The organism is Bradyrhizobium sp. CCBAU 51765 (assembly GCF_015291725.1).
Lineage (GTDB): Bacteria > Pseudomonadota > Alphaproteobacteria > Rhizobiales > Xanthobacteraceae > Bradyrhizobium > Bradyrhizobium liaoningense.
Genome location: NZ_CP030038.1, coordinates 4,997,439 through 5,052,995 on the forward strand (window position 1 = coordinate 4,997,439; position 55,557 = coordinate 5,052,995).

The 55,557-nt window shown below is 62.0% G+C and carries 57 protein-coding genes and 4 pseudogenes (2 of these 61 running past the window's edge); 22 read left to right on the forward strand and 39 right to left on the reverse strand.

Features of this window, described 5'->3' with window-relative positions; genetic code table 11:
* The 4 genes from XH96_RS24025 to XH96_RS24040 all read left to right on the forward strand — a co-directional run.
* A protein-coding gene (locus XH96_RS24025) for a sodium:proton antiporter (protein WP_194394230.1) crosses the window boundary here: on the forward strand, window positions 1-324 show its 3' portion. 1,077 nt of this gene lie to the left of the window's left edge; the window shows 324 of its 1,401 coding nt (coding positions 1,078-1,401); the start codon falls outside the window, past its left edge; it ends in the stop codon at window positions 322-324.
* Between the two features lie 160 nt (window positions 325-484).
* Window positions 485-2,080 carry a HAMP domain-containing sensor histidine kinase gene (locus XH96_RS24030; protein WP_194387953.1) on the forward strand — a complete coding sequence of 532 codons (1,596 nt, stop codon included), beginning with the start codon at window positions 485-487 and terminating at the stop codon, window positions 2,078-2,080.
* Between the two features lie 44 nt (window positions 2,081-2,124).
* Complete coding sequence (locus XH96_RS24035) at window positions 2,125-2,328, forward strand: DUF1289 domain-containing protein (RefSeq protein ID WP_194387954.1); 204 nt, start codon at window positions 2,125-2,127, stop codon at window positions 2,326-2,328.
* Window positions 2,329-2,356: 28 nt separating this feature from the next.
* Window positions 2,357-2,911: a TIGR02281 family clan AA aspartic protease gene (locus XH96_RS24040; RefSeq protein ID WP_028179670.1), complete on the forward strand. Its 555-nt coding sequence runs from the start codon at window positions 2,357-2,359 to the stop codon at window positions 2,909-2,911.
* 5 nt (window positions 2,912-2,916) lie between these two features.
* Here XH96_RS24040 and dusA read toward each other — a convergent pair whose 3' ends face one another.
* The 3 genes from dusA to XH96_RS24055 all read right to left on the reverse strand — a co-directional run bounded on the left by dusA (window position 2,917) and on the right by XH96_RS24055 (window position 6,509).
* Window positions 2,917-3,873, reverse strand: coding sequence for a tRNA dihydrouridine(20/20a) synthase DusA (gene dusA, locus XH96_RS24045; RefSeq protein WP_246789718.1), 957 nt, complete (start codon window positions 3,871-3,873; stop codon window positions 2,917-2,919).
* 557 nt (window positions 3,874-4,430) lie between these two features.
* Complete coding sequence (locus XH96_RS24050; protein WP_194387956.1) at window positions 4,431-5,711, reverse strand: CaiB/BaiF CoA-transferase family protein; 1,281 nt, start codon at window positions 5,709-5,711, stop codon at window positions 4,431-4,433.
* Between the two features lie 3 nt (window positions 5,712-5,714).
* Entirely contained in the window at window positions 5,715-6,509 is a 795-nt protein-coding gene (locus XH96_RS24055) for an enoyl-CoA hydratase/isomerase family protein (RefSeq protein WP_246789719.1), read from the reverse strand.
* 87 nt (window positions 6,510-6,596) lie between these two features.
* Here XH96_RS24055 and XH96_RS24060 point away from each other — a divergent pair, with 87 nt between their 5' ends.
* Window positions 6,597-7,658: an AraC family transcriptional regulator gene (locus XH96_RS24060; protein WP_194387957.1), complete on the forward strand. Its 1,062-nt coding sequence runs from the start codon at window positions 6,597-6,599 to the stop codon at window positions 7,656-7,658.
* 509 nt (window positions 7,659-8,167) lie between these two features.
* Here the strand turns inward: XH96_RS24060 and XH96_RS24065 are convergent.
* The 5 genes and pseudogenes from XH96_RS24065 to XH96_RS24085 all read right to left on the reverse strand — a co-directional run bounded on the left by XH96_RS24065 (window position 8,168) and on the right by XH96_RS24085 (window position 11,757).
* Window positions 8,168-8,341 carry a hypothetical protein gene (locus XH96_RS24065; protein WP_194387958.1) on the reverse strand — a complete coding sequence of 58 codons (174 nt, stop codon included), beginning with the start codon at window positions 8,339-8,341 and terminating at the stop codon, window positions 8,168-8,170.
* A 164-nt stretch (window positions 8,342-8,505) separates the two neighbouring features.
* Window positions 8,506-8,978: pseudogene (locus XH96_RS24070) on the reverse strand (DUF302 domain-containing protein).
* Window positions 8,975-9,520 (reverse strand): annotated as a pseudogene (locus tag XH96_RS24075) (c-type cytochrome). The pseudogenes XH96_RS24070 and XH96_RS24075 overlap by 4 nt, the downstream one beginning before the upstream one ends.
* Entirely contained in the window at window positions 9,507-10,682 is a 1,176-nt protein-coding gene (gene soxC / locus XH96_RS24080) for a sulfite dehydrogenase (RefSeq protein WP_194387959.1), read from the reverse strand. The pseudogene XH96_RS24075 and the gene soxC overlap by 14 nt, the downstream one beginning before the upstream one ends.
* A 70-nt stretch (window positions 10,683-10,752) precedes the next feature.
* A complete protein-coding gene (locus tag XH96_RS24085; protein WP_194387960.1) occupies window positions 10,753-11,757 on the reverse strand; it encodes an alpha/beta fold hydrolase in 1,005 nt (334 codons plus the stop codon).
* Between the two features lie 168 nt (window positions 11,758-11,925).
* On the opposite strand from XH96_RS24085, the gene XH96_RS24090 reads away from it, so the two are divergent.
* The 4 genes from XH96_RS24090 to XH96_RS24105 all read left to right on the forward strand — a co-directional run bounded on the left by XH96_RS24090 (window position 11,926) and on the right by XH96_RS24105 (window position 15,055).
* Window positions 11,926-12,822 carry a LysR family transcriptional regulator gene (locus XH96_RS24090; protein WP_194387961.1) on the forward strand — a complete coding sequence of 299 codons (897 nt, stop codon included), beginning with the start codon at window positions 11,926-11,928 and terminating at the stop codon, window positions 12,820-12,822.
* Between the two features lie 250 nt (window positions 12,823-13,072).
* Window positions 13,073-13,822 (forward strand): cysteine hydrolase, encoded by a 750-nt coding sequence (locus tag XH96_RS24095; RefSeq protein WP_210337760.1) that lies wholly within the window; start codon window positions 13,073-13,075, stop codon window positions 13,820-13,822.
* The gene (locus tag XH96_RS24100) at window positions 13,819-14,457 is read left to right on the forward strand and encodes an AraC family transcriptional regulator (protein ID WP_194387962.1); all 639 of its coding nucleotides are present in this window, start codon (window positions 13,819-13,821) and stop codon (window positions 14,455-14,457) included. Before XH96_RS24095 ends, XH96_RS24100 begins: the two co-directional genes overlap by 4 nt.
* Before the next feature lie 22 nt (window positions 14,458-14,479).
* Window positions 14,480-15,055: an isochorismatase family protein gene (locus tag XH96_RS24105; RefSeq protein WP_194387963.1), complete on the forward strand. Its 576-nt coding sequence runs from the start codon at window positions 14,480-14,482 to the stop codon at window positions 15,053-15,055.
* 113 nt (window positions 15,056-15,168) lie between these two features.
* Here XH96_RS24105 and XH96_RS24110 read toward each other — a convergent pair whose 3' ends face one another.
* The 3 genes from XH96_RS24110 to XH96_RS24120 are packed head-to-tail and all read right to left on the reverse strand — an operon-like array spanning window position 15,169 to window position 16,929.
* A complete protein-coding gene (locus XH96_RS24110) occupies window positions 15,169-15,657 on the reverse strand; it encodes a nuclear transport factor 2 family protein (protein WP_194387964.1) in 489 nt (162 codons plus the stop codon).
* 1 nt (window position 15,658) lies between these two features.
* Window positions 15,659-16,048: a nuclear transport factor 2 family protein gene (locus tag XH96_RS24115; RefSeq protein WP_194387965.1), complete on the reverse strand. Its 390-nt coding sequence runs from the start codon at window positions 16,046-16,048 to the stop codon at window positions 15,659-15,661.
* Window positions 16,049-16,095: 47 nt separating this feature from the next.
* Window positions 16,096-16,929 carry an alpha/beta fold hydrolase gene (locus tag XH96_RS24120; RefSeq protein ID WP_194387966.1) on the reverse strand — a complete coding sequence of 278 codons (834 nt, stop codon included), beginning with the start codon at window positions 16,927-16,929 and terminating at the stop codon, window positions 16,096-16,098.
* Between the two features lie 254 nt (window positions 16,930-17,183).
* Between XH96_RS24120 and XH96_RS24125 the strand changes: the two genes are divergently transcribed.
* From XH96_RS24125 to XH96_RS24150, 6 genes and pseudogenes are all read left to right on the forward strand, one after another.
* Window positions 17,184-17,705 carry a Dps family protein gene (locus XH96_RS24125; protein ID WP_194387967.1) on the forward strand — a complete coding sequence of 174 codons (522 nt, stop codon included), beginning with the start codon at window positions 17,184-17,186 and terminating at the stop codon, window positions 17,703-17,705.
* Between the two features lie 287 nt (window positions 17,706-17,992).
* Window positions 17,993-18,610 carry a glutathione S-transferase family protein gene (locus tag XH96_RS24130; RefSeq protein ID WP_194387968.1) on the forward strand — a complete coding sequence of 206 codons (618 nt, stop codon included), beginning with the start codon at window positions 17,993-17,995 and terminating at the stop codon, window positions 18,608-18,610.
* Window positions 18,611-18,667: 57 nt separating this feature from the next.
* A complete protein-coding gene (locus XH96_RS24135) occupies window positions 18,668-20,740 on the forward strand; it encodes a pyridoxamine 5'-phosphate oxidase family protein (RefSeq protein WP_194387969.1) in 2,073 nt (690 codons plus the stop codon).
* 59 nt (window positions 20,741-20,799) lie between these two features.
* A complete protein-coding gene (locus XH96_RS24140; RefSeq protein ID WP_194387970.1) occupies window positions 20,800-21,264 on the forward strand; it encodes a nuclear transport factor 2 family protein in 465 nt (154 codons plus the stop codon).
* A gap of 24 nt (window positions 21,265-21,288) precedes the next feature.
* On the forward strand, window positions 21,289-21,621 hold the full coding sequence (locus XH96_RS24145) for a hypothetical protein (protein ID WP_194387971.1): 333 nt from the start codon (window positions 21,289-21,291) through the stop codon (window positions 21,619-21,621).
* A 148-nt stretch (window positions 21,622-21,769) separates the two neighbouring features.
* Window positions 21,770-22,660: pseudogene (locus XH96_RS24150) on the forward strand (LysR family transcriptional regulator).
* Between the two features lie 27 nt (window positions 22,661-22,687).
* Here XH96_RS24150 and XH96_RS24155 read toward each other — a convergent pair.
* The 18 genes from XH96_RS24155 to XH96_RS24240 all read right to left on the reverse strand — a co-directional run bounded on the left by XH96_RS24155 (window position 22,688) and on the right by XH96_RS24240 (window position 40,824).
* Complete coding sequence (locus XH96_RS24155; protein ID WP_194387972.1) at window positions 22,688-22,987, reverse strand: hypothetical protein; 300 nt, start codon at window positions 22,985-22,987, stop codon at window positions 22,688-22,690.
* Between the two features lie 354 nt (window positions 22,988-23,341).
* Entirely contained in the window at window positions 23,342-24,088 is a 747-nt protein-coding gene (locus XH96_RS24160; protein WP_194387973.1) for a pirin family protein, read from the reverse strand.
* A 692-nt stretch (window positions 24,089-24,780) separates the two neighbouring features.
* Complete coding sequence (locus tag XH96_RS24165; RefSeq protein WP_194387974.1) at window positions 24,781-24,963, reverse strand: hypothetical protein; 183 nt, start codon at window positions 24,961-24,963, stop codon at window positions 24,781-24,783.
* A 47-nt stretch (window positions 24,964-25,010) separates the two neighbouring features.
* A complete protein-coding gene (locus XH96_RS24170) occupies window positions 25,011-26,126 on the reverse strand; it encodes a WD40 repeat domain-containing protein (RefSeq protein ID WP_194387975.1) in 1,116 nt (371 codons plus the stop codon).
* 8 nt (window positions 26,127-26,134) lie between these two features.
* Window positions 26,135-26,443 carry a hypothetical protein gene (locus XH96_RS24175; protein ID WP_194387976.1) on the reverse strand — a complete coding sequence of 103 codons (309 nt, stop codon included), beginning with the start codon at window positions 26,441-26,443 and terminating at the stop codon, window positions 26,135-26,137.
* On the reverse strand, window positions 26,440-26,889 hold the full coding sequence (locus XH96_RS24180; RefSeq protein WP_194387977.1) for a hypothetical protein: 450 nt from the start codon (window positions 26,887-26,889) through the stop codon (window positions 26,440-26,442). Before XH96_RS24180 ends, XH96_RS24175 begins: the two co-directional genes overlap by 4 nt.
* Window positions 26,890-26,904: 15 nt before the next feature.
* A complete protein-coding gene (locus XH96_RS24185; RefSeq protein WP_194387978.1) occupies window positions 26,905-28,971 on the reverse strand; it encodes a sigma-54-dependent Fis family transcriptional regulator in 2,067 nt (688 codons plus the stop codon).
* A gap of 100 nt (window positions 28,972-29,071) precedes the next feature.
* On the reverse strand, window positions 29,072-29,566 hold the full coding sequence (locus XH96_RS24190) for a hypothetical protein (RefSeq protein WP_194387979.1): 495 nt from the start codon (window positions 29,564-29,566) through the stop codon (window positions 29,072-29,074).
* A gap of 212 nt (window positions 29,567-29,778) precedes the next feature.
* Window positions 29,779-31,410 (reverse strand): molecular chaperone GroEL, encoded by a 1,632-nt coding sequence (locus XH96_RS24195; RefSeq protein ID WP_194387980.1) that lies wholly within the window; start codon window positions 31,408-31,410, stop codon window positions 29,779-29,781.
* 105 nt (window positions 31,411-31,515) lie between these two features.
* Entirely contained in the window at window positions 31,516-32,349 is an 834-nt protein-coding gene (locus XH96_RS24200) for an iron-sulfur cluster assembly protein (protein ID WP_194387981.1), read from the reverse strand.
* A gap of 5 nt (window positions 32,350-32,354) precedes the next feature.
* Window positions 32,355-33,377: an amidohydrolase family protein gene (locus tag XH96_RS24205; protein WP_194387982.1), complete on the reverse strand. Its 1,023-nt coding sequence runs from the start codon at window positions 33,375-33,377 to the stop codon at window positions 32,355-32,357.
* A gap of 135 nt (window positions 33,378-33,512) precedes the next feature.
* Window positions 33,513-33,884: an MmoB/DmpM family protein gene (locus XH96_RS24210; RefSeq protein ID WP_011086461.1), complete on the reverse strand. Its 372-nt coding sequence runs from the start codon at window positions 33,882-33,884 to the stop codon at window positions 33,513-33,515.
* A gap of 6 nt (window positions 33,885-33,890) precedes the next feature.
* Window positions 33,891-34,961 carry an aromatic/alkene monooxygenase hydroxylase subunit beta gene (locus XH96_RS24215; RefSeq protein ID WP_194387983.1) on the reverse strand — a complete coding sequence of 357 codons (1,071 nt, stop codon included), beginning with the start codon at window positions 34,959-34,961 and terminating at the stop codon, window positions 33,891-33,893.
* A gap of 55 nt (window positions 34,962-35,016) precedes the next feature.
* Window positions 35,017-36,057, reverse strand: coding sequence for a 2Fe-2S iron-sulfur cluster-binding protein (locus tag XH96_RS24220; protein ID WP_194387984.1), 1,041 nt, complete (start codon window positions 36,055-36,057; stop codon window positions 35,017-35,019).
* An 83-nt stretch (window positions 36,058-36,140) separates the two neighbouring features.
* Entirely contained in the window at window positions 36,141-37,811 is a 1,671-nt protein-coding gene (locus tag XH96_RS24225; protein ID WP_194387985.1) for an aromatic/alkene/methane monooxygenase hydroxylase/oxygenase subunit alpha, read from the reverse strand.
* Window positions 37,812-38,455: 644 nt separating this feature from the next.
* Window positions 38,456-38,662 (reverse strand): hypothetical protein, encoded by a 207-nt coding sequence (locus tag XH96_RS24230; protein ID WP_194387986.1) that lies wholly within the window; start codon window positions 38,660-38,662, stop codon window positions 38,456-38,458.
* Window positions 38,663-38,953: 291 nt separating this feature from the next.
* Entirely contained in the window at window positions 38,954-40,006 is a 1,053-nt protein-coding gene (locus XH96_RS24235; protein ID WP_194394233.1) for an NAD(P)-dependent alcohol dehydrogenase, read from the reverse strand.
* Window positions 40,007-40,515: 509 nt separating this feature from the next.
* Window positions 40,516-40,824, reverse strand: coding sequence for an enoyl-CoA hydratase-related protein (locus XH96_RS24240; protein WP_246789721.1), 309 nt, complete (start codon window positions 40,822-40,824; stop codon window positions 40,516-40,518).
* Between the two features lie 45 nt (window positions 40,825-40,869).
* Between XH96_RS24240 and XH96_RS24245 the strand changes: the two are divergent.
* Window positions 40,870-41,055, forward strand: a pseudogene (locus tag XH96_RS24245) (hypothetical protein); the annotation flags it as partial.
* Window positions 41,056-41,438: 383 nt separating this feature from the next.
* Here XH96_RS24245 and XH96_RS24250 read toward each other — a convergent pair.
* The 6 genes from XH96_RS24250 to XH96_RS24275 all read right to left on the reverse strand — a co-directional run bounded on the left by XH96_RS24250 (window position 41,439) and on the right by XH96_RS24275 (window position 46,804).
* Window positions 41,439-41,969 (reverse strand): flavin reductase, encoded by a 531-nt coding sequence (locus XH96_RS24250; protein ID WP_194387987.1) that lies wholly within the window; start codon window positions 41,967-41,969, stop codon window positions 41,439-41,441.
* An 8-nt stretch (window positions 41,970-41,977) separates the two neighbouring features.
* Window positions 41,978-43,231, reverse strand: coding sequence for a Zn-dependent hydrolase (locus tag XH96_RS24255; RefSeq protein WP_194387988.1), 1,254 nt, complete (start codon window positions 43,229-43,231; stop codon window positions 41,978-41,980).
* Window positions 43,232-43,234: 3 nt separating this feature from the next.
* Window positions 43,235-44,116, reverse strand: a complete 882-nt coding sequence (locus XH96_RS24260; RefSeq protein ID WP_194387989.1) for an alpha/beta fold hydrolase — start codon at window positions 44,114-44,116, stop codon at window positions 43,235-43,237.
* A gap of 11 nt (window positions 44,117-44,127) precedes the next feature.
* Window positions 44,128-45,273 carry a pyridoxal phosphate-dependent aminotransferase gene (locus XH96_RS24265; protein WP_194387990.1) on the reverse strand — a complete coding sequence of 382 codons (1,146 nt, stop codon included), beginning with the start codon at window positions 45,271-45,273 and terminating at the stop codon, window positions 44,128-44,130.
* A gap of 7 nt (window positions 45,274-45,280) precedes the next feature.
* Window positions 45,281-46,060 carry an SDR family oxidoreductase gene (locus XH96_RS24270; RefSeq protein WP_194387991.1) on the reverse strand — a complete coding sequence of 260 codons (780 nt, stop codon included), beginning with the start codon at window positions 46,058-46,060 and terminating at the stop codon, window positions 45,281-45,283.
* A 66-nt stretch (window positions 46,061-46,126) separates the two neighbouring features.
* Complete coding sequence (locus XH96_RS24275) at window positions 46,127-46,804, reverse strand: GntR family transcriptional regulator (RefSeq protein WP_210337762.1); 678 nt, start codon at window positions 46,802-46,804, stop codon at window positions 46,127-46,129.
* Between the two features lie 263 nt (window positions 46,805-47,067).
* Between XH96_RS24275 and XH96_RS24280 the strand changes: the two genes are divergently transcribed.
* From XH96_RS24280 to XH96_RS24305, 6 genes are read left to right on the forward strand one after another with little or no spacing between them, the layout of a single operon-like run.
* Complete coding sequence (locus XH96_RS24280; RefSeq protein WP_194387992.1) at window positions 47,068-47,931, forward strand: ABC transporter ATP-binding protein; 864 nt, start codon at window positions 47,068-47,070, stop codon at window positions 47,929-47,931.
* Window positions 47,928-48,719 (forward strand): class II aldolase/adducin family protein, encoded by a 792-nt coding sequence (locus XH96_RS24285; RefSeq protein ID WP_210337778.1) that lies wholly within the window; start codon window positions 47,928-47,930, stop codon window positions 48,717-48,719. Before XH96_RS24280 ends, XH96_RS24285 begins: the two co-directional genes overlap by 4 nt.
* A 23-nt stretch (window positions 48,720-48,742) precedes the next feature.
* A complete protein-coding gene (locus XH96_RS24290) occupies window positions 48,743-49,759 on the forward strand; it encodes an ABC transporter substrate-binding protein (protein ID WP_194387993.1) in 1,017 nt (338 codons plus the stop codon).
* A 50-nt stretch (window positions 49,760-49,809) separates the two neighbouring features.
* Entirely contained in the window at window positions 49,810-50,571 is a 762-nt protein-coding gene (locus XH96_RS24295) for an ABC transporter permease (RefSeq protein WP_246789723.1), read from the forward strand.
* Window positions 50,568-51,326 (forward strand): ABC transporter permease, encoded by a 759-nt coding sequence (locus XH96_RS24300; protein ID WP_194387995.1) that lies wholly within the window; start codon window positions 50,568-50,570, stop codon window positions 51,324-51,326. Before XH96_RS24295 ends, XH96_RS24300 begins: the two co-directional genes overlap by 4 nt.
* 16 nt (window positions 51,327-51,342) lie before the next feature.
* Window positions 51,343-52,647 carry an LLM class flavin-dependent oxidoreductase gene (locus tag XH96_RS24305; protein ID WP_194387996.1) on the forward strand — a complete coding sequence of 435 codons (1,305 nt, stop codon included), beginning with the start codon at window positions 51,343-51,345 and terminating at the stop codon, window positions 52,645-52,647.
* Here XH96_RS24305 and XH96_RS24310 read toward each other — a convergent pair.
* The 4 genes in view from XH96_RS24310 to XH96_RS24325 are tightly spaced (at most 19 nt apart) and all read right to left on the reverse strand, a layout consistent with a single transcriptional unit that may run on beyond the window.
* Window positions 52,644-53,570, reverse strand: coding sequence for a dihydrodipicolinate synthase family protein (locus XH96_RS24310; protein WP_246789724.1), 927 nt, complete (start codon window positions 53,568-53,570; stop codon window positions 52,644-52,646). The two genes, XH96_RS24305 and XH96_RS24310, sit on opposite strands and share 4 nt — an antisense overlap.
* Before the next feature lie 18 nt (window positions 53,571-53,588).
* On the reverse strand, window positions 53,589-54,380 hold the full coding sequence (locus XH96_RS24315) for an amino acid ABC transporter ATP-binding protein (protein WP_305853274.1): 792 nt from the start codon (window positions 54,378-54,380) through the stop codon (window positions 53,589-53,591).
* A complete protein-coding gene (locus XH96_RS24320; protein ID WP_194387998.1) occupies window positions 54,377-55,108 on the reverse strand; it encodes an amino acid ABC transporter permease in 732 nt (243 codons plus the stop codon). Before XH96_RS24320 ends, XH96_RS24315 begins: the two co-directional genes overlap by 4 nt.
* 19 nt (window positions 55,109-55,127) lie before the next feature.
* Window positions 55,128-55,557: the 3' end of an ABC transporter substrate-binding protein gene (locus XH96_RS24325; protein WP_246789725.1), read on the reverse strand. It continues 533 nt past the right edge of the window; the window shows 430 of its 963 coding nt (coding positions 534-963); its start codon lies beyond the right edge, outside the window; it ends in the stop codon at window positions 55,128-55,130.

Consider the following 55,557-nt stretch of genomic DNA (forward strand, 5'->3'; position numbering starts at 1 on the left):
CCGAACAATGCCGCCTATTTCTGGTTGACCGGCTTGCTCTCATCCTTCCTCGACAACGCGCCGACCTATCTGGTTTTCTTTGAGCTTGCTGGAGGCGACGCCAAGCATCTGATGACGAATGGCGCCATGACCCTGGCCGCGATCTCCGCAGGTGCGGTGTTCATGGGCGCAAACTCTTACATCGGTAACGCGCCCAACTTCATGGTTTACGCGATCGCGCGAGCGAGCGGCGTCGCAATGCCGGGCTTCTTCGGATACATGGCCTGGACCTCCATCCTCCTGCTGCCGGTGTTCGCGCTGGTCACGCTCGTTTTCTTCAGGTGAAGGGGCTGCGGGTTCCGCGAGCGAGGTCGGAACCGGGCATTGGATTAACGCCGGGTTAACGTAATTCTTTAGCTCCTTAAGTCAGCTCTTAAGGATTTCTTGCCAGAGATAGACAACGCAGAAGTCCCGCGCCCGGCGTGGGCAGGAATTGTGTTGTTTGATGAGTAACCCCGCTGAAAAGCCCGAGGTTGTGCAGCTGCCGGCCGAGCCGGTGAGCGCGCCATCGGCGAGCAGCCGAAGGGCTGCGGCGCAGCGGGTGCGCGAGGCGCGGGACAAGTTAACGTCGACCAGTGGAACCCGGCCGGCTTTCGACGCCGAGATGCTGCGGCAATACGCCCAGACGCGGCTGTCCGCCTCCTATGTCGTGATGCTGCTGGTGGTGGCCACCGGCGTGCTGTTCGGGCTGTGGATGCAGCCGGTCCCGGCCGCGGCCTGGACCGTCGGCATGCTCTGCATCCACAGCGCCATGATCCGCAGTTGCCGGCGCTTCCTGACCGAGCCGGCCTCGCCCGCGGCGACGCGCGCGTGGCGGACGCGCTTCGTCGTGCTCGACCTGCTCTATGGTCTGTGCTGGATGGCGATCCTGATCCATCCCGTGCTCGACATGGTCACGGAAACGCTGATGATGTTCCTGATGCTGCTGGTGATCGCAGTATCGAGCATGCTCGCCGCCAACCTGCCGATCGCAGCCCTTGCCGCCACGGCGCCGGTCGCGGTCGCGATGGCGCTGAGCTTTGCAGTGACCGGTTCGCTGGACAACTACATCCTGGCCGCGCTCGCGCTTGCCGCCGAAGGCTATTTCGTCCTGCTGGCGCACCGCCTCCACTCCTCGACCTTCGCCACGCTGGAAGCGCGCGCAGAGAAGGACGCGCTGATCGGCGAGCTGGAACAGGCTAAAGCGATCTCGGACGAGGCGCGCCACCGTGCCGAAGCCGCCAACGTCGCCAAGTCGCGCTTTCTCGCGCAGATGAGCCACGAGCTGCGCACGCCGCTGAATGCCATCCTCGGCTTCTCCGAGGTGATGAAGAGCGAAATTTTCGGCGCGCACGCGGTGCCGGTCTACAAGGAATATTCCGCCGACATCCATAATTCCGGCGTGCACCTGCTCAATCTCATCAACGAGATCCTTGATCTGTCGCGGATCGAAGCCGGCCGCTACGAACTCAACGAGGAAGCGGTGTCGCTGGTCGGCATCGTCGCCGACTGCCATCATTTGATGAAGCTGCGTGCCTCGAGCCGCGGCATCACCATCCACGAAGTGTTCGAGCAGGCCATGCCGCGGCTCTGGGCCGACGAGCGCGCGATCCGGCAGGTGGTGCTCAATCTGCTCTCCAACTCGATCAAGTTCACCCCGCAGGGCGGCGAGATCTGGCTCAAGGCGGGATGGACCGCCTCGGGCGGACAGTATCTCTCGGTGAAGGATACCGGCTCCGGCATCCCCGCGGACGAGATTCCGGTCGTGCTCGCCTCGTTCGGCCAGGGCTCCAATTCGATCAAGTCGGCTGAACAGGGAGCCGGTCTCGGCCTGCCGATCGCCAAGAATCTGATCGACCTGCATGGCGGCACGTTCACGTTGAAATCGAAGCTGCGGATCGGCACCGAGGTGATCGTCACCTTCCCGCCGGAGCGGGTGATGAGCGCGCTCGCCCCGCTGTCGGATGATTCTCCGCCGCTCCAGCCGGAGAGTTCCGGCCAGCCCGACGAGAAACGCCGGCCGCGCCACAAGCCGATCATGAGTGCGGGCACAGGCTCTTAACGAGATGCTTGCAGAGATGTCCGACGATCCCTCACTATGTCCGAATGAGCAAAGAAACACCGTGCGTCGCCGTCTGCATGATCGATCCCAAGACCAAGCTGTGCTTCGGGTGCGGCCGGACCTTGCCCGAGATCGCGCGCTGGCATGCCATGGAAAGCGCGGACCGGCTCGCGATCATGGCCCTCTTGCCGGCGCGCATGACGGAAGCCGGACTTGCGCCGATCGCGGGATCGCCGAAACGCGTCTGAGCCGCCCATGGGCCGCCGGAGGCGCGCGATGATCCGCTTCCTGCTCGTTCTGGTCATGCTCGCCGGCACGGCAGGTGCCGTGGTCGCCTATGGCGACGCCGACCAAATCGCGCGGGCCAGCCACAAGGTCTCGCACATTTTCCGTGGACAGACCGCCTCCCCTGCACCGGCCGTACAGATCCCGCGCGGCCAGGGCGGTGAATTCACGCTGCGTGCGAAGATCAATGGCGTCACCGCGCCGATGGTGATCGATACCGGCGCGACATCGGTGGTGCTGACCTGGGAAACCGCGAAAGCAATCGGGCTGCCGCTCGAGATGCTCGAATATGACGTCGACCTGGAGACCGCGGGCGGCCACACCAAGGCGGCGCGCCTCACGCTCGACCGTCTCGCCGTCGGCCATCTCGTGGAGAAGTCGGTACCGGCGCTCGTCGTGCAGCGCGGCCAGATGAAGACCAATCTGCTCGGCATGAGTTTCCTCGACCGCCTCGAGAGCTGGGGGGTGCGCGCCGACACGCTGATGCTCACCGGTTATCCGGAACTCCAGCGTGGTCATCGCCGCTCGCGCATGGCAGTCGACTAGCTGACCTACGCCGCCTCCGCCGGCACGCGCGCAGCGACGCGCGCGATCGCATCGCGCAGCACTTCGAGACCTGCGCCCGGCTTCACCCCTTGCTCGGCCAGATGACGGCGGAAGGCCCGCGCGCCCGGCACGGCATGGAATGCGCCGACGAAATGCCGCGTGATCGCATGCAGTCGCGTTCCGCGCGCGAGCTGCTGCTCGATGTAGGGCATCATCGCCTCGAGCGCATCCTGCATGGTCGCATGCGGCGCCGCTTCTCCGAAGATCTCCCGGTCCACGGAGAGGAGCCGCCACGGCTCCTGATAGGCGGCGCGGCCGAGCATCACGCCGTCGACGTGTTCGAGATGTGCTTTCGCGTCTTCGATGCCAGCAATACCGCCGTTGATGATGACAGTCACACCAGGCATTGCGCGCTTGAGGCGATAGACGCGGTCGTAATCGAGCGGGGGAACGTTTCGATTCTCCTTCGGAGACAACCCGTTCAGCCAAGCCTTGCGGGCATGCACGATCAGCGCGTCGCAGCCGGAGGCGACCACAGCATGTGCAAGCGCATCGAGCGCGACTTCCGGGTCCTGCTCATCGATGCCGATGCGGCACTTCACGGTGACGGGAATCGCGACGGTGCGTTTCATCGCGTCGACGCACCTCGCCACCAGATCCGGCTCTGCCATGAGGCAGGCGCCGAAGCGGCCATCCTTCACGCGATCGGACGGACAGCCGACATTGAGGTTGATCTCGTCATAGCCAAGCGCCTCGCCGATCCGCGCAGCCTCGGCAAGTTCGCGCGGATCCGAGCCGCCGAGTTGAAGCGCCACCGGATGCTCGCACCGATCGAACCCGAGCAGCCGCTGCCGATCGCCATGAATGACGGCGCCGGTGGTGAGCATCTCCGTATACAGCAGCGCCCGCCGCGTCAGATGACGATGGAACACCCGGCAATGCCGGTCCGTCCAGTCCATCATGGGGGCCACAGAAAAGCGATAGTCGTGCGATTTCAATGATTTACCTTATTTTATCAAAGGGATGAACCCGGAACACGCGCACTCCAAACTAGTCGAAATTGCGCACGTTTGTACCTGTTTTGACCTCTCAGTGCACACGTAGCGCACACGAATTAGGGAGTGCACACGGCCATGGCCAGCTTCACTCAATTGCCTTCCGGGAGCTGACGCGTCCAGGTCCGCCGCATGAACGGCTACGTGTCAGAGACCTTCCGCCGGCGCAAGGACCGCGAAGACTGGGCGCTCGATATGGAGCGCAATATCGACCGCAGCGGATCACCAAAGCCCCGCGCCGCTGTCCAAGCCAAAACTTTCGGCTATATCATCGATCTGCACATCGAGGACGGTTACCTCAATGAGCCGGCTCTCGGATGCGGACACTTGCCCGAGACCGGCACAGGCAGCATCGGCGGAGAAGTCCTGGTAGCGCTTGCTCTGTTTGCGAAGCGCCCCAAGCTAGGCCACGAAGGTCCTCGCGCCGCGCCCTTACTGCGTCGCCGGAGTATCAGGCAGCCAGTTCATTTGCTTTCTTGTGCATGCCGCGCGGCGCGCTCAGCCGCTTGCGCTCCGAACATGGCGATCATCTGCGACACGAAATTGCCAACGAGCGCGCCGCTTTCGCGCATGCGAGTGATGTCGGCATCGCCGTAGCCTAGCTCCCGGCAGATCTCCTCGTTCTGTTCGCCTTGTTCGCTGGGAGCGCCAGGGAGAGGCAATTCCGCGTCGGAGAACTTCCACGGGCGGCCAGGTAGGCGGAATTCACCGCCCTGCCGATCCGGGACATTCAGCGTCGCGCTCCAGTAGTCAGCCCATTCGCTGGCCGCGAGTTGCTCCACCGTGCGGACTTCGCCGGTCGCCAGCTTAGCCTGGTCGAAATGGGCGTCGAGTGTCGCCATGTCGGGGAAGGTCCAGATCCATTTTTGGACGATTTCTTCGAACTGGGCGCGATTGGCCCGGCGCAGGCCCGAAGTGGCGAAGCGGGGATCCTCCAGCAGGTCGGGCCGCCGCATCGCCGCGACGAACCAGCTGAACGTCATCGCACTGACGATACTGATTGCGCAGACGAACTTCTCACCGTTCGGACCCGTGAAGAACGATCCATCGGTTGCACCCAGGATGGCCGGGTCGTCGCCCGGGTCGAGGCTGTTGAGGTCCATATGGGCATGTTCGTTTACGGCCAACATTGTTGCAGCCATGGCGACGTCAATGTGTTGACCGGCTCCGGTCCGCTCACGCTGGTGGAGTGCGGCGAGCACCGCGATCACACCTTGCAGTCCGACATACGCGTCGGCATGGCTGAGAGCGTCCGTTTTGGGCTCATGCATCAAGCCGAAATGACGGAGCGTGTGGTGGGTGAACCCGGCCTCGGCCTGGACGGTCGGCGCGTAGGCCATCCGGCCGCGCCATGGACCGCCCTGGCCATAACCCGAGATCGAGACATAGATCAGCCGCGGGTTGCGCTTGGCGACGCTCTCGTAGTCGAACCCAAAGGAGGCAAGAGTGCCGGGACGGAAGTTCTCGACCAGAATGTCGGCCGCTTCCACTAGCTTCCACGCGATCTCCTTGGCCTCATCCTTGTTCAAATCGATCGACAGGGCGCGCTTGCCGGCATTCTGCTGCGCGTAATAACCGGTGACGCCGTTGAGATTGATCGGCGCGGCTAGGCGCGAAACATCCCCGCGAGGCGGCTCGATCTTGGTGACATGGGCTCCGAGGTCCTGCAGCGTGCGCCCGCACAGGGGGCCCGCCAGCACGCGTGAGAAATCAACGACCTTCACGCCTTCGAGAGGAGCGGCCATAGCTTAGCGTCCCTTGAAGACGGCAAGACCGGGGCCCTGCTTCATCAGGCTTTCGAGGCCGATCTTGAGGTCTTCGGACGTCCAAAGCGGCCGCTGCAGTTGCGCCATCGCCTCGTCAGCGGCCTCGACGCCCTTGGCGGCGGCAAGGTTGGCAATCTGTTTGGTGCTCGTGTGCGCGAGCGTCGGACCATTGGCAAGTTCGAGCGCGACCACCATCGCCGCTTCGCCAAGCTTCTCATCGTCCACGACGAGGTTGATGATGTTCCACTTCTCCATCGTTGCCGCATCGTAGCGCCGACCCAGCATCGACATCTCTTTGGCTCTCGCGATCCCGGCGCGCTGGACCTGACGCTGGATCGCGCCCATCAGCGGGTTCAAGCCCAGCGTCGCTTCGACCGAGCCGATCTTGGCCGAACGTGCCGCGATGATGAAATCACAGGCCAATGCCATTTCAAGGCCACCACCGACGCAGACGCCCTGCACCGCCGCGACGATCGGCAGCGGGAAATTTTCTAGGTCGCGCAGGAAGGCAAGCGAGGAGCTTCCGACCCGTCCCTCCGGGCCTTGCGACTGTTCGAACAGAGAAGTATCCGCCCCAGCGGAGAAGTGCCTTAGGCCGCTCTTGAGCAGGACGGCACGCGAGCCAGCTTCTCTTGCCGAGGCAAGACCTTCCCTGATGCCGCCCATCAGGTCAAAGCCGATCAGGTTGTGCGGTGCAAATTCCATCGAAAGGACAGCAACCGGCCCTTCGTAGGAGACCTTGACGCAGGACGAAACAGGCTTGGAAACTGAAGACATAGGCGTTCATCCCTTGATATTGATGACAACATCATTGCGCCCGTCACGCTTGATGATACAGGTGGTATCGTGCCATCATGAGGTGAAATGATGCCACGCTCCGCACTGCGTGATACTGCTGTCGGTCATGGCCTCCAGGCCCTGATTGAAGAGCTAGGGGCGTTGGGGATAGACGCTGAAAAGCTGCGGCGCGCAGCGGGGCTACGATCCCTCGGCGGCACGCTTACCCAGGCGCAGCGACTGGCCGTGCTCACGGCCGCGCATGAACTGACCCAAGATCCCTTACTCGCGCTCAGGGCGGGCAAGCGCCAGCGCGTGCATCATTTCGGAGTTTATGGCTTCGCGCTCGCCACCAGCCCGACGTTCGGCGATGCTTTCGCCTTTGGCCACCAACACGTCGAGTTCGCAGGTGCCGTGCTGCGGATCACCCTCCGCCGGGAAGGTGATCGGGTCGTGATGCAAAGCTGGAACCCACGCTCGCTGCGTGGGCTGTTGCCGTTCGTTGCAGAGTTTTGGCGCGCCTCTATGGTCACCCTGAAGGGCGAAATTCTCCAGGACCACTTCCCATCCACTCTCATGCGCTTTCCCTATCCTCGGCCCGCGCATTGGCGAGCGTATGCCGAACTATTCCAATGCCCGCTTGAATTCGAGTCCGAGACGATGGAATGGCATTTCGATGCAGCCGTGTTCTCGCGCCCTTGCCCAAATGCCAGCTCGCTCACCGCAAACATCTGCCGAGACTTCTGCGAAGGGTTGATTGTGGGCGCAGACGGAGAAAGCTTGCTGCTCAGGGAGCTACGCAGCCACTTCCTAGGCAACAGCGGCCGGCGCTGCACCGCTGATGAGGCGGCAGCCGCGTTAGGTCTTTCGCGCCGCACACTGTTTCGTCGATTGGCTCAAGACGGTACGACGTTCCAAGACCTGCTCGACCAAACTCGCGCTTCGCTCGCCTGCGAGTATCTGGAGAACACACATCTATCGGTGTCCGAAATCGCGGAGAGGTGCGGCTTTGGCGACGAAGCCAATTTCAGGAGGGCCTTCACTCGCTGGCGCAGGATAACGCCTAGCGCGTGGCGTAGGTCACGCAGGAATGATGAACATGCCTCAGCAGGCCGCTTGAGCTCAACTGCACCAATGGCGGCTTCATAGCTCCTGAAGTAACAATTCGCGGCTACAAATCCTAATCGAAAGCGGCAACATTCCGAATATAGTGAGGGTCTCCTTGAACGAGACGCCAGCGACGGGCCCGAGGAGCAAGCAAGCCCTCCGCTCAGGTTTTGATGAGCTTAACCTTTGAACTAAGCACGTTAGTTTCAACGCGCTCTTCGACCACGTTCACACGATCTTCCGGATCTTAAGGTTCATCCCTGATGCAATCGGCGGCTTCAGGTGAACGCGCTAGCGCATCTGTACACCAGCTGGCATTCGGGCCCAGGCGGATCAATTTGGCGAACATCAACCGTCGGGCCGGCTTCGACTTTGCTTTTTTTTGTAGGTCGACAACGGCCTTGCTCGCGAGCAGATCGTTCGGCTCTGCGCCCGGGTTTCCCCCATGCGCCCACCGCACGTATTAGATCGTGGACTGTCCCCGCTCCGGCCTAACGCGGCTCGGATATTGCGTGCCATGCGAAATCCTTCCAGGCGGAGAGAGTGTCAGTTCAATCCGCATTGAAAGATGAAACATTTTTGACCTTCGTTAACCAAAATCCACCGCTTGAATCACGGTCCGGTCCGAAATGGGATTCACCGCCGGGAAAAGCCTGTTCGGTCAAAGGCACATGATCGCCAACAATCCCCAAGCGACCAGCGAAGGGAAATTGCCGGTACGCCAACTGCACCTCCTAACGAGTCCCTCGTTCCCGCCGGCAATCAATGCCGCCGGAAGCCGCCATAACGATGCTTCGCGAAGTACCCTGACGCGGAGCAAGGAGGCTCGCTAAGGCGTTGTTGCGGGGACCAGGCCGACAAACCGAACCGTTTTGCGAGGCGGCCGATATCAAGGCGCGGTGGCAGCTTTGACAACCATGGTCTTCAGCGCGCTGCCCATGGCTTCTGTGGCTGGCTTTGCCGCTTCGCCAACGGCATGTCGGTCCGCAAGGTAGGCCGGATCGTTTTAGGAAAGATACGTTGATCCGGCTTCATCCTGCCAGATGAGCGCCTTCAACGGCAGATCTATGCCGATTGTCTGCGCCGACTGCATCAGGGGCGTTCCGCCCTTGGCCGCGCCGAAGATCAATGATCGGTTGGCCGCAGCGACAGGCCGACTGCGGCAGCGCCGGCGGCATGGTCGATACGGGCAAACACCTTCATACCTTTGGCCAGAACCTCGGCCTCAAGGCGCTTCATCGTCTCTTGTGGCCCGAATGCGCTGCGGAAAGTTATCAGGCCCTCGACGGCCATGGCATGTGCTCCAATCAACATCGTTGCAACCGACGCAAGAACGATCGCCCGAAGGGACAGCATCGTCATTGATTCCTGAACAGCCTGGCCGGATCGAACTCCGTGTCCGGTACGAAGCCATCTCGGTTGGGCATCTTCACCTTTGGCAGGCTGTCGCGATCGAGTTTGCCATCGGGCGGCACGATGCCGTTCAGGCTCAGGATATAGGCCGCGACGGCTTAGGTGTCGTCGTTGCTGAGCGAACCTGGCGCCCGGTAAGGCATCGCCCGGTGAATGTAATCGAACAAGGTCGTGGCATATGGCCAATAGCTGCCCACGGTCTTCACCGGCGCGCTCGATGTAAGCGTGCCCTGTCCGCCAACCAAGCGGTCCTTGATACCCCCAACACCATTGTCACCATGACACGCCGTACAATTTTCGGCGAACACTTGCTTGCCGCGCTCGACCGTCCCGCTTCCCGGCGGCAGCCCTTTGCCGTCAGGCCTGACGTCGATGTCCCACAGCGCGATCTCGTCGGGAGTTGCCGGGCGGCCAAACTCATATGCGAGGACGGGCGACGCGAAAGCGAGCGCAAAGGCCCCGGCTATACATGCCCTTCTAGTCGAGAACATTGCGGAGCCTCCCGCTCTCGTCGATACTCCAGGTCTGCTGGGCGTTATAGTGAAACAGTGCGTTGGTCCCGACGGCGGCGATGAAGGATTTGCGATCGGGCTGGACGTTGCCCTTGTCGTCGGTCGAGCGGCTTACGAGCTTGGTCGGCTTGCCGTCCCAGACCCAATCCATCTGGAAGCGCGTCTGCGCTTTGGCCAATGCCGGTAGATTGAGCTGGGCGTCCCTCCAGGTCTTCGCGCCATCGGTCGAGACTTCGACCCTTGCGATCTTGCCGTGACCGCTCCACGCCAGGCCCGTGATCCGGCGATAGCCTGGCTTGATCGTCATCGTGCCCGAAGGAGAGGTGATCACCGAATTGGTTTCCATACGGAGCTGAAACTGGATCGCCTTGCCGTTCGCTTGCAGCTGCGTATAGCGCGCCGTCTCCCATCGGGTCATCCAGGGCTGGTCGCCGAATTTGAGGCGTCGCAACCATTTGATGTTGAGGTTGCCTTCGAAGCCCGGCATCACCAGACGCATCGGAAAGCCATGAGCCGGCCGCAGCGGCTCTCCATTCTGGCCATACGCCACGAACGCCTCGTTCAGGATCTCGTCTGTGAGCGGAATGCTGCGGGCTACGCCCGCCGCGTCGCCGCCCTCGGCCAGCATCCAGGTCGAACCGCGCTCCTTTTCGACCAGATCGACCAGGAAGCTCAGGGGAACACCGGTCCATTCGTTGGTACTGACCAGTCCGTGGGTGTTCTGAACGGTGAGGTTCTCGTCGGCCTTGTGCCAATTTTCCCAGCCATTGCCGGTGCATTCGATGAAGACCGTGCGTGAAATCGACGGCATCGCCCTGAGGTCATCGATGTCGAGCACCAGGGGCCTGCGGACCATGCCGTGCACGAGCAGCCGGTGCTTTGCTGGATCCAGATCCGGCACCCCCGAATGGCTGCGTTCGTAATGCAGATCGGTCGGCGTGATGCTGCCGACCAGCTTGTCGAGCGGTGCCTTCGAATTGATCGCATCGCCTGGATCGACGTTGCGCTTGCCTGGACCGGCTTCCGGGATGCGGGCGATCTTGACGTACTGCGATCGCTCACTGTGACCGCTGAGGTCGGCGCCGTCCTCACGCGGCGGCACGTCGGCGAGGGAGTCGCCGGCGGCCTGGCCGGCTACCATGCTCCCCGCAAGCCCTGTGGACGCCGCGATGAAATTCCGACGGGACAGTCTGCCTTCGTCGCTCACCAACTCACGAAGCAATCTTGCGGTTGAGGAAATCGCGGATGAGAGGCACCATTTCGTCGGCCTTGTCCTCGAGCGCGAAATGCCCGGTATCGATCAGGTGAAACTCGACCTTCGGTAAGTCGCGCTTGTAAGGGTGCGCGCCGTCGGCCGGGAAAATCTTGTCGTTCTTGCCCCAGACGATCAGCGTCGGTGGCTGATGCTTGCGGAAATAGGCCTGCACCTTGGGATAGAGCGGCAGGTTGGTGCGGTAGTCGTAGAACAGATCCATCTGAATTTCGGCGTTGCCGGGCCGGTCGAGCAAAGCCTGATCATGGACCCAATTGTCGGGCGCCACGCGGGCCACGTCGCTGACACCATCGGTGTACTGGAATTTCGTGATCTCCGGTGTCACCAGCTTGTAGAGCGCCGTGCGATGCTCCTCGGAGTGATCGGACCAATAGGCCTTGATGGGGTCCCAGAACTCCTTCAAGCCTTCGTCATACGCATTGCCATTCTGTACGATGAGAGCCGTGACGCGTTCGGGATGCTTCAGCGCAAGGCGCCAGCCCACGGGCGCGCCGTAGTCCATGACGTACATGGCGAAGTTGCTGACGCCCAGTTGATCGAGCAGGCCGTCAACCAACTCGCCGAAGCGGTCGAAAGTGTAGGCGAACTTGGCCCGATCGGGCATATCGCTCTGGCCGTAGCCCGGGTAATCGGGGGCGATGACGTGATAGCGGTCGGCAAGCTCCGGAATGAGATTGCGGAACATGTGCGAGGAGGTCGGAAAGCCGTGCAGCAGCAGTACGACCGGGGCCCCTTTCCGCCCCGCCTCGCGATAGAAAATCTTGACGCCGTCGACGGTTCTTGTGCGATGATAGGTGACAATCGGCGCCTTGCTGCCGGGCTTGGCATTGGCGACGGACGCGTTCTGCGAAATGGCTGCACCGGCGGTCAGCAGCGGCAAGCCGAAGGCAAAACGTCGGCGGCTCAGCAAGGCGAGCGTGCCGATCAAACGAACGTTCTTCATATCAACCCCCTGCGTGCGGAATGGCTCTTGATCCAACGACGTGTACTGCCTCGAAGGCCGTCACAGCGGGGTAGCACCGTCTATCCCGCGCGATGTAGCTCATTGCGCCGGTCCGGAGCAGTCCATATAGATGAGAAGGAACTTTGGTGAATTTGGAAGGGGTCGGCGATGGATCGCCTGGAGGCAATGTCGGCGATCATCGCTGTCGCAGAGACCGGAAGTATCTCGGCGGCATCGCGCCGTCTCAAATCGCCGGTCGCGACCATCAGCCGAAAAATCGCGGAGCTCGAAGCCCGCCTCAAGGCCCAATTGTTTCAGCGCACATCGCGGCGGATGGCCCTGACCGAGGCCGGACGCACGTACATCGAAGCCTGCAAACGCATCGTCGAACAGGTGGAGGATGCTGAACGGGAACTGTCAGGCGAGTACCGCATTCCCAAGGGCGAGATGACGGTTACCGCACCATGGGGTCTCGGCCATACGCATTTGCTGCCCCACGTCATCGAATTTCTCGACGCCTATCCCGAAATTTCCCTGCGGTTGAAACTGACCGACAGCGTGGTCAACATGACCGACGAGAATATAGACGTGGCGATCCGACTGGGTCCCCTGCCGGAGAGCAGCATGATCGCGACGCGGATCGGGTCAGTTCGCATCGTCGTCTGCGGGAGCCCCTCATACCTGAAGACACGCGGGCGACCGAAAAAACTCGCCGATCTGGCCAAACATGCTTGCATCACGATCGACGAGAACGTCGCGCCCGCGGCCTGGAAGTTCGTGTCCGGCAATCGTACCCGGGTGGCGCCGATTAAGTCGCGGCTCTGCGTGAATACCTCGGAAGCCGCGGTCCTCGCCGCCATCGACGGCGCCGGTCTGGCCCGTGTCATGTCCTACAAGATGGACACTGCGATGCGCGAGCGAAAGCTCGATATCGTTCTCGATGAATTCGAGCCGGCCCCGCTACCTGTGCATATCGTCTACCCGCCACGCAAGCCGATGCCGCTCAAACTGCGCACTTTTCTCAGCTGGATGACGCCGCGCCTCAAAGACCAGCTTGCCCCTTAGAGCCGCCTGACTGACGCACGGCGCGTCTCGTGGTTGCTCGATTGTCTTCCAGCAACAATTGTGATCGCGTCGAGATGGCCTGCACTCGCTCTCTCAGATCCGTCAACTGAGCTTCTCAAAACCAGGCATTTCCCGGATATCTCCCCTCATATACCAGCAGTGATGAGGGTGGCTGGATTCGTTTTACGGACTTCTGAACCTGATTTCGTTCCGACTGGCAGGCCCAATCCACCGATCGGTCCGAATCCAAATGGGCTGGCATGCCTGCCTCCCGAGTCGTCGCAAGCCAGCTAAATCGAGGAGCGACCTTATCAGGTGCACGTCACGAGAGGCTGGGATGATGAAGTTCAACAGACTAGACACCGCGGTCGTCTTCATCGACCCGCAGAACGACGTCCTGAGCGAAAACGGAGCAAACTGGGCGGCGGTCGGCGCGAGCGTTGCCGAGAATGGCACCGTCGAGAACATGGAGAGAATCTTCAAAGCTGCCCGCGACAAGAACTATCTCGTCTTCATATCGCCGCACTATTTCTACCCGACCGACAGGACCTGGAAATTCAACGGTCCGCTCGAATCTGATGAATTCCGAACCGGAACATTCGCCCGCAGCGGCCCGCTGAATCTGGCCGGCTTCACGAACTCGGGCGCCGACTGGCTGGATCGTTTCAAGCCCTACATCGAAGACGGCAGGACGATCATCGTCAGTCCGCACAAGGTTTTCGGCCCACAGACCAACGATCTGGTCCTGCAGCTTCGTAAGCGCGGGATATCGAAGATCATTCTGGGTGGAATGCTGGCGAACATGTGCGTCGAGTCTCACCTTCGCGAACTCCTGGAGCAAGGCTTCGAAGTCACGGTCGTGCGCGATGCGGTCGCGGGCCCGCGCCATCCCGACTGGGGCGACGGATACAAGGCCGCGTTGGTCAACTACCGATTTCTGGCCCATGCCGTCCTGCGACGGCCGAAGTCGTTGCCGCGATGGACTGAGAACCGCGAGTGAATCAGGAAGATACACCGGCCGGTCCAACTCCCGCCATCACGAGCATACCCCGTCCCGCCGGACGATCTGTCTCACGGCCATTGTCCCCGGGCGCGGAAACTGACCTTGTCGGCGACCTGCTCGCCGAGGCCCTCGCGCTGCTCGAGCAGGACGTGGGGGCGGCAAGGCGGTGCATCGAGAGCGCCCGCTCGCTTGTTCGCGCTCCCGCATATGAGAACCGTCCGAAGAATTGCCGCCTCGCCGACTGGCAGGTGCGACGCGCGCAGGACTTCATCTGCAATAATCTTGGCAGCAACTTGAGAATCGATGTGGTCGCCAGGCTTGTCCATCTCAGCTCCAGCTATTTCTCGCGCGCCTTCAAATCTACGACGGGCATTTCCTATTCGGACTTCGTGGCACGCGCCCGGATTGACCTCGCCAAGCAGCTCCTGCTCACCACTGAATTACCGATCTCCGAGGTGGCCTTGAACTGCGGGCTGGTCGATCAATCGCACCTGACACGGCTATTCAATCGCGTCGTCGGTTTGCCGCCCAACACTTGGCGGCGCCGGGTCTTGGGTAACGCGCTCGTAGACCGCGTCATCGCCTGCGGAAGCACTCATCCAATTCTTCCGACGCACGTCATCGGAAGGTAACACCAGTGAAGGGAAACCCAGCATGCACAAGAATGTCTTCACGCCTGCCAACGCGGCGATGCTTCTGATAGACCATCAAGTCGGAACGATGTCGTGGACCCACTCGCACGACATCAACCTGGTCAAGGCGAATGCGATCAAGCTCGCCAAGATCGCGGCCGGATCCGGCATCCCCGTCTTACTCACCGTCAGCATGGAAGATCACGTTCAGGGCCCGTTGATCCCTGAGCTCAAGGAGATTTTGCCGGAGGCGTATGAGAAGCGGATCAAGCGCCCCGGAATAGTCAACGCGATGCATCACGAGGAATTCAACAGCGCGGTCAAAGCGCTCGGCCGCAAGAAGCTCATTGTCGCGGGTATCACCACCGAGATCTGCGTCCTGTTCCCGGTGCTTCAGATGATTGACGAGGGGTACGAGGTTCAGGTTGCCGCTGACGCCTCCGCTTCTTACACGAAGTACGGCGACGACATCGCGCTGCGCCGCATGGAGAAAGCCGGAGCCACCATCATCACGCACGATCAGTTGATTTCCGAGCTCGCGGTCGATTGGCGAACCCCGCTGGGCCAGAAGCTCTCCGGCATCCTCGCCTATCATTGACCCCGGGTGTCGAGGGCCATCGCATCGACCGAGTTGGACAGGGCGGCCATGCGATCGGCGCGCCCTATCCACTGACCGCCGTCACCCCGGACATGACGCCTCGATCAAGTTGCCTAGCGAGACAATTTGTCGACATTCCCCGCCGTGACCTCGAACGCATCGTCATCGAAGGGCTTCCGGTCGAGGAACCGGTACGTGTAGCTGCGTTTAGCGAAGCGCCAGCCGTCCGTCTGCCGGACGAATTCGTCATTATAGACAGCTAGGTTTTCGTAATAGGTGCTTTCGCCCCTGCCGTGTTCGCGGACCACAAATCTAGCCGTTGCGCTATCGCCATCGAGCACCACGACGCCCGAATGCGTCATCTGCATGAAATAGCGCTCCATCTTATAGAGGCCTTCAAGCATGGCAACGATTGCCTCCCTTCCGCTGGCAGACAACGGAAGAGGTGGACCGATATTCCAGACGGCGCCGTCGGTTGCCCACAGTTGCGCGAAGGCGGCGATATCGCGCTCGTTGACAGCATCGCTGAAGCGGGCTGCGAGGCGGTGGATTTCTGCTTCATCCTCCAGCGCGCGCAGTCGCCTTTCGACGTCCCCGCTCATCTTACTCGGACGGGTCGAGCAGCACGTAAAGCTGCGTAATCTTGCCGTCCCGGAAGAGGGCGACGTCCGTGCCGGAAACAGGCGCGGGCTGTCCCTTGTCGTCGACGGCGCGCCACCTCAACCGCCCCAGGCCGTGGTGACCGACGGCCCGCCCGGCCGGAGCGAAAGCCATTCCGGGCGGGAGCGTGTCGAGAAGAGCTCCAACCGCGCTCGATATGGCGTCAAGCCCGGTCACGACGTGGCCCTCCTCGTAGAGAACGCCGTCTGACACCCAAAGCCGCTCGAGCGCCCGGCGCCGCGCGACCGCATCTCGTTGGCTGAACACCTGTGTTGCATTGGCCTTCAGGATCGTATCGTAGTCGACCTGAGCGGCTTCACTCTTGGAGCTCATGGGACTTTCCTTAAATCAAGAAGCCATCGCGGACGGCGGCCGGGACGCTATTTCCGGATGAAGTTTAGAATATCTGCGTTCAACTCGTCGGCATGGGTCGTAAGCATGCCGTGCGGGTATCCTTTGTAGACCTTGAGTTCACCTTGCTTGAGCAGCTTGACGGAAAGTAGCGCGGAATCCGCGATAGGAACGACCTGGTCGTCGTCGCCATGCATCACGAGCACCGGCACCTCGATCTGTTTCAAGTCGTCGGTAAAGTCGGTCTCGGACCAGACCTTGATGCAATCATAGTGCGGCTTTATCGCACCCATCATGCTCTGTCGCCACCAGTTACGGATGGTGCCCTCCTGCACAGCGGCGCCAGGCCGGTTGAAACCGTAGAATGGCCCTTTCGCGATATCGAGATACAACTGGGCGCGATTGGCAGCAAGCGCCTGACGATAGCCGTTGAACAGTTCCATCGGCAGTCCACCCGGATTCTTGTCCGACTTCAGCATGACCGGCGGGATTGCGCCGACCAGAACCGCCTTCGATACCCGACCGGGCTTTGCGCGGGCAACATAGCGTGTGGCCTCACCACCGCCGGTTGAGTGGCCGATATGTACTGCCCCCCTGATATCCAGATGCTCGACGAGGGTTGCGACGTCGGTCGCGTAAGTGTCCATATCCGTACCGAACTCGGTTTGGGACGAGCGACCATGCCCCCGCCGATCATGCGCGACTACCCGGTATCCTTGCGACAGGAAGAACATGAGCTGCGCGTCCCACTCGTCCGAACTCAACGGCCATCCGTGATGAAATACGATGGGCTGCGCGTCGCGCGATCCCCAGTCCTTGAAGAAGAGCTGGGCGCCGTCGCTCATGGTAACAAAGCCGGTCATGATTTTTCCTTTTCGTCGCTCTCAAGTGAGGGTCGCGACCAGTAGAGCAGTTGCGATCGCGCTTGAATGTAGAGTTCGACGACGGGTGATGGACCGCTCTGACCTCGGCGTATTGGAGCCTGGCTCCGTATTTGTATTTTGATGTCGCTGCGAGCCTGCTGCACACCTTGACGTATTGAAGTTGCCGCGAGTGAAGTACTAGATCGCATCGGCGAGCACCGGACCAATCCGGCTCAGCGTTCAGGACTGGACAAATGTCTGATAGTACCACGCGCCGAGGCTACAAGCACGGCGCCCTCGACACACCCTCGGACCTCGGCACAAATGCCGTAGCAGCTATCGCAGCTGCGCTGACGACGCTGCTCGCCGATGTGCTCACTCTTTTTCTCAAGACCAAGAATTTCCATTGGCACATGTCGGGGTCGAACTTCCGGGACTACCATCTGCTTCTTGACGAACAGGCTGATCAGCTTTTCGCCATGACGGACGAGATCGCCGAGCGCGCCCGCAAGATCGGCGGCACGACGCTGCGTTCGATCGGCCACGCATCGCGCCTGCGGCGCATTGCGGACAACGACGCGGACTTTGTTGCGCCGGGCGACATGCTGGCCGAACTGCGGGAAGACAACAAACAGCTGATCGTCTTCATGCGGGAGACGCACCAGCTTTGTGACAAGCGCGGTGACGTCGCCACCGCCAGCCTGCTGGAAAACGGGATAGATGAGGCCGAACGCAGGCTCTGGTTTCTGTTCGAAACGACGCGACTGGCAAGGTGATGTCCCGGCAAAGACCAGCGGCTGCAGCCATTCGCGTGTGTCGGCTCCCCTTGCCTGGCTGTGACTGACGCGAAAGCGCGGAAGGCGGACCGGTGTGGAAGCGTGTCTAACATATGTGTTGGGCTGGGGCGCTGACACAGGTCTGCCGGACACTTAAGCCGCCGCCCAATAATTGCATTGGCAGCAATATTGAAGTGTCGAGATGGGTCGTTCCCAATGAGCGGATACCGGGCCAACCTCCACTCCGGATCGGGAATTGACCCGGCCACGAATTCGGAAACACAACGATGAAGCTCTACTATCATCCCATGTCGGGCCATTCGCACCGGGCACGGCTCTTCGTCTCTCTGCTCGGAGAGCCCTTCGACCTGATCGAGGTCGATCTGAAGTCGGGCGCGCACAAGGAGCCCGAATTTCTCGCGCTCAACCCTTTCGGCCAGGTGCCGGTGCTCGATGACGACGGAATCGTCGTGTCCGATTCGAATGCCATCCTCGTTTATCTCGCCAAGAAATTCGATCGGAAGGACTGGCTTCCGGAGGATGCGAAGACCGCCGCGGAGGTTCAGCGTTGGCTTTCGGTTGCGGCCGGAGAAGTCGCGTACGGTCCGGCCGCGGCGCGGCTCATCACTGTGTTCGGGGCCAAATACAATCCCGAGGACGTCATCGGCCGTGCTCACGTCCTGCTGAAACGGCTCGAAACTCACCTGACGGATACCGACTGGCTTGTCGGCAAACGACCGACGATCGCGGACGTGGCACTTTACAGCTACGTCGCCCGCGCGCCGGAAGGCAACGTCGATCTGTCCGGCTACCCCAACGTGAAGGCGTTCCTGCGCCGTATCGAGGCGCTCCCGGGCTTCATTCCCTTCGTCGAGACACCGGTCGGCCTCTCGGCCGCTGCATAAGAGGCGCAGCGGGCGCGTCTGCGGCGCGCCAGCCGTCGACTGGGGAGGAGCGACAAGATGAGCGGTCGGCGGTTGGCGAAACAAATCGAGGTCTGGCATCCCGGAGAAAGGGCGATCCAGGCGAAGATCGGCGTCGAAGATCGAATGGCTGTGGTCGGCCGGCGCGTGGTCCGGGACTACATGCCTGATCAGCACCGCGAGTTCTACGCCAAGCTGCCATTCGTCGTTCTCGGCAGCGTCGATCCGACAGGAGATGCATGGGCCACCTTTATAGAGGGAAGGCCGGGCTTCATGACGTCGTCCACCCAAAAAAGCCTCGATATCGCCGCGCGGCCCGATGACACCGATCCGGCAAGCATTGGAATGTCCGAGGGCAGCCCCGTCGGCCTGCTCGGGATTGAGATGCACACCCGGCGGCGAAACCGCATGAACGGCTTTCTCGGGATCAGCGACAACGGCTTCAGGGTCGAGGTCGATCAGAGCTTCGGAAATTGCCCCCGCTACATCCAGCTGCGCGACGTCGCCTTCGACCATGAGCCGGGCCGGGCGTTTACCGGTAGCGTCGAGGACATGCCCGAGCTGGATTCTGCCTCACGCGCAATGATCCGGGCGGCGGACGCCTTCTTCGTCGCATCCTATGTCGAGCGCGACGACCGGCGTCAGGTCGACGTCTCCCATCGCGGAGGCAAGGCCGGCTTTGTACGCGTGGCCGAGGACGGAACGCTGACTATCCCCGATTTCGACGGAAACCTGTTCTTCGCGACGCTCGGCAATATTCTGGTAAACGGCAAAGCCGGACTTCTCTTCGTCGACTACAAGACCGGCGACATGGTGCAGATGACCGGCGACGCCGAAGTCCTGCTGGATTCCCCCGAGATTGCGGCGTTTCAGGGCGCCGAACGGCTATGGACGTTCCGCGCCCGCCGGGTGGTGCGCAGGCGTGGCGCTCTCGCCTTGCGCTGGACGTTCCAGCAGGACGGCTGGTCTCCGAGTTCGTTGATGACCGGCGATTGGACTCAGGCCGCCGATCGGCTCCGCGCGGCCGAGCTTGCGACTCGCTGGCGGCCGTTCAAGGTCACCAGGATCGTCGATGAAAGCCGTTCGATCCGCTCGTTTCACCTGCAGCCGGACGATGGCGCAGGGCTGCTTCCGCACGTTGCAGGCCAGCACCTGCCGATTCGGGTTGCGCTTCCGGGTACCGACAAACCTCTGCTGCGGACCTATACGCTGTCTGTGGCTCCCTCGGATGGCATATACCGCATCAGCGTCAAGCGCGACGGCGCCGTTTCGAAACATCTCCACGAGAATGTCGGCGTGGGCGACATCATCGAGGCGCGGGCACCGGCCGGAGCGTTCGTGATCGATGCGGGCTCCAAGCGCCCTGCGGTCCTGCTGGCCGCCGGGATCGGCGTCACGCCGATCCTCGCGATGCTGCGCCACCTCGTCTATGAGGGCCTTCGCAAGCAGCGCGTTCGTCCCACGACCTTCTTCTACGCAGCGCGCTCGAAGCAGGACCGTCCCTTCGACGGGGAACTGGCTGAGCTCGTCGAAGCGGCGCAAGGCGCGGTGAAACTCGTTCGGGTGCTGAGCGACCCGTCCGATGCGCGGGAGCGCGTCGACTATGACGCGTCTGGCCGCATCGACATGGACCTTCTCACGCGATATCTGCAATTCAACGATTACGAATTCTATCTGTGTGGTCCGGCGCAGTTCACGCAAACAGTCTACGATGGACTGCGCGGATACAACATCGCAGACGGCAGGATCCATGCGGAGGCGTTTGGGCCCTCCTCTTTGAAGCGCACTGCCGATGCTACCGGCGAAGCCTCCGCGAGCCCTGCGCCTTCCTCCAAACCCGTCGCGGTCGCTTTCATGAATTCCTTGAAGGAAGCACGCTGGACACCTCAATCGGGGACTCTGCTCGATCTGGCGGAAGCGCGGGGACTATCGCCTGATTTCAGCTGCCGCGCCGGCACCTGCGGTACGTGCAAAACCAAGCTTATCGCGGGCGCGGTCGCTTATGTGAACCGGCCCACAGCGAAAATTGCACACGACGAAGTCCTGATCTGTTGTGCGGTGCCTGCTGAGCAAACGGCGGATGCGGAGGATCGAATTCAGCTCGCCCTTTGACGGCGGCGATCCTCAAATGTCCATGATTACTGAACCGACTAACCCGAAGGAGAGTTGAAATGTCTCGTCCCCCACTCCCGCCGTTCAACGAACAAACCGCGACCGAGAAGGTCCGGTTGGCCGAGGATGGCTGGAATAGCCGCGATCCCGCCAAGGTCGCCCTGGCCTATACGCTCGATACTCGTTGGCGCAATCGCGCGGAATTCGCCAACGGCCGTGAGGAAGCTCAGGCTTTTCTCACCCGCAAATGGAATAAGGAGCTCGACTATCGATTGATCAAGGAGCTCTGGACGTTTGCGGGCAATCGCATCGCAGTGCGCTTTGCCTATGAGTATCACGATGATAGCGGCCAGTGGTTTCGTGCCTACGGTAACGAGAACTGGGAGTTCGCGGAGGATGGGTTGATGCGCGCCCGTCACGCAAGCATCAACGAACATCCCATCGCCGAATCCGATCGAAAGTTTCGTTGGGTGCTTGGACGTCGTCCTGACGACCATCCGGGATTGAGCCATTTCGGCTTCTAATCAAGGAAAGCAGCGGAGTTGACCATGCCCGGCTTCAACCTTGATGAGCGCGTCCGGCTGTCGATAGAGATGGCATTGACGGCTGAGGGCCATAGTTCTTTGCGGCAGCGCCAGGATGTGGAAGCAAGAGGGCTTGGAATGTCCGGCGCCGAAATCGACGCCGCGCGTCGGGGCCGCAGCTTCGACGCGTGGACGTCCATCGCCCTGGCGCTCGCACGCGCGGCCTGCCAAGGCGATGATGCCGAGCTCAAGAACCATCGGGAAAAAGTGCTGAGCTCCGGTATTTCGGAGGTAACTTGTCAGGAAATCGAGGAATTTGCGGAGCGAGTTGCCTCACCGCACCTGAAGCCTGGCTGACGCCCCTCGCCCGATCTCGCTGGGGCGCTAGGCCTTTCATTTATCCCGTCACTCGGCTATGGGCCCTGGGGCAATTTTGCGAAGGTCTTCCCGCTCTTGTGGTGTTGGAGCTTCGGACAGAGAAGCGAGGTAGGTTGCAGGAGGACAAATGGATCGCTGGCAGGCGATGCGCATCTTCACGAAAGTCGCGGAGAGTGAGAGCTTCGCGGAGGCGGCGCGCCACATGCACATGAGCGCGCCGGCTGTGACCCGTGCCGTCGCCGCGCTCGAAGAAGCGATCGGCGCTCGGCTCTTCGTCAGGACGACACGATCGGTGAAGCTGACGGAGGCGGGCGGCCGCTATTTCGACGATTGTCGCCGCATTCTCTCGGACATCGACGAGGCGGAAGCAGCAGCCGCTGGCTCTTACGCCAAGCCGTCTGGGACGCTGGCGGTGACGGCATCAGCCCTTTTTGGCCAGATGCACGTGCTCCCGATCATGACCGAATACCTCGACACCCACCCGACAATGTCGGCAAGAACGCTGTTCATAGACCGCCCCGTGAACATCATCGAAGAAGGCATCGACGTCGCCGTCCGCATCGGTCGATTGCCGGATTCCGGCTTCACGGCGATCAAAGTCGGTGAGGTTCGCCGTGTCATCTGCGGCGCGCCGTCCTATTTCGAGAAGCACGGCATCCCGTCGACGCCGGCGGATCTGAAGGATCATCGTATCGTTGCGTCGACCAGTGCGTGGGCGTCACCGGAATGGCGCTTCGCGGGCGACGAGCGCGTCACTCTCCGCCCTGCCCTGCAATGCAATACGAACGAAGCCGCAATTTCGACCGCGCTGTCGGGATGGGGCTTGACGAGGGTTTTGCACTACCAGGTCGGGCCGGCACTAATCGAAGGGCAATTAAAAATCGTGCTGGGCGACTACGAGGAGCCCCCCTTGCCGATCAATATCCTACATCCTTAGGGGCGCCATGCGCCCGCCAAAGTGAGGGCTTTTCTCGATCTTGCCGTGTCACGCCTGCGCGCAAACCGCACGCTCAACTGACGCCTGCGGCGGTCAAAAAAAAGAGCCTCACCGCTTTCCGACATCGCCCCCTTGGGGGTCCTGAACGTGGACGACGGCCGCCTCGTCGTATCCGCTTCTGCTGCTATAAAACATCAGCGCCATCAGGCCTGATCCGATGACAAGGGAGAAAACCGTCCCGAGTCCCAAGGCAATCCAACCGTGAATGGACATCTGCGTATCCCCCGCTGATGTCCATCCGACCATTGCGAGGACGACGGTAAGCAGCAGAACTGCGAAGAGCACGACAAGCACTGCCACGCCGCCCACTCCGATCGGATGATTCGATACGCTTTCATGATGTGACATGCTCTTTCCCTTTCGTCTGCTCGTGAAGCTCCCGCCCAGCGCAGTCGCATCGACCCGTCTCCTGCGATCAATATGCGCCGCGCCTGGGTTCAGCAGAACGGCCGATTTTGACACTTCATCGATGCGTAGAACGAAACAGACGGGGAGCATTCGGCGGATTATGCAGCCGGAAGCCGCATGGTAATCTTCTCAACGGAACCATGCCTCCTTCGAATCCTACACCGTTCCGCCGCCCGCTGCGCAGGCAATAGGCAACCACAGATGGTGGCCCAACGCCCGAGGAATCACCCGAGTCGCAGTCATGCAGCCCTCGGATTCCTGGGGCGGATTTGTCGGGCGCCCAGCTCGCTCAAGTCACTCCGAAAATACGTTGCCGCTGAACATGCCCCCTTTGAACACGGTCGCACCAGGGTCGGTCGTGAAGAGGACGACATCGGCCTCGGACTGTGCAGAAACAGTCCCACGGCCGTCCTCGAGATAGGCGCTTTCACCCGCATGAAGCACGACGCCGCCAATGCGGACCTCGCCGGCGAAGACGTAGACCAGGCGAATCGCGCCACTTGCCTGAAGCGCTGGAAGCGCAAGATTCGTTCCTGTCGACAGACGAGCGTCCTGCACCCAGGCCTGAGCACGCACCTCCAAGGGAGCACCCTCGGGGGCTGCGAGCAGACGCCAAGCATCGCGACTCAGGGCCTCACCGAAATCGTGAAACTGCACCTTCGGCGTCAGATCGGGGGCTCGTGGGCGCAGAAAAATCTGGAGCGCCTCGGTTGCTCCGGGCCCAAGCATTTCCTCCTCATGCTGGAATGTGTGGCCTGCGTTCATCATCATCAGACGAGTTTTGGTAATGCTTTGCTCATTCCGCATGCTGTCGCGGTGGAGCATTGCTCCCGTACGCACATAAGTCAGGATTTCATCGTCACGGTGCGGATGCATCGCGATGACATGCCCGGACGAAACGCGTGCTCGGTCTATTCGACCGATGGCACCGATGCCGCTGTCACCGGCGTTAAGAGCCAGTCCGGGGTAAAGAATTTCGACGGCGAAGCCACCATTCCAATCGCCCCGCTTGCTGCCGTGTTGGATTTTGAGCGGCGGCATGACATCTCTCCTCTATCCAGGACAGGATCGGCTTCGAGGCCATGAGATCCCACCGAACTTATCGGCAGCGACCAACACGACCCCTGTGGACTCCTAGGTAGCGTTGCGATTTTGGATCCGATAGCCGTGCTGTAAGGTAAGCTGTGTCGCCAGGATGGGAACGACGGGGGTTGGACGTCATGGAGCTTGAAGATTTGGAAGGAGAATGGAAATCCGGCCTATTCCTACTATCCCGTTGGAAAACGCAGACGAGATGTTCGTCCTGGAGATGTGGGAGACATTGAATGACCTGGAGAACCACATCAACATGCCGCACTACGTGGCGTTTGATGACAGAAGACCTCTTTTGGAATCCTATGAAGCCCAAATGTACCAGGCAAGCTCAACGAACGGAGCACCAAGGTCCAATTGATCCCCTGCGAGCTTGAGATCCTCCGATGCACCTCAGAATGATGGTCCGCAGCGAAAGATGACTGCGCTTACGGGAAGCGCAAGGTTCGGCCGCCAAGGATATAAATTCGCGGCTTGAGCCATTCGCATCCCCTCCGCATGCCACAATCCGATGCCATAATGCAGTGACAGCGTCTGGAACCACTCAGCCTTTTGGACGAGTTCGTTGCCCCGAATAAGTCCCTTCAACATGCCGCTCCCTTGCCCCTTCTCTCAGATTTCGTGTGCAGTTAGATGACACGTCACTGTGTTGTTGCGCTTCGCTCGAAGGGCTTGTTTTCGGCGATGAACCTCGCCGCCAACACCAGGGCACCCATCGAGAACTCTTTTCCGTGCGCGGCAATCATGCGCTCGGAGATCTCCGCCAGTTCCTTGAAGAACTGATCCTTGCTTGCGGCTTCGTTTGACGCTTCGGTGACCGTCATGAATTTTCTCCTTGAGCTCGCGGCAAGGCTCTTCGCCCAGCTCGCCGTTACTTGAACATTTGCGGCGGAAACGTCACGATCGCCGCCTCACCGCCGTGTGTCCCGACTGCAAGATGCTGGCCGTCATCGGACCAGCGGACGACCTGGACCGCGCTCCGGCCCGGCGGTTTGACGACCAGCTCATCAGGGTCGCCAATCCTGGCGACCACGACCCTGCCGTCGGTGTATCCTGCCGCGACCAACGGACGTCCCGGATGTATCTCCACCGCCTCGACGAGAACGAATCCGGCCCGTCCGGTGCTGAGGCTCGTCGGCTGTTCGCGATCCTCGTCGAGAGTGGAAACGTCCCATGCGATCATGCGGTAGGCCCCGCTCGTCACAAGAACGCGGGAGTCTGCACTCCACGAAAGAGACCCGACGCTTGCAGGATAGCTCGGAATCCGAACGGCCCGCGCGTCGGAAAGGCGCAGCAACACGATGCCGGCTTCTGCGACGGACATCGCCAACCAGCTTCCGTCGGGACTCCACGACAAGCTCGAGATTGAGCCCAAAGCCATCGAGATGGTGGGCTCAGGTCGGGGTCCGAAGGCACGCACAAGCAGACAACCGTCAGCCCCTATCGCGAAGCTTCGACCATCTGGCGAGACGGCCATCGCGGATGAACGCCCTCCCGCGCGCTCCTGACGCCATCCGACCTCGCCCCTGGAATCGCAGTAGATAACCGACCCGCCGGAAGCAGCCAGAATGCCGCCGGCGTGCACCGGGGCGACGAGATCAATCGGGGCTCCGAGCTTCGCGGCTTGTCGGGTGCCGCCGGATGCCGACACGTGCAGCAACTGACTGCCATCGCTTGCGATGAAGCCCTCGGGCTCGACCGAGGCGAGATGAAGAGAAGCATCGCTGATGACGACTTTCGTCAACGGCGGGACCGGATTCCGGCGCGGTGAGATCATCGGCCGGCCGCCGTCCAAGGCCATACGATACCGATCCTTCGGCGGTTCGTTGTCGGCCAGCGGAGCGATGGCCAGAGATCCGTCGGCAAGCGCGAACGCCACTGCCTGTCCCGCAGCGTCGAACGCCGCGTTCGTAACGGGCGCCTCCATGATCCAACGCCGACCAAGCAAGTCATAGAGTGTAGCGGTCTCAGCTTCCATCGTGTCCATCGGTCGTCTCACCTGCCGGTCGCAATGCACCTGTCGAGTTCTTCAAGGCGTCGTTCCAGCGCGGCGCATTGGGCGCCGCATGTCGCCATTCCGGCCTTTGCGTCTTTCAAGCGCTCGTGCGCTTCCTCGATAGCGCAGGCGAACGCATGCGAAGCGCCTGTCGCTGCAATCTCCTGCTCAATCCTCTGAATCTCGAATTCTGCTCCGCCAGCAAGCCGACGGTTCAGAAGGTTCCAGGATTGAGCGGCCGATATCTGCTGAACGACGAACAACCGCTCCTTCAGCATTTCGACAAGGACTTCCGGATCGACATTCATGCGCTCGACTCGATTTGATCCAGGATCAGCTGGAGGCCTCGGGCATCGGATACGAAGTGTTGCTGCGCGTCATTGACGTGAGATTGCAGCGAGTCCCACAGATCGACCCTCAGCAACCGCGCCGGATCGCCCACCATCGTCTCGATGGTCTGGAGGCCGAATTGATGCCGCAAGCCGATACCCTGCAATACGAAATCCGACAGCTCGCGTGCATGTGTTTCGACGAAAGGTCGCAGTAGCGGATGTACGCCGTAGCTCATGCCGCGCTTTGAGAGCTCGGACTCGATGAATATGATGAAATGTCGCACCAGAAGATTTTGGCTTTCGCCGACCAAGTGCACCACGAAGGTGATGTCGCGGTCGGCGCGCGCAAGGATCTGCGAGGCCAGCGTCGCCGCAGCGACCGGCCCTTCCCCGCCCTTTTGTTCATCCCAGGCAGCCGCCATGCCAGCCCCCGATCGCTAAGTCCGGGAACGGTATTGGTGCAATTTGCGGTACAGTGTGGCGCGTGAAAGCCCGAGCTTTTCCGCGGCAGCGGCAATATTGCCGCCGGCGTTTGCGACGGCTCTCTCGATGGCACGACGCTCCATCTCGTCAAAGCGCGCGATCTCGTCACTCTCCGATCCCGTCGCACTATTCTCCGACTGCACGGAGATTGAAGCAGGTTGAGCCGGCGCCACCTCCGCGAAATCCTCTGGCAAGTCCCTGGGAGTGACGATGCCGGTGATCGTCATCAGCACGAGGTTCTCAACCAGATTGCGCAGCTCGCGAACGTTTCCCGGCCAGGAATAGCGGCGCAGCAACTCCATGGTGGCCGCCTCGAAGCGCAGCGGCTGGGTACCGTAGATCGTCGCGAAATGTCCGTTGAAGTGATCGATCAGGATCTCAACGTCGCCCAGCCGCTCGCGGAGTGGCGGGATGGTGAACTTGACGACGCCGATCCTGAAATACAGATCCTTGCGGAAACGCCCCTCGGCCACTTCCTGCTTCAGATTCCGATTGGTCGACGCCACGAGCCGGACGTCCACCGGGCGCGCCTTGCTGTCGCCCAGTCTGTACACCGCGCGCTCTTCCAGCACACGGAGCAGGTAAGGTTGCAGGTCCATCGACATCTCGCCGATCTCGTCCAGGCTAAGCACGCCGCCATTGGCAAATTCGAACCGCCCGGGCCTTCCCTCGCGCGTAGCGCCGGTATAAGCGCCCGGCGCATGCCCGAACAATTCGCCGCCGAGCAACTCTTTCGACACCGCACCGCAATTGAAGGCAACGAACGGCTCCTTGCCTGTCTTCAGACTGGCGGCATGAACCAGGCGGGCAAACAGTTCCTTGCCGACGCCCGTCTCGCCCTCGAGCAGGATCGCGGTCCGGCCGAGCGCCGCCCGCTCAACTTTCTGCACCACGTCCAGCAATGCATCGCTACATCCAACGATTGCTTCCTTTGCCGACATCAGAGCTGCGCGGGCCGCCGACGACGTTTCGGATGCAGCAGGATTTGTCCGCGGCTTCGAAGCAAGCACGAGCATTGCGCCCTTCACAACCCCGTCGACGACCAGCGGCTCGATCCGCTGCTCGCGCAGCTCCTCAGGCAATCCCTCCGCCAGGTCTTTGCCCAGCAGGCCTTCACGACTTGGGAGTATCTGCGACCCGATGCTCAATTCGCGAGATTGCACGGTCCGTCGCCAGCGCGCCGACGCCATGTCGTTGTGATGGATAACCCGACCAAAGCGATCCAGGATCACCACGCCGTCGGCGCTGCCCATTCCCGGCAGTCGAGAAATACTTGCCTCGAGCAGGCGTATTCTCTCGAGGCGGAGCTTTTCCGAGAGTGCGAGTTCGATGTGGTTGGCGGCGATCACCGCCAATGCGACATTGTGCCGGTGAAAGATCGCCTGAGGTCCGGAAAAATCGATGATGCCTATGATGCTGCCATCGATCGGGCTACGAATGGGACTACCGACGCAGGTCCAGGCCTTGATGCCCTCGGAAAAGTGTTCTGCGGCATGCACATGAACCGGTTTTCCCGTGACGAGCGCCGTGCCAATGCCGTTGGTGCCGGTCACCGTCTCGCCCCAGGCGGCGCCGACTTCGAGGCGAATATCGTGCCCGGCATCGATCGTCCGCTGATCGCCCCCGACATCAAGCACGACGCCATTCCTGTCGGTGATGACCAACATGGTGGCCGCATCGCCAAGTACTTCCGCAACGCGGCGGAATGTCTGGGCGCTGGAGCCTAGCAGATCATCGTTCTTCAGACGCAGCTCATAGAGATCGTCCGGCGAAGTCACGAAGCTGCTGCCCCTGCAATGGGCGTTGACCCCCGACTTGATGCTGCGCTGCCATGATTCTTCGATGACGCCCCGCACCAGAGCGCTCTCGCGCTTTGCATCTCCGAACGTCAGGAAGTCTTCCCACGCCTTGTTGGTCTCCCGTTCATCGTACGGCCGTCCCTGCTCCGCATCCGCGGCCTCCGGAATTTTGTAGCCTTCCAGCGAAAACGGCGGCTTAGCCATGAAGGTTTCCGTCAGCATTGGAGCACCAAACCCATATTGGCAAACAGCAGCTTGATCGACAGAAACGGCATGAGCCGGGCCAATGAGATCGTGCCCTCACAGGCTCGGCTTACGCGGATCATTCGACCGTTCTGGCAATCGCGTCCAAACCGAGACGGCTCGAGATGATCTGCTCCAGGCGCGCTTCCGACGCCTCGTCCGGGACGCTCACTCCCTCGAGGTCGATCAGGGCCCTGTACAATTCGTCGTCGAGCGGCTCGAAGATCCCGTTCTCTCGCGTCGCCAGAGCGAAGTGTCGCGACTGCCCGCCGCCGCGCAATTCACCGACAAAATGGAGTTGCCGCCCTGACGCGAGATCGGCGATCACGACGCGGCCGTTATAGCTGATCCGCACATAGGGCTCGATCTCCCTTGGGCGAGCCCGAGGCGTGGACCAGAGCTTGCCCGACGGCTGAGGCTCAGAGGGAGGCGTCGGATTGCGCAACTCCTGCCAGCGCCCGAGCGTCAGATGATTGGCGAGCGAATTGATCTTCGTGCGGTTCTTCTGAAGGAAGTCCTTCGCCTTGAGCTCTTCGCGGTGCGGACCGTCGCGCCTGGAGATGATGTAGGCCATGTCCCGTTTCCTCCTGCCCCGGCTGGTCGGATGACCTTGGAGGCTTATGATTTGCCTCCTTCGGGCTCACGCCGAAGCTTGCAAGATTGTAGCTGTTTCCAGATCGTTGTCACCGTCCAATCATTCGATCGTGACGGTCAAGCCATCGCCGCATTTGGCGCGTCACGTCAGCCATTGACGCCCTGGCGGAACGCGAACCGCGTTCATGTGCTTCAAGCCCGCCCAAGCTTTTCTGCTCCGCCGCCCAACGCAGGTCCCTGCGTCGGATCGACGTACTCCGGCACATCGGCAACCAGCGTATTGGTCGTCAGCACCAGCGTTGCCACGGAAGCGGCATTTCGAAGCGCGGTATACGTCACCCTGACGGGATCGACGATGCCGGCAGATACCATATCGATGAACACGCCGTTTGCAGCGTCGAACCCGACACCGGCCCGCGAACTTTGCAGCTCGGCCACAACCTTCGCCGCATCATGGCCGGCATTTCGGGCGATGAAAGCGGCAGGACGCGACAGGGTTTCGCGCACCAGCTTGATGCCTTCACCCAGGTCTCCATTGATGTTGCCGAGGGCCCGCGCCACCACAGGCGCGCACTGCGCCAATGCCGTCCCGCCCCCCGGCACGATGCCCTCCTCGGCCGCAGCGCGCGCCGCACTGAGCGCATCGTCGATCAACTGGATTGTACGCTTTTGCTCCACCGGCGTGACGCCGCCCGCAAGGATCACGGCGGTCCCACCCGAGAGCTTAGCCAGGCGCTCCTTGAGCTTGTCCTGCTCGATGTTGGGCGGTGCCAGATCGTGCTGCTTGGCGACCTGCTGTCGGCGCGCGGCGATCGCCGCATCGTCCCCACCGCCCCGGATGATCACCGTTTCGCGCGCACTGGCCCGAACCTGCCGCGCAGTGCCGAGATCGGCAAGGCTCGCCTCTTCCAGCGCGCCCCCGAGTTCGCGGGCGATGACCCGCCCTCCGGTGATGATGGCGAGGTCATCCATCATGGCCTTGCGCCAGTGGCCGTAGTCCGGTGGATTGACCACCAGAACCTTGCCGCGGTTGCCTTCGCCGAGCAGCGTAACAACCACTTCCGGGGCGATCTCTTCGGCGACGATGACAAGCGGCTTCCCGGTCTCCGCAACCCTCGCGCGCACCGCCGCCAACTCGCCCGGCACCTTGATTTTCAGGTCCGTCAGGAGAATGTAGGGCTGATCCAGCACCACCTCCATCTTCTCCACGTCCGTCACCATATGGTGGGAAATGTAACCGCGGTCGAACGACATGCCTTCGACCACCTCGAGCGTCGTACTCGTGGTCAGCCCGTAATCGGAACTGATGATGCCATCCTTGCCGACGCGCTCGACCGCCTCGGCGATTAGACCGCCCAGATGAGAGTCGGTCGACGCAATCGTTGCCACGGCCTGTAGCGTCTTGCGGTCCGATACCGGAATTGCCGCACTCTTCAGGCTCTCGACGACGACTTCGACGGCGCGGTCGATCCCCTTGCAGAGGTCGACCGGCTTGGCGCCACGCTCGAGGGCCGCAACGCCGCCTTGAATGAGACCGTTCGCGAGCACCATCGCCGTCGTCGTACCGTCGCCGGCAACTTCGTTGGTCTGCATCGACACCTCGCGCACCACCTGGGCGCCCATATTCTCGAAGCGATCCGGCAAGTCGATCTCGGAGGCGATGGTAACACCATCGCGCGACACGATGGGCGTGCCGATCGGCCTGTCGACCATCGCGTTCATACCCTTGGGGCCGAGGGTCGATTCGACCGCGGCAGCAAGCTTCTGGACTCCGCGCGCAAGAGCGCGGCGAGCTTCTATGTCATGCAGCAGAACTTTTGGCATCGCGTATCACTCCCACGTGGTCGTCTCTTGGTTATCAGGTCGGGCGGTCTTGCTGTCCGCTCCGTTTTGTCGGCATTCACAGGTCGCACGCGTATCAGTGCGACCTCACGCTAGCGCAGAGGAACGCTTGTCCATCGCAGGCGATCCTACCGACCGCACGGCGCAGCCACTGCCGCAACCTCCGCACGGAGCTGGCGCCTGCTCCACGCGATCCCCGTCGAGCTCGCGATAGCGCACCGCAAGAAGGCCTCGGCACAACGAGCTGTTGAACTCCATGTTGATGCGTACGCCTCGCAAGCGCTGCAAATACGAAGCCATTTCGTGGCGCTTGATGGGGCCCCCATCGTAGGTAACAAAGGCGGGGTCGGCTGGGAGATCGGCGAGGCGCCGCTCAACCAGAAGCTCGCGATAGCGCGGCTTCTCGCGCGCAACTTCTTCCGAGCCGAAGTTGACTGCGTCAAACGCGCTCAGACTCATACGGCAAATCGCGGGGTCCTCATAACCCAGCCGGCGCAATGCCAGGATCATGACCTCCTGGCGCCGCTCGAACGCCTTGCGGCGGAATTTCTCCCGCAGATCGTCAAGTGAACCGCCGCTCGCGAAATCCTTGAGCGCCTCGCCAAACGACCTGCCCTCGCGGACGCCCCGGTTGATCTCCTCGGCGACCATGTGGTCACGAAGCTGCGGGCGCGCCTCGCGAACCCACGGCAACGAGGACACCGCCCGACGCATGTCATCGGCCATGAGGAACGCGAAGTTCGCCGAACACCAGTAGGTCGGCAGGCGAAACACGATGTCGACTCCATCAACATGATCGACCGTGACCCGTTCGACAAATCCGAGCTCGGTGACCGGTTCGTCCAGCTCGGGATCCGTGACCAGCGCGAGGCGCTCCCACACCTCATTGGCCTTGCGATCATGCTGATGGAGCACGTTCATCGGCCCTACTCCGCTGCCGCCGCGTGGGTCTTCTGCCCAAGCTTCGCCTTCTGCGCCTCGACGTCGACTCCGTAGAGACGCGCGGCGTTGAGACCCAGAATCTTCCTCTTTGCCTGCGGCGTGAGGTCGACACCGTGCTCCTGCTTCAGATCTTCCGGCAGCTCAAAATTCCAGAACTTCTCGACCAGCCAGCGCGGCGTCCAGATCGCGTAGTCGCTCCCGAAAAGGAGCTTGTCCTCGCCGACCCAGAACAGCAGTTCGCTTATCACCTCGGCGAAATAGCGCGGACGTCCGTGGATGAATGGCAGCGCTACCGCGAGGCCGCCGTAGACGTTCGTCTCCTGCACCGCGATCCAGCAAAAATCATCGAGGCGCGGCAGACCGCAGTGCTCGATGATGAAGTTCAACCCTTGGAAGTCGGTCGCGGCATGGTCGACGTCGTGAACGTCGAACGCATCCTTGTCCAACGGAATGATCGTCGGCCCCTTATGGACGTGGATGTTGGTGATGCCGAGCTTCTGGCAGAGCTCGAGGCAGCGATATGCGTTGGGATCTGTGAGCTTCCACCCACGCGAGTCACCCTTCCATTCGGCGGTATAGAGCTTGACACCCTTGATGCCGAACGTCTCCTTCATGTAGTGGATGTACTCGAGCGCCTTCTCGCCATCCCGTGGATCGAAGGCGCCATTGACAATGAAACGGTCCTTGTACTTCTTCGCCATCTCGGCGTTGCGATCGATGGTGTTAAACCCGTTCTTGTAGAACTCTGTGAGGTAGGTCGACTGAACGACCGCCATGTCGTCAGGACCGTCGACGAACAGATCGTGATACATCTGGTCGGCGCTGTATTTCTCGAACTGTTCCTTCGGCCAGAGCTTGTCCTTCGGGCTGAGCGAGGTGTGGTACGCGTAGAAACAGTCGATGAACTGCTTGCCGTGGACGTTGAGCTGATTCGCCGGACTTCCGTCCCAAAAATGGGTATGGCCGTCGATAACGAACACTTCCTCGCCGCTGGGAGTTATGAACATGATGCTCTCCGGAAATTCCTGGTTGGCTCTAGTCGATCAAGCGAAGCGCGGTGGTCGGGCGAGACCACTTCGAGAAGCGGCGGGGGCCACAGCCGCTAGGGATGCGGCCCCGCCAGTCAGTGAGACGATGGAGACTCACTCGATGTATTCGAAGACCTCGTCCATGTTGCCGAACAGCGTCACCGTGTTGTCGTCGATGCGCACCATCCGGCCGTAGTGGGTCGAGGTGTTCACCTCGAAGATCTCGGCCGTCATTTCCTTCCCGAGAATTTCGCTGATTTCATCCATCTTGAAAGTCAGCTTTCCCTCGCCGTCGATGCGGATCAGGGCCGGTTGATAGGTCACCGTCACGTTCGGCTTCTTCGCCATGAACTCGGCGATGGCGCGCGCCTCGACGCTGTCATTCATGGTAACGCCGCACTGATGAGAAATGGTTTGCTCGAAACGAAGGTCCCCCATCTTCTGGAAGATATTCTGGTTGGTCGCAGATCTGGAAACGACGGACATTGCAATTTACTCCTTGGGAAGGGTGAGGCCGAGCTCGCCGAGAATCTTCTTGATGCGTTCGACCGTCTGCGCGCGCGCGTCTGCGTACTGCACCGGCTTCGAATGCGGTTGCGACCAGATCGGCTGCAGGCCGGCGGCCGCCTTGTTGGCGAGCGCGACGTGCTTGTTCACCCACCCCTGGAACAGCTTCTTGTTGTGGGCGCCATGCTGATTGTCGATCACCAGAATGTGCATCAGGTCGATCGTATTCGCGAGATTGCGCTCGTAGTCCGCTTCCGCGGACGAAATCACCGGCGGCGTGATGAAGTCGCCGTTTGATGAGGCTACCTGCATCAGGAAGCCGCTGCGAAACAGTTCGCCGACCAGTGGCTCGAACACGATGTTGGTGGCGAAATACTGCTCGAGATAGTCTGCCGAGCCCATGATCGATTCGATCGCTTCCCGCGTTGCTTGCCAGCCCTTGTCTCCCAGCCAAACGCGCTTGCCGGCCGTGTCGTCGAAGCCCGGAATGTCCATTCCGATCTCGGCCAGATACAGCGTAATATCCTGAGAAAGGCGAAGCTTGTAGGACGAGTTCGTCAGCGTCGCATTGTTGATCATCTGGGTGTAGCCGTAACGCTGAGCCTGCATCAGCGACGTGCCGAGACCGAACTCGGCGTGCTTCCACGCACCGAGATGGTTCTGCAAGATCTTGATCCAGGCCATGTCGAAGCTCTTCGGTGCCCCGGACTTGCGACCGTTGGCGATCACGGCCTGGACCATGGCTTCGATCTTGGACTGGCGCTGGTAGTGAGTGCGCTCCCACTCCTGGTCGGGAGCACGGAAGGCGTGCCAGTTGGAGCTGAGCGCGGCCGTGTTGTCCTTGGTGTAGGCACCCTTGCCGTTGGGGAAGGCGATGATCCAGTCCTGCAACAGGTATCGTTCCGGATCCGGTTGCACGTCGACCGTCACGTCTTCGTAGTGCGTGGCTCGCTTGCTGCGGGGCTCGAAATAGCGATATCTGCGGCTATCCGAATCCGGAAACACCGCAGAGCCTGCTGCACCGGATTTTGCTGATACGGTTTGAACGGCAGTCATGGTCGTCTTCCTCCTCCTGTTGTTGGGCTCTAGCTCGTTGGGCGGTCGAGGCGTCCTAGTTGTTCGCCGGCGTGAACTTGTCGAAGAAGATGCGGTCCGACTCGACATCGCTCATCTGCAACACTGGCGTCAGCGCTTCGATCATCGGCGATGGTCCGCAGGCATAGACGTCGACATCTTCGCCGTAGTCCGCACCGCGAAGGTGCTCTCCGACTGCCTCATGCACGAAGCCCTTCGCTCCGCCCCAGGCCGTGTCGTCGGCCGCATGGGAGAGAACCGGGATGAAGGTGAACTCCGGATGCCTGGCGGCGAGTTCCGCGAAATGATCGAGATAGAAGAGATCGTTCTGCGTCCTGGCTCCGTAAAAGAAGCGCACCGGACGCACTTCCCCGGAGCTGATGTGATCATGCAGGATAGACCATAGCGGCGACATTCCGGATCCGCCGCCGACCAGGATCATGGCTCCCGTTCTGTTTTCTCGTCGGAAGCAGGTCCCGTAAGGTCCTTTGATTCCGACTTCGGTTCCAACGGCGAGATCTCCGTCGAGTCGTGAGGAGAAGCGCCCATTGGGATACTTCTTGATGATGAACGCGAGTCTTTGGCTTTCGCCCGGCGAATTTGCCATGGAAAACGAGCGCGTAATCGTCTCTGGTCCCGGGAGCGTGATGTCGACATATTGCCCCGCCCAGAACTTCAGAGGTTGCTCCAGTGTGATTTCGAGGCGGCGGATGTCATGGGTCAGCGCTGAGACGCTCGTAACAGTGCCCGTGAAATCCTTGACGGGGATCGATTTCGACAGCACTTCCTCGTCATAGTTGAGGAGCTCCACCTCCAGATCCGAGTATGCCAAGGTCCGACACAGCAGGATGTAGTCCTGGCCTCGCTCCATCTCGTTGAGGGCAAACGTCGAGTATTTCTTCAACTCGACATCGCCTCCGGTAAGGACGCACTTGCACGCCGAGCACTGCCCCTCCTTGCAACCATGCGGCAGCGCGATCCCTTGACGAAACGCGGCGTCGAGAACGGTTTCGTTCTCCTCGACCTCGAACTCTATGCCTACCGGTTGCAGGCGAACGATATTAGCGGGCGCGCCCATAGGGCCTCCTCAAACGAACGCTTTCATATCTTCCGGGGAGCGATCGGGAAGGAGCCGGCCGCAGCCGGCTCCTTCCGTCTCACTTAATTGCAGGGATTGATAGTGAATCCCTTGCGGTACTCGGCGAGATGCTTCTCGCGGTCGGCCGGGCTCATCTCCCGCAGCGTCAGTAGCGGGCTCTTGAGGATGTGGCCGCGGACATCGTCGAGCGTCCACATTTCCTTCTGGTCGAAGCGCAGGTGCGGCTGGGCGACCAGGGTCTTGCCGTCCGTGCGCACGAAGCCGAGATCCTTGATGGCGTCGGCAATATCCACATTGTGGTAGACGCTCTCCCACTCGCGACGGCCGCTGAACCGGCCCATCGCGGGGGTCGGACGCCCCTGGTACTCGCCAGCGAAGGCTTCGACGGCCGTCCACCGATCGAGCTCATGGGCGAAGGTGTGCAGCTTGCCATCGATCTCGTCGGTGACGATGTCCTCACGGATGAGGCACGGAACGAGGCACGACCAGCAACGATGCGGATAGACGTAGCCGACGTCGCTGTTGAACAGGATGTTGGTTTGCCCCCGATGCGACAGCTTCTCGTACCATTTCCAGAACTCGCCGAACTGCGCATACCAGCCCGGATACTTGTGCTCGAACCACTCGAAATCCCTTTCGGTCTGCGCCTCGATGCGCCAGAAGTTCGCCGACCAGCCGACCGCAAAGAACTGAGCGACCTTGTGGACGTAGTGCTTCTCGGTCAGCCGCTTCCAGGCGGTCTGCACGTCGTCGTGATGGATCTTGATGCCGTACTTCTCGAGCGGCAGCATATAGGTCCGGTAATAGTCCTCGAAGATCCAGCGGTGCCACATCTCCGCGTAGGACTCTTTGTTCTTGTCGCGGTTCGTGGTGCCGTATTCGATGAACGTCCCGATCGCCGCGTCAACGATGGCGTGGTTCTGCCAGAAGGCATAGCGCATGTCGCGCTCGAGCAGCAGGTGGTTCTCCGGCTCCTTCAGCATCGACATCAGCATCGAGTGGCCGTTGCCGATGTGGCGGCTCTCGTCCGACTGAACCGAGAGGAACACGGTTGGCAACGCATAGTCGCCGTTACGCGCCGCCTCCGAGGGCATGGCGACGAACAGCGTGTTGGTGAACGCCGTCTCGGCGACGACGGTCAGGTAGACGTTCGCCGACGTGATGGCGTCACCGGTGATGAAGCCTTCGCCGAACTGGCGACCGATCGTGGTGGCGTAGCACTTGCCGAACGCCTCCTCCGTGATGTCGAAGCCGGCCGGGTCGATGTAGTTCTCCATGTACCATTTCTTCAGGTTCATCTGGATGGTCGAGTGTCGGAATTCGTCGACCATCTGCATGGTGAAGCCGGTACGGAGATCTTCGCCGGGTGCAAGGCGCCCAACCATCGCCATGGAACGTGCCGCCGAGATTTCCGGGAACGGGATGATCGCCAGGAACAGCTTCATCCACTCGACCCAACGCGGCTCGACGTTGCGGAACATGTCGCCGCGAAGCGCGGCATCGAGGGCGCCGTAGACTCGGTTGTCCTTTTCCTCCTGCATCGGGAAATAGGAGCGAAGGACCTGCTTCATCGGATCCTTCGGCGCCTTCGTGATCTTGTAGTCCGTGGGGAAGGTCATCGCTTCCTGGACGTAGGACGGATTCCATCCGAGATCTGCAATCTTCTTTGCAGCCTCACCGACGGAAATGCCGCGCTGGGCGGTGATCTTGTTGAGTGTTAGCGTTGCAGACATCTCGTCTTTCCTCCTGATCGGGTCAGAAACCACATCGATATTCCGCCTGCCTGGACCTCCGCGGACCGGGCAGTGCTTACCCGTGCGTTACGGGCCACCTCGCGACCGTTTCACGGCCGGACGCTTGATATCGGCAAGGGTCTCAGGATGACTGTGGAACGCCTCAGGGATGATCAGGAGCGATCTTCGGACCCAGCCGTCCTCCGATCGCAATTGAGTGCCCCCGCGCAAGGTTCGCCCTCAGCTTGACATCCCCTTCCCTCGTTCTTTTCGCGGCTCGCCCCGGACGGAGCAGTCAGCGTTGTTGTGCCAAACAGCTTTGCAATGGGCGTGCCAGCGCTCTCTTGCCTCGCCAAATCGATTTCTGACTGCCTGCGGTGAGGATCAGCGCTGACGGAGGCGTCGCGACTCCCAGTCAGCGACCTGCGGAAATGCAAACTGCGACAGGAGTTGCAAATTGAGAATCGGCGCAACGCGGAGACCGCCACTTCGCGGCGCAATGTTTGCGATGCAACAGCGCCAGAATTGCCCCGGGCAAGACGTCGGGCGCTTTGGGAATCGAACTCGGCTCGCTCGATGCGACACACCTTTGTCGCCTTGAAGGCCGCGCAGGCCGAGACCGGCTCGTTGCCCACCCACTTTGACTAGCGATAGTCCTCGAAACCGGCCGCCTGGTTTGATCGCCGGACCTTCTCGATCCAGCGATCCATGTACTGGGCGTAGCAATCATGATCGCAGAATGGGAGGCCGGTACTGAATTCCCTCAGATAGTGAGCGTGAATCGGCTCGCCGCAGGACATACAGAACGTCTTCAGCCACGGCGTTCTGCCATTGACGAGGACGAACCTCATGCGGCGTTCCTAAGCGATCTTATCGATATGAGATCGACAACGATGCAAATTGAGACGATGGCGCACAATGAGACTCCGGAGATCAGATCACTCCTCCACCTTCGCGGCGTTTGCACTGCGATACGAGCTTGTGTGAACCGATCTGATTGAACTGCTGCAGTGCGTGACTAGGATATCAAGCGGCTGGGGCTCCGATGACGGCGTCAGACGACACCACCGGGGCCTGACGATGGCGCTCGCTCGATCCATCGCGAGGAAATGCATGCTCGCGATGGATGATGCAGCTATCCTTCAAGGGATTAACACGGCCCGCCCATGAATTTTTCCGGCATTGAGATCGTGCAAGGCCTTATTGGCGTCCGCAAGGCGATACTCGGTCGTGGCAAGTTCAACCAGACCTCGGTCCGCAAGGGCCATCAACTCGGTTAGTTCGGCCCACGTCCCGACCAGATTCCCGATGATGTTTTTCTCGGTTATCACCATGTCGACGGTCGGCACCCGAATGTCTTCGCCGTAACCGACGACGTAGTAACTGCCCATCGGACGGGTCATTGCCAAGCCCTTCGACGTCGTGCCCTTCTCGCCGACGAAGTCGATCACTGCTTCCGCACCATTTCCACCGGTCAGGCCCAGAACGGCTTCTACTTCGTTGCCGTCAGCTTTCACGAGATGATCGGCGCCCGATTTTTCGGCGAGTTTCAGCGATGCCTCGGACTGGTCGACGACAATGATGTCGGCCGCACACATCGCTTTGAGGCACTGGATTCCGATGTGGCCTAACCCGCCCGCACCGATAACGACGCAAAGTTCGCCTGGCAAAAGGTGACGCGTGGCCTTCTTGACAGCGCGATAGGCGGTAAGGCCGGCATCGGCGTATGGCGCGACATCCTTTGGCGCCAAAGTCCGTGGCAGCGGGACGATGTTGCGTTCCGAGGTGCAAAGGAACTCTGCGTAGCCGCCGTTGCAATCGAGGCCTGGAAACGTCCCAGGACCATGCATGTCGAATCCTCGGCGACAGGCGAGACACGTCCCGCCGCTGATCTTCGGATGGACGATGACAGGATCGCCCTTCTTTAGTCCCTCGACTTCCTTGCCAATTTCTTCGATCCAGCCTGCATTTTCGTGCCCCATAATGAGAGGAAGCAGCTTGTCACCGCTCGGATCCATGTGCGGCTTCCACACGCCTTCGACGATGTGAAGGTCGGTTCGGCATACGCCTGCACCACCGATGCGGACGATGATGTCCGTTGATTTTGTCAGCTTCGGATCGGGCACCTTTTCTTCCCCGACCCAGAGGTCGTTGGAGAGTTTCTCGTCGTATGCTCTCAATACTTGGGCTCTCATTTTCTCCTCCGTGCCCCCGGCGAACTTCTGTGCGCCATCGGGTCGTTCGAGCCTCAGCATTTTTTGTGCCAGCAGATTTAGGTCGCGGTGCCAACGGCCATCGTCCGAGACGTGCCAACAGCCTTTCTGCGTTGCACGCAGACGTCACTTTTCATCCATGATGAAAACAGCCGGTTACTACCAAGCACGGATCAGCGTCGTCTAAGGGTCCTCAATCATCGGAAGGATCGATGATCAAGCCAGGCACGACAGAAACAATAAGGGGGTGAGCTTCGCAGCGCATTGCTTGCGACGCAGCCCGCTTATGCCCAATACCCGGGTGCGCTTGCCTGCCGTCGGTCCAAGGAGCGGTCGAACTGGCCCTCTGCCCTGCACGGAGCCGAGATCGCGGCTAAACGGAAAGCGGCCGGTTAGTTGCCACAGTTCGCTCCCGTGGAGCTGCAGCGCGACGATCCGCCGCCGTCGATCCCTTCGTCGCCGGCCAGTAGGCGATCATCGGTACAGCAGCCTCACCTCCCCTGGAACGCCGCCGGACGGCGCTCGATAGAGGACTGAATACCTTCTCGCTCGTCGGCGCTCTTGTGAACGCGGTCCAGGATCGCGGGGATGCAGGCAATCGCAGCCGCCTCGCTCTGCTCGGCATATTTCGCGGCCGCTTCCCTTGTCACCTGAATGCCAAGCGGTCCGTTGCGGGCGATGATCGCCGCGATCTCCATGGCGCGGTCGACCTGCTGACCCGCCGGCACGACCTCCTGGACGAGACCGATCTCACGGGCGCGCTGCGCGGTGAATTCATCGCAGAGGAAGAGGTGGTACATGGCATTGCCCCAGCCTGCGCGGGACAGCGCATGTCCCTGTAGAGCGCGGCAGATCGTTACGCCGAGGAAGGCCGTTCCCTCGTGGTGCTCGCCGGAGAGCGCCACGGCATGGGCTCATCGCGCGACTGGGCCGCGAAGGGCGTCGCTCTGCTCGGTGCCCACGCCGTGCTGGCGCTAAGCTTCGAGCGCATTCACCGCTCCAACCTGATCGGCATGGGCATCTTGCCGCTACCGAAATTTCGATCTAAGCCATTAATTTTGCTGAGATATTTCAACTCTGATCAGCCCTTTATGTAATTGGACCGATTGAAAGAACTGGTTTGACGAGGCTTCCGCGGCTTGGCTCTTCTAGGACCATATACGCATGAATTGGAAGCGAAGATCGTTTCTTCGGATTATCAGTGCACACGTCACGACACACGAGACTCACATCGCCGCCGTACGCGAACAGCCTCGATCTTGCGTGAGCACAGGAACTGTGGGCCGGCTCGAAAGACACGGAGCAGAATGCAGCCCCGGATGCTGGCAGCGATCTGCAAGGGCAACGCACGGCCGAGATCCGGGTCGACACGGAAGGCGACTGTTGGAACGGGCGGCATGGCCGCCAGCATCCCTCAGGATGGACCAGGAGCGGATTCGGATCCAGCCTCCACGGGATCGGTCACCCCGACCGCGTGATAGGCACGGCCGAAATAGATCAGATTGTCGGTGCAGCCCGATCTTTGCAGCGCGACGACCCGGCAGAACAGTACATCATGCGTGCCGACATTGACGATATCGGCAATCCGGCAGTCGAACGCGGCGGCGCAGTCGGCCAGCACCGGCGCACCCGTTGCGAGCGTCGACCAGTCCGCGGCGGCGAACCGCTCTTCGGCAGGCACCTTACCGCCGAACAGGCGGGACAGTTGCTCGTGCCTCGCCGAGAGCACGTTGACGCACACCGCCTTGTTGCGCATCACGCTGGCATAGGCTGAGGAGCCGCGGTTGATGCAGACCAGAAGCGTCGGCGGATCGTCGGTCACGCTGCAGATCGCGGATGCGGTGAATCCGGCGCGGCCTGCGGCACCGTCGGTCGTGACGATGTTGACGGCCGCACCGAGACAGGCCATCGCGTCACGGTAGTCCCGGGAAGCCACATCCTGCATCGATGTCCTCACCCCTCGATGGCAGGCGCGAAGGCAAGCTCGCGCAACACCTGAGCCAACACCGACGCTCCCGCGGCGACATGATCGGGCTCGGCCCATTCATGCTCGACATGGCTCACCCCGTCGCGGCACGGGATGAAGATCATCGCGGCCGGACAGACTTTTGCGAGATGACGGGCATCGTGACCGGCGGCAGAGAGAATCGCCATGGCGGAATGCCCCTGCGCACGCGCGGCCTTCCCGATGCCCTCTCGCAGAGGCGCATCGAAGGCGTTCGAGGGCGCATCGACGAGCGGCGTCACTGTGACCGCGCAAGGCGATGCGTTCGCCCTGCAAAGAGTTGTGATACGCACACCGGCCGCGTCGAGCACCGCGTTATCGGGATGGCGCAGATCGATGCTGAAACTGACACGCGACGGCACCACCGAGGGCGCGTTCGGTGTGACGGCGACCCGGCCGATGGTGAACTTGATGTCGGCATCGATGGTGCCGATCTCGGCATGGAGCGCCGACGCCATCCGCGCAAAGGCCGCGAGCGCATCCCGCCTCTCCGACTGCGCCAGCGTGCCGGCGTGTCCTTCGCTCCCCTCAACCACCACCTGAAAGGTCTTCTTGCCCTGGATGCCGGTGACGATACCGATGGTGCAGTCGGCCGCTTCCAGCAACGGCCCCTGCTCGATGTGCAATTCGAGATAGGCGCCGACCGCGAAGCCGAGCGACCTATGCGGCAGATCGGGAAACGCCGCGTGAAGGCGGTCGAGCGCTTCGCCGACGCTGACGCCATCGGCATCGCGCGCTGCGCGGATCGCATCCATGTCGCGCTCGCCGGTGAAGGCTTCCGAGCCCATCATGCCCGGCGCAAAGCGCGAACCTTCCTCGTTCATCCAGGCAACGACGATGACGTCGCGCGCGGGCCTTTCGCCTTGCTCGGCGAGCGAGACCACCGCTTCGAGTGCCGCCATCACGCCGGCCGCGCCGTCGAACTTGCCGCCGGTCGGCTGGCTGTCGAGATGACTGCCAAGGAGAAGCGGCGGCGCAGCGCGATCGCGGCCGGCCAGCGTCAGGAACAGGTTTCCCGCAGCGTCGGTCGACGGCGTCAAGCCCGCCTCGCCGGCCCAGCCGATCACGCGGCGCCAGGCGGCGATCTCGCCATCGCTCAATGCCTGACGGTTGACCCCGCCGGCCGGCGTCGCGCCGATCTCGGCGAGTGCCATCAAGCGGGTCCAGAGCCGATCGGCGTCGATCAGGGGCTGGCTCGTCATCGACTACTTCGTGCGCATGATCTGGCCCGGCAGCGCGCGCGGATCGCGCGGCAGCCAGTGTCCGGCCTCGACCTGGGCGATGAACTCGGCGAGCAATGCGTTGAACGCCGCCGGCTCTTCCAGATTGAGCGTGTGGCCGGTCTTGGGGAAGACCGAGAGGCCGCAGGCCGGAATGGTCTTCTTCAGGAAGATGCCGGGCTGGAGGCAGTGATCGTCCTCGTCGCCGACGATGACCAGCGTCGGCACCATCATTGTCTTCAAACCGTCTTCGAGGTCGTAGAAGGACGGCCGACGCGCCTGAACGCCGCGCATGGTGTTGGCGGCGCCGCGGTCGGAATGGGTCGCGAGACGATCGGCGAATTCCTGCCAGCCGCGCGGATCCTTGTTCTGGAACTGCACCCGGCTCGCGCCGAGCGCATAGATCTTGGCGAATTCCCTGGCGCCCTGCTTCTCGAAATTGTCGGCGACTTCGAGCGAGACGCCGCGAAAATACTCCTCGAACTCCTTCTCGCAGCCGTAGCCGGCACCGGCCACCGTGAGCGACAACGCGCGCTCCGGCGTGCGCAGGCCGAAATGCACCGTACAGAACCCGCCCATGGAGAGGCCGACGATATGCGCCTTGTCGATTCCGAGCGCGTCGAGCACGGCGACCGCATCGTCCGCCGCGATCGCCTGGGAATAGGCCTCCACGCTGTCAGGCACATCCGACGGCGGATAGCCGCGCGCGGCGTAGCTGATGCAGCGATGGCGTCGGCTGAAGTAACGCAGCTGCGGCTCCCAGCTTTGGTGATTGCCGCCGAATTCGTGGATAAAGAGGATCGGCGTTCCCTCGCCCGCTTCCTCCACGTGCAGCTTCACACCATCCTTCGCTGTGATCATCGTCATCGGCATCGTCCCTAGAATTGCGGCGGCAGGTCGTTGAGCGTGCGCGCCTGCGCAACCATCTCCGGCAGCAACGTGCACAACTTCTCGACCCAGGCTTGCGGCACCGAAGTGCTGATCTTGACGAAGCGGTCGCCGAAGCGCTGGGTGTGATAGGTGCCCTGCCGAATCATGATGCCCTGGCGGCGATAGCATTCGACCAGCGCCTCCGGGCGGATGCCGGCCGCGATGGTCTCGAGCACCAGGAAGTTGCCGTGCGAGGGCATGATCGGCAGCGCCACCCCGTCGATTGCGGAAGCCGCCTCCTGGATCATCTCCTTGTTGGCGCGGTCGGTGCTGCGGACCTTCTTCATCCATTCGGCCTTGACCGACAACCCCGCCTGCGCCGCGCGCTGGGCAATGACGCTGGCGCCGAGCACGCTGGTGGAGGTCTGCGCCAGTTCCTCGAACAGGTCGGGCGCTGCGACGAGGGCTCCGATGCGCAAGCCCGCGAGCCCGAGCCATTTCGAGAAGCTGGTCGAGACCACCGAGCCTTTCGGGGAAACATGCAGTGCCGGGGTATGGCCGTCGGCAAAATCGCGATAAGTGCAGTCGTGCACCAGCAGCGCGCCGCAATCACGCGCGATCGCCGCAAAGCTCTCGATCTCCTCGCGGGTGTAGCGAATGCCGAGCGGATTGTTGGGATCGACAAGATAGATGATCGCGGTGCGCTCATCGACATTCGCCTTCAATGCCTCGGGCGTCAGCCGGTAGTTGCAGGCGGGATCGTAGATCGGGATCTCGATCACCTCGGCGCCTTGCTGGCGCGCGAACAGGCACGGCCATTTCCAGGTCGGGTCGGTCGTGACCAGCGTGGTGCCGGGCTTGCAGCGCGCGCGGCAGATCATCGCCAGCGCGTTGACTCCGCCCTCGGTCACCAGCGCTTCTGCGCCGGGCACGCCGAGATCGGCGACGATCGCCTCGCGCAGCGCCTCGAAGCCGAGCGGCGGGGCATAGGCGTTGAACTCACCCGCCTCGATCGAGCGCAGCATCGCCTCGCGCACGGCCGGATGGCTCTCGATATGGTTGGTGTTCTGGCCGAGCCAGTAGAGTCCCGGCGTCGCCGAGAGCTCGTCGAAATAGCGGTTGCGGACCAGCGCCGCAGATTGAGACCCTGACATCGACGCCTCAGATCACCGAGCCGCGCGCGGCGATGCCGCCGTCGATCGTCACCACGGTGCCGGTGATGTAGCCGGACCGCGGCGAGGACAGGAAGGCGACGAGATCGGCGACCTCCTCCGACGTCGCCGGCCGCTTGCCCGGATATTTGTCGAACAGCTCCTCCCAGCGGCTTTCGTCGCCGAGCATGTCGATCGACTTGCGCTTCATGATCTTGAGCATGCGGTCGGTGGCAACAGGCCCGGGATTGACCGCGACGACGCGGACGCCGTGATCGAGACTGCGGCCGCCGAGCGCTTTGGTGAAGGACATCAGCGCGGCGTTGCCGGTCGAGCCCGCGATATAGCTCGCGTCCCAGTTCTCACCGGAATTGCCGATGATGTTGATGATGACGCCGTCCTTGCCCTTCATGCGCGGATAATAGAGACGCGACAGCGTGATGTAGCCGAACACCTTGAGATCGAAGCCGCGCCGCCAGGCCGCGTCGTCGAGGATTTCAAGCGAGCCGGCCGGGATGTCGCCGGCATTGTTGATGAGGATGTCGATATCGCCGACCTCGGCCGCGAGCTTTTCCATCGCCGCCGTGCTCGACAGGTCGAGCGCATGGATCGTGATCTTCACGCCATGGCTGGCTTCGAGCTGCTTCTTGGCCTCCAGCATCGCCTCGCCGTTACGGGCGGCGAGATGCAAATGACACCCCTCCGCGGCGAAGAGCTCGGCCACCGCCAGTCCAATCCCTTTCGACGCGCCGGTGATGAGGGCGGTCTTGTTCGTCAGCTTCAGGTCCACTCGGGTCTCCAGGATGCAAGCTAGATATACAAATTCTAGCAATTTGCATACCAAGAGGCCGGAAGGTCACTCGAAGGCGGCCAGAAAGTCCAGGAGGTTGTCGCCGAGCAGGTTGACGTGGTCGCGCATGGTGCTGTGCGCCCGCTCCGGATCGTGGGCGAGGATCGCCTGCATGATCGCCTCGTGCTCCCTGACGGTGTCGGCGATCCGGTTCGGCATCCGCGTCACCCGGCGGCGATAGGCGGCCACCTGGTTGCGCAGCTTGCGGGTCTGGTCGGCGAGGAACGTGTTGCGCGAGGCCTCGTAGATCGCTTCGTGGAATTCCTGGTTGATGTCGTAGAAGACGTCGATGTCCCCGGTTTCGCCCGCAGCCACAAGTCGCTGGTGAATCTTGCCTATTTCAGCCCCCCAGGCCTGCGAGACGCGCCGGGCGGCGAGCCTTGCACAAAGCCCTTCGAGCTCGGCCATCACCTGGAACATCTCGATCAGCGCCTGCGCCTTGATGCTTCGGACGGTCGCGCCCTGCCGGCCGCGCAGCTCGACCAGATTGTTCGCAGCCATCAGGCGGAACGCCTCCCGCACCGGCGTGCGTGAGACGCCAAAACGCTGGGCGATCTCCTGCTCGTCGAGCCGGCTGCCCGGTTCGAGGTGGCCTGCCGCGATCGCCTCTTCGAGCTTCTGGCGCAAGCTCTCGGCGAGCGTCGTACCGGGGCTTGCGGCGAGGGTTTCGTGCCCATTTTTCACGCGCCTGCCTCCGCCATGTGCACCAATATCCGCCATCATGTTTTTCCGATGCCAATATAGGTATACATATCGACCCTCATATCCCAACGAAATGACCTATTCTCTCTCGGAGACGCAAGTCTCTCCGACCTTTTCGCCCTCGATCTCGCAAGTCTTATGCCTGATTTGCTCGGAAATGGCACTGGCACACGAGTTGCTAAGAGATTTCGACGCGGCCCGCTTTCGTATGCGAATGGCCGCCGCCATTATACAAGGACATGCTGGTGCAGGCCGCCCGCCTCCCCGATCCCGGACCGACCATCGAAGCCCCGCAGGCTCAGCCGAAGCCTGAGCCGCTGCTCGAGCTGCGCGCGATCAACAAGACCTTCGGCTCCGTCGCGGCACTCTCGGGACTTCAGGCAAGCGTCGCCCCCGGAGAGTTCGTCACCGTCGTCGGACCGAGTGGCTGCGGCAAGAGCACCCTCTTCAATATCGTTGCCGGCCTGGAAGAGCCGGACGCCGGCGGCATTCTGCGCTTCGAGGGCAAGAGCTGCCACGCGAGCGACCTGCTCGGCCGTGTCTCCTTCATGCCGCAGCGCGATTTGCTGTTTCCCTGGCGCAATGTCGTGGACAACGCCATCCTCGCGCTCGAGGTTGAAGGCATGCCGCGCGAGCAGGCGCGCGCCAAGGCGCTGAAGATGCTGCCCGAGTTCGGGCTGGCCGGCTTCGAGAAGCAGTACCCCAATCAACTGTCCGGCGGCATGCGCCAGCGCGTCGCTCTGATGCGCACATTCCTGTTCGAGCGCGACCTGATGCTGCTCGACGAGCCGTTCGGCGCTCTCGATGCGCTGACGCGGGCGATGATGCAGCGCTGGCTGCTCGACGTCTGGCAGAAATACCGACGCACCATTCTCTTCATCACCCATGACGTCGACGAGGCGATCTTCCTCGGCGACCGCGTGCTGGTCATGACGGCGCGTCCCGGCTCGGTGAAGCTCGAACAAATCGTCGACCTGCCCCGCCCGCGGCGGCCCGAGATTGTCACCTCCCCCGAATTCGTGCGCCTGAAGCGCACGCTGCTCGATGCGATCGAGGAGGAAAGCATGAAGTCGTTTCAATCCTCCATCGCGCAGGAGAAGTCGCAGTGAACGCGATGCCAGCGAGAGAACCGCAAGCCGCACCGCGCGGGATCGATCCGGCCGAATGGGATGCCCGGATCAAGCTCGCGGCCTGCTATCGCATGGTCGCCAGGCTCGGCATGGACGATTTGATCTACAATCACATCTCCATGCGTGTGCCCGGCCATGACGATCAGTTCCTGATCAATCCCTATGGCCTGTTGTTCGACGAGATCACGGCGTCGAGCCTGGTGAAGATCGACACCAAAGGAAACAAGCTCGACGACACGCCGCAGGCCGTCAATGTCGCTGCCTTTGTCATCCATGCTGCGATCCACACCTCGAACCACGATGCGGCCTGCGTGCTGCACACCCATTCCGACGCGAGCGTCGCGGTTTCAGGACAGGAGAAAGGCCTGCTGCCGCTCAGCCAGTTCGCGATGCGCTTCTACGACCGCCAGGCCTTCCACGACTACGAAGGCGTCGCCATCGACCTCGACGAGCAGGTCCGCCTGGTTCGCGATCTCGGTCCGCACAAGGTGATGCTGATGCGCAACCACGGCATCCTGACCGTTGGCCGCACGCCGGGCGAGGCCTTCATGCTGCTCTATTATTTCGAGCGGGCCGCGCGGATCCAGCTCCAGATGCAGGCCGCCGCAGCAGCCGGCGCCAAGCTGGTAATGCCGCCGCACGAGGTTTGCGAGAAGGCCGCCCGCCAGTTCTGGGAATTGCAGGGCGACATCCTCGTGCCCGGTGAACGCGAATGGCCGGCGCTGATGCGCCAGCTTGACCGCACCGATCCATCCTATCGCAATTGATTTTCACCGTCTGGAGTATGACCATGTTGAGCCGTCGCCACGTCCTCTCCGTCCTCTCCGCCATCGCACTGGCGACCGGCTCGCTTGTCACCGCTGCGCCTGCCGCAGAGTTGCAGAAGGCAAGCCTGCGGCTGAAATGGCTGCCGCAGGCGCAGTTCGCCGGCTTCTACGTCGCGGCGGCCAAGGGCTACTACAAGGCCGAGGGCATCGACCTCACCATCAATCCCGGCGGGCCCAATTTGCTCACCGAGAACCTGGTCGCGACCGGCGCTGACACATTTGGCTTGTCCGGCGGCACCGACAGCGTGTTCGCCGCCCGCGACAAGGGCCTACCAATCGTCTGCATCGGCGTGTCGCACCAGATCACGCCCTTCATCTTCGTCACCCGCAAGGACGGGCCGGTGAAGACGATCCAGGATTTCAAGGGCAAGACCGTCACCACCTGGTTCACCGGCGCCAACCATGTGCTCAACGGCATGCTGGCCAAGGAAGGCATCAAGCCGGACGAGCTGAAGATTCAGCCGCAGCAGGTTTCGGTGACGCCGTTCGTCGATGGCAACGTCGACGTCATCACGGCGACCTACTACAACGAGTTCTACACCATCCAGTCGCGCATGCCGAAGGACAGCCTGAAGACCTTCGTCGCCGAGGATTACGGCATCACCTTCCCGCGTGACACGCTGATCGTGGCCGAGACGACCGCCAAGGAGAAGCCAGAGCTCGTCAAGGCGTTCCTGCGCGCCTCGCTCAAGGGCTGGAAGGACGCGTTCTCCGATCCCAAGGGCGCCGTGGACACCGTGATGGCCACAGCCCCGACGCTCGACCGCGCGCAGCAGGAATTCATGCTCACCGAGGTCAAGCGCCTGATGACGGCCGGCGCGGCAGCGAAGGCCGGCATGTTCTGGATCGATGCCGATGCGGTCAAGACGGCCCACGACTTCTTCCTGAAATATGGCGTGATCTCCAAGCCGGTCGATCTCGCCGCCGCCTATGACGCCAGCTTCATCCAGAGCATCCCGGCGGCGGACCGGCTGCCGTGAGCAGCCCTGCGGCGACATCGCTCCGTGAAGGCCGCGCAACTGCGCGGTCGATGGCAATGCCGGATTTCCTGCGCAAGCTGATCCGGCTCCTGCTCGGCCTCGCCATCGCGGCAGTGATCTGGGAAGGCGCGGTGCTGCTGTTCGGTATCCGGCCGTATTATCTGCCACGCCTCAGCACGATCCTGATGGCGATGGCGGCGACGCCTCGCGCCTATGTCGACGGTTTCCTGCGGACCCTTGCCGAGACGCTGATCGGCTTCGCCTCCGGCGGCGCGTTCGGCGTGCTCATGGGCGTCGTGTTCTTCCGTGTCCGCGCGCTGCGCGAGATGATCTTTCCGATCTTCGTGGTGTCGCAGACCATTCCGGTCATCGCCTTCGGCGCGCTGGTGGTGCTGTGGTTCGGCAACACGCTGCTCGCCAAGGCGATCATCGCATTCTACCTGACCTTCTTCCCGGTGACCGTTAATACGCTGCTCGGTCTCGAGACCGTCGATCCCAAGCAGGTCGCGTTGATGCGCAGCTTCGGTGCCTCCAACCGCCAGCTCCTGCTGCGCCTGCAGTTGCCGACCGCGCTGCCGCAGATCTTCGTGGCGCTGCGGCTCGCGGCATCGCTGAGCCTCGTCGGTGCCATCGTCGGCGAATGGTTCGGCGATACCACCGGGCTCGGCGTGCTGCTGCTCCAGGCCATGTTCACCGAGAATGTCGTCGCGATCTGGGGCGCGCTGCTCGCCGCAGCCCTGCTCGGCACCGGGTTCTATGCAGTGGTCGCCGCGGCCGAGCGGCGCCTCGTGTTCTGGAACGCCGAACAATGAGCCACGCGATCGCCTCACCCTCGCTCGCCGTCCAGCGCGGCATTCTCGGCGCCGTCCTCCTGGTCGCGTGCTGGGAAGGGACGGCGCGCGGACTGCATCTGCCGGCCTATGTACTCCCCGCCGTCAGCGACATCCTCGTCGGCCTCTGGTCCAAGCGCGCAATACTCATCGACGCCGCCGGCTACACCCTGCTCGAAGCACTCGCGGGCTACGGGCTCGGCTGCCTGATCGGGCTTGGCCTCGCCGTCGCCATCGCATTGGTCCCTGCATTGCGCAGCGCGATCCTGCCGCTCGCCACCGCGATCAATTCGGTGCCCGTGGTCGGTTATTCGCCGCTGATCCTGCTGTGGTTCGGTATCGGCGTCAGCTCCAAGATCGTGATGGTGGCGATGGCGGTGAGCTTCACCATCCTGCTGTCGATGCTGGCCGGGCTCGACCGGGTCGATCGCCGCGCCGTCGACCTCATGCGCAGCTTCGGTGCAAGCCGCTTCGGCGTGCTGTGGCGCCTGCGCCTGCCGACCGCCCTGCCGCTGCTGCTCGCCGGCATGCGCGTCTCCACGGTGCGCAGCGTGATCGTGGCGATCGTCACCGAAATGCTCGGCGCGCATGGCGGACTCGGCTGGGTGATTTACCAGGCCGTGCTCCAGATTGATTTCGTCCAGGTCTGGGCAGCAATCTTCGTCGCATCCGCGGCGAGCCTCGCCTTCTTCGGCCTGATCGGCTTCCTCGAACGCAAGATCCTGTTCTGGACGTGACGCCAGGAAACACACCATGAAACGACAGATGCATCTCGGCCTGTTCATCCTAGGAACCGGCAGCCACGTCGCAGGCTGGCGCTATCCCGGCGCGGTCGACAGCTTCCAGGATTTTGCGGCAATCCAGGAGATCGGCCGCACCGCCGAGCGCGGCAAGTTCGACCTGATCTTCATGGGTGACAATCTCTATGCCGACGCCGCCGCCCATCCCTCCTACACGCTGCGGCTGGAGCCGCTGACCATGCTGGCGGCCCTTTCGACCTCGACCAACCATATCGGGCTCGGCGCCACCGTCTCCACCACCTACAGCGATCCCTTCTCGGTCGCGCGCGTGTTTGCTTCGCTCGATCACATCTCCAGGGGACGCGCGGCATGGAACGCGGTGACAACGGCCAATCCGGCGACGGCCGCGAACTTCGGCACCACCCATCCCGACCACGCCCGCCGCTACGAGATGGCCGGCGAATTCCTCGACGTGGTCAAGGGCCTGTGGGACGGCTGGGCGGATGACGCCATCGTCGCCGACCGCGCCAGCGGCCTCTACATCGATCCGGCGAAGCTTCGCCCGATCGACCATGAAGGCGCGTTCTTCAAGGTGAAGGGCCCGCTCAACATCGGCCGCAGCCCGCAAGGCCGCCCCGTCGTGCTCCAGGCCGGCGGCTCCGAGGCAGGACAGGCCCTTGCCGCGCGCACCGCGGACATCGTGTTTTCGGTGGTGCAGGATATCGACGAAGCCAAGGCCGGTTACGCCTCGCTGAAGACGCGCCTGCCGGCGTTCGGACGCAGGCCCGAGGACGTCACGGTGCTGCCGGGCGTGATGCCCGTGGTCGGCCGCACCGACAAGGAGGCGTTCGAGAAGCTCAATACACTCCAGAGCTTTGTCAGCGGCAGCAATGCGCTCGCCATCCTGTCCGACCGCTTCGGCCGCGACATGTCGGCCTATGATCTCGATGGTCCTATCCCCGATATCGCGCCGTCGGACAACTATCACAGCTTCGCCAGCGTCATGCTCGCCAAGGGCCGGCGCGAGAACATGACGCTACGCGACCTCTACAATCTCACCGCCGCCGCCCGCGGCCATTGGGTGCTGTGCGGCTCGGCCGAGCGCATCGCCGACACGCTCCAGCTCTGGTTCGAGGAGCATGCCGCCGACGGCTTCAACGTCATGCCGCCGTATTTCCACGAAGGGTTCGAAGATTTCGTCCAGCTCGTCGTGCCGATCCTGCAGGAGCGCGGGCTGTTCCGCAGCGATTATGAGGGGACGACATTGCGCGATCATCTCGGCCTCGCGCGGCCGGCGAACCCGTTCTTCGCGGCTTAGAGCACCCCGGCAGTTCGCAGGGCCTGCTCGAGTGCCTGCAACTCGCCGCGTGTCGCTGGCGGCTGCGGCGGCCGCACCGCATCGCATGACAGGCGTCCGAGCAATTTCAGGCACGCCTTGAGCCGCACGGTCGCCCGCCCTCCGGGCGCCTCACGATAGATCGCGACCGCCAGAGGATACAGCTGCTCATGCGCGGCGCGCGCCCGTTCCCAATCGCCGGACTGGGCGGCAGTCCAGAGGCCGACCACAAGCTCCGGCACGACGCAGGCGAGGCTGACCTGGCTGCCGGCGGAGCCGACGATATAGCTCGTCAGCAGATGTTCGTCGCCGGAGCCGAGCACGACGAAGTCCGGTCGCAGTTTCCGGATCAGCCTGAGATTCTGTTCGTAGGCTGAGACCTCCCAGCTGCCCTCCTTCACCGCAACGAAGCGAGGATCGACGGCAAGCCGCGTCAGCAGCGGCGGCGCGTAGGCCATCGCGCCCGCGCCGACGGGCGCAGCGTAGAGCATCAAAGGTACCGTCGTGGCATCGCGGATGTGGCGGTGATGTTCGATCACGCAATCATCGGCATGGCCGAGCGCCCAGCTGTTGGGAGGAAACACCAGCAGCCCGTCCGCGCCGGCCTGCTCCAGCGCAGCCGCCTCGCGCGCGGCCTCCAGGCTCGATTCATGATTGACCCCGGAGACGATCAGGCATTCCTTCGCGTGTTGACGCGCCAGCTCCACCACGCGCCGCTTCTCGGCCAGCGACAGCACGAAATTCTCGCCGGCATGGCCGTTGACGAGGAGCCCATTGATGCCGGGCGTGGACGAAACCGAGATGACATGGGCTGCGAGCTGCGCCTCGTCGACCTCGAAATCGGGCGTCATCGGCAGGATGGTGGCGGCGTGAATGCCGCGCAGGCGATCGCTGAATGTCCGCATCGTGGCCGACATCGCCAGCTAGTGAATGATTTGGTCGAGGAACGTTCGCGCCCGCTCCGACTTCGGATGCTTGAAGAATTCCTCCGGCGCGGCCTGCTCGACCACCTTGCCCTCGTTCATGAACACGATGCGGTCGGCAACCTCGCGGGCAAAGCCCATCTCATGCGTCACGCACAGCATGGTCATGCCCTCCTCGGCGAGCTTCTTCATGGTCTCCAGCACCTCCTTGACCATCTCGGGGTCGAGCGCCGAAGTCGGCTCGTCGAACAGCATGATCTTGGGGCGCATGCACAGCGCCCGCGCGATCGCAACGCGCTGCTGCTGGCCGCCCGAGAGCTGCCCGGGAAATTTCTCCGCCTGGTCCGGAATCCGCACTTTTGTGAGGAAATGCATGGCGAGATCCCTAGCCTCGGCCTCACTCATGCCATTCGCGGTCATCGGTGCCAGAGTGCAGTTCTCCAGCACCGTCATGTGCGGGAACAGATTAAAGCTCTGGAACACCATGCCGGTGTCGCGCCTGACCGCGTCGATGTTCTTGCGCTGATGGTCGAGCTCGACGCCATTGACGTAGATCAGGCCCTCATCATGCTTCTCGATGTGGTTGATGCAGCGGATGAGCGTCGACTTGCCCGAACCGGAGGGGCCGCAGACCACGATCTTCTCGCCCTTGGCGACCTTGAGATCGACCTCGTTCAACGCGGTGAAGTCGCCATAGTGCTTGTAGACCGCCTCCATGCGGACCGCGGGCACCTCGCGGAGCTGCGGTTGCACTGTTGCACCTTCCGTCGTCGTCGTCGACGTCTCGCTCATGCCCGGGCCTCCACGCTCGCCTGTGCGACCGGCGCCCTCGTCGCGACCTTCCTGGATTTCGTAACGCTCGATCGACCGAAATGTTTTTCCAGGCGGCGCTGGACCGCATCCCAGACCGATGTGAGGATCAGGTAATACGCCGTTGCCGCCGCATAGACCTCAAGGATCTGGAAATGCTCCTGCATCAGCATGTCGCTGCGGCGCATGAGCTCCTCGACCGAGATCACGGAGGCGAGCGAGGTCGCCTTCAGGAGCGAGTTGATGGAATTGCCAAGCGGCGGGATCATCAGCCGGAACGCCTGCGGCAGGGTCACGCGGCGGAACGTCACCCAGGGCGACAGGCTGAGCGCCCAGGCGGCCTCACGCTGCCCCGCCGACACCGCCATGAAGCCGCTGCGCACGATCTCGGCGAGATAGGCCGCCTCGTTGAGAATCAGGCCGACGAGCGCGCAGGTGATCACGCTGAACTTGATGCCCAGTTGCGGCAAGCCGCTGTAGATCACCACCAGCTGGATCAGAAGCGGCGTGCCGCGAAAGAACCAGATGTAAAAGCGCGCCGCTCCCGCAAGCACCGGATTGGACGACATGCGCAGCAACGCGATGCCCATGCCGAGGATCAATCCGCCGATGACCGCCGCCACCGTCAAGCCGATGGTGACGAGGACTCCCTTCATCAGGAAGTAATTGAAGAAGTAGCTGACGGCGGCCGTCGGACTGAAATGGCTCATCGGCTCTTCTCCGTGGGTATCAGGCCGGACCGGGGCCGGCGATCGCAAGCGGCTGGTCGGCCGGCATACTGGTTAGGCCGAACTTGTCGAACAAGGCCTGGTAGCTGCCGTCGGCGCGCATCGCGTTGAGCGCCTTGACGACGGTATCGGCGACCGTCTTGTTGCGGAAACCAAGCGTGGTCCTGGCCGTGCCGAGCCCGCTCAGGACTTCCTTCACACGACCACGGCCGACGAGATCGCGTGCCACGCTGTCGACCAGCAGCGCATTGTCTACCTGGCCCGCAAGCAGCGCGCTGACGACGTTGGTCGCAGTCGGGAACGTCCGCATCTCGACGGCCGCTCCGCCTTTCGCTACGCTGGCATCGCTGAGCTTCTTGAGCCAGTTCATCTGGTAGCTGCTGACCTCGACGGCGGATGATTTTCCGATCAGATCGTTTTCGGTAGCAATT

Bases quoted from the DNA above. Each gene is read 5' to 3' on its own strand.
- XH96_RS24030 (WP_194387953.1), top strand. From the start codon at position 485: ATGAGTAACCCCGCTGAAAAGCCCGAGGTTGTGCAGCTGCCGGCCGAG.
- XH96_RS24035 (WP_194387954.1), top strand. From the start codon at position 2,125: ATGAGCAAAGAAACACCGTGCGTCGCCGTCTGCATGATCGATCCCAAG.
- XH96_RS24040 (WP_028179670.1), top strand. From the start codon at position 2,357: ATGATCCGCTTCCTGCTCGTTCTGGTCATGCTCGCCGGCACGGCAGGT.
- dusA (WP_246789718.1), bottom strand. From the start codon at position 3,873: ATGATGGACTGGACGGACCGGCATTGCCGGGTGTTCCATCGTCATCTG.
- XH96_RS24050 (WP_194387956.1), bottom strand. From the start codon at position 5,711: ATGGCCGCTCCTCTCGAAGGCGTGAAGGTCGTTGATTTCTCACGCGTG.
- XH96_RS24055 (WP_246789719.1), bottom strand. From the start codon at position 6,509: ATGTCTTCAGTTTCCAAGCCTGTTTCGTCCTGCGTCAAGGTCTCCTAC.
- XH96_RS24060 (WP_194387957.1), top strand. From the start codon at position 6,597: ATGATGCCACGCTCCGCACTGCGTGATACTGCTGTCGGTCATGGCCTC.
- soxC (WP_194387959.1), bottom strand. From the start codon at position 10,682: ATGGTAGCCGGCCAGGCCGCCGGCGACTCCCTCGCCGACGTGCCGCCG.
- XH96_RS24085 (WP_194387960.1), bottom strand. From the start codon at position 11,757: ATGAAGAACGTTCGTTTGATCGGCACGCTCGCCTTGCTGAGCCGCCGA.
- XH96_RS24090 (WP_194387961.1), top strand. From the start codon at position 11,926: ATGGATCGCCTGGAGGCAATGTCGGCGATCATCGCTGTCGCAGAGACC.
- XH96_RS24095 (WP_210337760.1), top strand. From the start codon at position 13,073: ATGGGCTGGCATGCCTGCCTCCCGAGTCGTCGCAAGCCAGCTAAATCG.
- XH96_RS24105 (WP_194387963.1), top strand. From the start codon at position 14,480: ATGCACAAGAATGTCTTCACGCCTGCCAACGCGGCGATGCTTCTGATA.
- XH96_RS24110 (WP_194387964.1), bottom strand. From the start codon at position 15,657: ATGAGCGGGGACGTCGAAAGGCGACTGCGCGCGCTGGAGGATGAAGCA.
- XH96_RS24115 (WP_194387965.1), bottom strand. From the start codon at position 16,048: ATGAGCTCCAAGAGTGAAGCCGCTCAGGTCGACTACGATACGATCCTG.
- XH96_RS24120 (WP_194387966.1), bottom strand. From the start codon at position 16,929: ATGACCGGCTTTGTTACCATGAGCGACGGCGCCCAGCTCTTCTTCAAG.
- XH96_RS24125 (WP_194387967.1), top strand. From the start codon at position 17,184: ATGTCTGATAGTACCACGCGCCGAGGCTACAAGCACGGCGCCCTCGAC.
- XH96_RS24130 (WP_194387968.1), top strand. From the start codon at position 17,993: ATGAAGCTCTACTATCATCCCATGTCGGGCCATTCGCACCGGGCACGG.
- XH96_RS24135 (WP_194387969.1), top strand. From the start codon at position 18,668: ATGAGCGGTCGGCGGTTGGCGAAACAAATCGAGGTCTGGCATCCCGGA.
- XH96_RS24140 (WP_194387970.1), top strand. From the start codon at position 20,800: ATGTCTCGTCCCCCACTCCCGCCGTTCAACGAACAAACCGCGACCGAG.
- XH96_RS24145 (WP_194387971.1), top strand. From the start codon at position 21,289: ATGCCCGGCTTCAACCTTGATGAGCGCGTCCGGCTGTCGATAGAGATG.
- XH96_RS24155 (WP_194387972.1), bottom strand. From the start codon at position 22,987: ATGTCACATCATGAAAGCGTATCGAATCATCCGATCGGAGTGGGCGGC.
- XH96_RS24160 (WP_194387973.1), bottom strand. From the start codon at position 24,088: ATGCCGCCGCTCAAAATCCAACACGGCAGCAAGCGGGGCGATTGGAAT.
- XH96_RS24165 (WP_194387974.1), bottom strand. From the start codon at position 24,963: ATGACGGTCACCGAAGCGTCAAACGAAGCCGCAAGCAAGGATCAGTTC.
- XH96_RS24170 (WP_194387975.1), bottom strand. From the start codon at position 26,126: ATGGACACGATGGAAGCTGAGACCGCTACACTCTATGACTTGCTTGGT.
- XH96_RS24175 (WP_194387976.1), bottom strand. From the start codon at position 26,443: ATGAATGTCGATCCGGAAGTCCTTGTCGAAATGCTGAAGGAGCGGTTG.
- XH96_RS24180 (WP_194387977.1), bottom strand. From the start codon at position 26,889: ATGGCGGCTGCCTGGGATGAACAAAAGGGCGGGGAAGGGCCGGTCGCT.
- XH96_RS24185 (WP_194387978.1), bottom strand. From the start codon at position 28,971: ATGCTGACGGAAACCTTCATGGCTAAGCCGCCGTTTTCGCTGGAAGGC.
- XH96_RS24190 (WP_194387979.1), bottom strand. From the start codon at position 29,566: ATGGCCTACATCATCTCCAGGCGCGACGGTCCGCACCGCGAAGAGCTC.
- XH96_RS24195 (WP_194387980.1), bottom strand. From the start codon at position 31,410: ATGCCAAAAGTTCTGCTGCATGACATAGAAGCTCGCCGCGCTCTTGCG.
- XH96_RS24200 (WP_194387981.1), bottom strand. From the start codon at position 32,349: ATGAACGTGCTCCATCAGCATGATCGCAAGGCCAATGAGGTGTGGGAG.
- XH96_RS24205 (WP_194387982.1), bottom strand. From the start codon at position 33,377: ATGTTCATAACTCCCAGCGGCGAGGAAGTGTTCGTTATCGACGGCCAT.
- XH96_RS24210 (WP_011086461.1), bottom strand. From the start codon at position 33,884: ATGTCCGTCGTTTCCAGATCTGCGACCAACCAGAATATCTTCCAGAAG.
- XH96_RS24215 (WP_194387983.1), bottom strand. From the start codon at position 34,961: ATGACTGCCGTTCAAACCGTATCAGCAAAATCCGGTGCAGCAGGCTCT.
- XH96_RS24220 (WP_194387984.1), bottom strand. From the start codon at position 36,057: ATGGGCGCGCCCGCTAATATCGTTCGCCTGCAACCGGTAGGCATAGAG.
- XH96_RS24225 (WP_194387985.1), bottom strand. From the start codon at position 37,811: ATGTCTGCAACGCTAACACTCAACAAGATCACCGCCCAGCGCGGCATT.
- XH96_RS24230 (WP_194387986.1), bottom strand. From the start codon at position 38,662: ATGAGGTTCGTCCTCGTCAATGGCAGAACGCCGTGGCTGAAGACGTTC.
- XH96_RS24235 (WP_194394233.1), bottom strand. From the start codon at position 40,006: ATGAGAGCCCAAGTATTGAGAGCATACGACGAGAAACTCTCCAACGAC.
- XH96_RS24240 (WP_246789721.1), bottom strand. From the start codon at position 40,824: ATGTACCACCTCTTCCTCTGCGATGAATTCACCGCGCAGCGCGCCCGT.
- XH96_RS24250 (WP_194387987.1), bottom strand. From the start codon at position 41,969: ATGCAGGATGTGGCTTCCCGGGACTACCGTGACGCGATGGCCTGTCTC.
- XH96_RS24255 (WP_194387988.1), bottom strand. From the start codon at position 43,231: ATGACGAGCCAGCCCCTGATCGACGCCGATCGGCTCTGGACCCGCTTG.
- XH96_RS24260 (WP_194387989.1), bottom strand. From the start codon at position 44,116: ATGACGATGATCACAGCGAAGGATGGTGTGAAGCTGCACGTGGAGGAA.
- XH96_RS24265 (WP_194387990.1), bottom strand. From the start codon at position 45,273: ATGTCAGGGTCTCAATCTGCGGCGCTGGTCCGCAACCGCTATTTCGAC.
- XH96_RS24290 (WP_194387993.1), top strand. From the start codon at position 48,743: ATGTTGAGCCGTCGCCACGTCCTCTCCGTCCTCTCCGCCATCGCACTG.
- XH96_RS24295 (WP_246789723.1), top strand. From the start codon at position 49,810: ATGGCAATGCCGGATTTCCTGCGCAAGCTGATCCGGCTCCTGCTCGGC.
- XH96_RS24300 (WP_194387995.1), top strand. From the start codon at position 50,568: ATGAGCCACGCGATCGCCTCACCCTCGCTCGCCGTCCAGCGCGGCATT.
- XH96_RS24305 (WP_194387996.1), top strand. From the start codon at position 51,343: ATGAAACGACAGATGCATCTCGGCCTGTTCATCCTAGGAACCGGCAGC.
- XH96_RS24310 (WP_246789724.1), bottom strand. From the start codon at position 53,570: ATGCGGACATTCAGCGATCGCCTGCGCGGCATTCACGCCGCCACCATC.
- XH96_RS24315 (WP_305853274.1), bottom strand. From the start codon at position 54,380: ATGAGCGAGACGTCGACGACGACGACGGAAGGTGCAACAGTGCAACCG.
- XH96_RS24320 (WP_194387998.1), bottom strand. From the start codon at position 55,108: ATGAGCCATTTCAGTCCGACGGCCGCCGTCAGCTACTTCTTCAATTAC.